43 protein-coding genes and 2 pseudogenes are annotated in these 47,321 nt (G+C 65.4%); 20 read left to right on the top strand and 25 right to left on the bottom strand.

Going from position 1 to position 47,321, the window contains the following annotated elements; translation table 11 throughout:
- Positions 1-156, top strand: a pseudogene (locus KYG_RS25155) (histone); the annotation flags it as partial.
- A 102-nt stretch (positions 157-258) separates the two neighbouring features.
- Here KYG_RS25155 and KYG_RS09950 read toward each other — a convergent pair.
- The 8 genes and pseudogenes from KYG_RS09950 to KYG_RS09920 form a co-directional block, all read right to left on the bottom strand.
- Complete coding sequence (locus tag KYG_RS09950) at positions 259-1,155, bottom strand: carbohydrate kinase family protein (protein WP_008904760.1); 897 nt, start codon at positions 1,153-1,155, stop codon at positions 259-261.
- Between the two features lie 28 nt (positions 1,156-1,183).
- Positions 1,184-2,164, bottom strand: a complete 981-nt coding sequence (locus tag KYG_RS25150) for a DUF3426 domain-containing protein (RefSeq protein ID WP_237707243.1) — start codon at positions 2,162-2,164, stop codon at positions 1,184-1,186.
- 492 nt (positions 2,165-2,656) lie between these two features.
- Positions 2,657-2,722, bottom strand: a pseudogene (locus KYG_RS25480) (MJ0042-type zinc finger domain-containing protein); the annotation flags it as partial.
- A gap of 56 nt (positions 2,723-2,778) precedes the next feature.
- A complete protein-coding gene (gene prmA, locus KYG_RS09940; RefSeq protein WP_008904758.1) occupies positions 2,779-3,681 on the bottom strand; it encodes a 50S ribosomal protein L11 methyltransferase in 903 nt (300 codons plus the stop codon).
- A 73-nt stretch (positions 3,682-3,754) separates the two neighbouring features.
- Complete coding sequence (gene accC, locus KYG_RS09935) at positions 3,755-5,104, bottom strand: acetyl-CoA carboxylase biotin carboxylase subunit (protein ID WP_008904757.1); 1,350 nt, start codon at positions 5,102-5,104, stop codon at positions 3,755-3,757.
- Positions 5,105-5,284: 180 nt separating this feature from the next.
- A complete protein-coding gene (accB, locus tag KYG_RS09930) occupies positions 5,285-5,731 on the bottom strand; it encodes an acetyl-CoA carboxylase biotin carboxyl carrier protein (RefSeq protein ID WP_008904755.1) in 447 nt (148 codons plus the stop codon).
- 145 nt (positions 5,732-5,876) lie between these two features.
- Entirely contained in the window at positions 5,877-6,458 is a 582-nt protein-coding gene (locus tag KYG_RS09925; RefSeq protein ID WP_034693983.1) for a TlpA disulfide reductase family protein, read from the bottom strand.
- Positions 6,455-7,054 carry a hypothetical protein gene (locus tag KYG_RS09920; protein WP_034693981.1) on the bottom strand — a complete coding sequence of 200 codons (600 nt, stop codon included), beginning with the start codon at positions 7,052-7,054 and terminating at the stop codon, positions 6,455-6,457. The genes KYG_RS09925 and KYG_RS09920 overlap by 4 nt, the downstream gene beginning before the upstream one ends.
- A 168-nt stretch (positions 7,055-7,222) precedes the next feature.
- Between KYG_RS09920 and mpl the strand changes: the two genes are divergently transcribed.
- A complete protein-coding gene (gene mpl / locus KYG_RS09915) occupies positions 7,223-8,647 on the top strand; it encodes a UDP-N-acetylmuramate:L-alanyl-gamma-D-glutamyl-meso-diaminopimelate ligase (RefSeq protein ID WP_008904752.1) in 1,425 nt (474 codons plus the stop codon).
- Between the two features lie 61 nt (positions 8,648-8,708).
- On the opposite strand, the gene KYG_RS09910 is transcribed toward mpl, so the two are convergent.
- The 7 genes from KYG_RS09910 to KYG_RS09880 all read right to left on the bottom strand — a co-directional run bounded on the left by KYG_RS09910 (position 8,709) and on the right by KYG_RS09880 (position 16,759).
- Positions 8,709-9,020 (bottom strand): hypothetical protein, encoded by a 312-nt coding sequence (locus KYG_RS09910; RefSeq protein ID WP_008904751.1) that lies wholly within the window; start codon positions 9,018-9,020, stop codon positions 8,709-8,711.
- A gap of 68 nt (positions 9,021-9,088) precedes the next feature.
- Positions 9,089-10,210 (bottom strand): 3-deoxy-7-phosphoheptulonate synthase, encoded by a 1,122-nt coding sequence (locus tag KYG_RS09905; protein WP_008904750.1) that lies wholly within the window; start codon positions 10,208-10,210, stop codon positions 9,089-9,091.
- A gap of 281 nt (positions 10,211-10,491) precedes the next feature.
- Entirely contained in the window at positions 10,492-11,031 is a 540-nt protein-coding gene (locus KYG_RS09900) for a hypothetical protein (protein WP_034693997.1), read from the bottom strand.
- Between the two features lie 105 nt (positions 11,032-11,136).
- Entirely contained in the window at positions 11,137-12,621 is a 1,485-nt protein-coding gene (gene tldD / locus KYG_RS09895; protein WP_008904748.1) for a metalloprotease TldD, read from the bottom strand.
- Positions 12,622-12,686: 65 nt separating this feature from the next.
- Entirely contained in the window at positions 12,687-13,025 is a 339-nt protein-coding gene (locus tag KYG_RS09890) for a YegP family protein (RefSeq protein ID WP_008904747.1), read from the bottom strand.
- 86 nt (positions 13,026-13,111) lie between these two features.
- Entirely contained in the window at positions 13,112-14,284 is a 1,173-nt protein-coding gene (gene rodA / locus KYG_RS09885; RefSeq protein WP_008904746.1) for a rod shape-determining protein RodA, read from the bottom strand.
- 36 nt (positions 14,285-14,320) lie between these two features.
- On the bottom strand, positions 14,321-16,759 hold the full coding sequence (locus tag KYG_RS09880) for a serine/threonine protein kinase (protein ID WP_034693993.1): 2,439 nt from the start codon (positions 16,757-16,759) through the stop codon (positions 14,321-14,323).
- A gap of 143 nt (positions 16,760-16,902) precedes the next feature.
- Between KYG_RS09880 and KYG_RS09875 the strand changes: the two genes are divergently transcribed.
- Complete coding sequence (locus tag KYG_RS09875; RefSeq protein WP_034693991.1) at positions 16,903-17,487, top strand: YqiA/YcfP family alpha/beta fold hydrolase; 585 nt, start codon at positions 16,903-16,905, stop codon at positions 17,485-17,487.
- 21 nt (positions 17,488-17,508) lie between these two features.
- On the opposite strand, the gene KYG_RS09870 is transcribed toward KYG_RS09875, so the two are convergent.
- Positions 17,509-19,074: a Wzy polymerase domain-containing protein gene (locus tag KYG_RS09870; protein WP_008904743.1), complete on the bottom strand. Its 1,566-nt coding sequence runs from the start codon at positions 19,072-19,074 to the stop codon at positions 17,509-17,511.
- An 83-nt stretch (positions 19,075-19,157) separates the two neighbouring features.
- On the opposite strand from KYG_RS09870, the gene KYG_RS09865 reads away from it, so the two are divergent.
- The 5 genes from KYG_RS09865 to mtgA all read left to right on the top strand — a co-directional run bounded on the left by KYG_RS09865 (position 19,158) and on the right by mtgA (position 23,949).
- On the top strand, positions 19,158-21,230 hold the full coding sequence (locus KYG_RS09865; RefSeq protein ID WP_008904742.1) for a ribonuclease catalytic domain-containing protein: 2,073 nt from the start codon (positions 19,158-19,160) through the stop codon (positions 21,228-21,230).
- 12 nt (positions 21,231-21,242) lie between these two features.
- On the top strand, positions 21,243-22,103 hold the full coding sequence (locus tag KYG_RS09860; protein ID WP_008904741.1) for an energy transducer TonB: 861 nt from the start codon (positions 21,243-21,245) through the stop codon (positions 22,101-22,103).
- Between the two features lie 114 nt (positions 22,104-22,217).
- Positions 22,218-23,066 carry a shikimate dehydrogenase gene (gene aroE, locus KYG_RS09855; RefSeq protein ID WP_008904740.1) on the top strand — a complete coding sequence of 283 codons (849 nt, stop codon included), beginning with the start codon at positions 22,218-22,220 and terminating at the stop codon, positions 23,064-23,066.
- Positions 23,067-23,083: 17 nt separating this feature from the next.
- On the top strand, positions 23,084-23,218 hold the full coding sequence (locus KYG_RS25355; protein ID WP_255344420.1) for a hypothetical protein: 135 nt from the start codon (positions 23,084-23,086) through the stop codon (positions 23,216-23,218).
- A complete protein-coding gene (gene mtgA / locus KYG_RS09850; protein WP_008904739.1) occupies positions 23,215-23,949 on the top strand; it encodes a monofunctional biosynthetic peptidoglycan transglycosylase in 735 nt (244 codons plus the stop codon). Before KYG_RS25355 ends, mtgA begins: the two co-directional genes overlap by 4 nt.
- A 56-nt stretch (positions 23,950-24,005) precedes the next feature.
- Here the strand turns inward: mtgA and KYG_RS23750 are convergent, their stop codons facing one another.
- Positions 24,006-24,611, bottom strand: a complete 606-nt coding sequence (locus KYG_RS23750; RefSeq protein WP_085942545.1) for a DUF6151 family protein — start codon at positions 24,609-24,611, stop codon at positions 24,006-24,008.
- Between the two features lie 119 nt (positions 24,612-24,730).
- Here KYG_RS23750 and KYG_RS09845 point away from each other — a divergent pair, with 119 nt between their 5' ends.
- Positions 24,731-25,642 carry an AraC family transcriptional regulator gene (locus tag KYG_RS09845; RefSeq protein ID WP_237707241.1) on the top strand — a complete coding sequence of 304 codons (912 nt, stop codon included), beginning with the start codon at positions 24,731-24,733 and terminating at the stop codon, positions 25,640-25,642.
- Positions 25,643-25,792: 150 nt separating this feature from the next.
- Here the strand turns inward: KYG_RS09845 and KYG_RS09840 are convergent, their stop codons facing one another.
- On the bottom strand, positions 25,793-26,815 hold the full coding sequence (locus KYG_RS09840; protein WP_008904737.1) for a methionine synthase: 1,023 nt from the start codon (positions 26,813-26,815) through the stop codon (positions 25,793-25,795).
- A gap of 144 nt (positions 26,816-26,959) precedes the next feature.
- Here KYG_RS09840 and KYG_RS09835 point away from each other — a divergent pair, with 144 nt between their 5' ends.
- The 4 genes from KYG_RS09835 to KYG_RS09820 all read left to right on the top strand — a co-directional run bounded on the left by KYG_RS09835 (position 26,960) and on the right by KYG_RS09820 (position 30,085).
- Entirely contained in the window at positions 26,960-27,721 is a 762-nt protein-coding gene (locus KYG_RS09835; protein WP_008904736.1) for a 1-acyl-sn-glycerol-3-phosphate acyltransferase, read from the top strand.
- 61 nt (positions 27,722-27,782) lie between these two features.
- Positions 27,783-28,775 carry a phosphatidate cytidylyltransferase gene (locus tag KYG_RS09830; protein WP_008904735.1) on the top strand — a complete coding sequence of 331 codons (993 nt, stop codon included), beginning with the start codon at positions 27,783-27,785 and terminating at the stop codon, positions 28,773-28,775.
- 81 nt (positions 28,776-28,856) lie between these two features.
- On the top strand, positions 28,857-29,420 hold the full coding sequence (gene ruvC, locus KYG_RS09825) for a crossover junction endodeoxyribonuclease RuvC (RefSeq protein ID WP_008904734.1): 564 nt from the start codon (positions 28,857-28,859) through the stop codon (positions 29,418-29,420).
- 26 nt (positions 29,421-29,446) lie between these two features.
- Complete coding sequence (locus tag KYG_RS09820) at positions 29,447-30,085, top strand: DJ-1/PfpI family protein (RefSeq protein WP_008904733.1); 639 nt, start codon at positions 29,447-29,449, stop codon at positions 30,083-30,085.
- Positions 30,086-30,747: 662 nt separating this feature from the next.
- Here KYG_RS09820 and KYG_RS09815 read toward each other — a convergent pair.
- The 3 genes from KYG_RS09815 to KYG_RS09805 all read right to left on the bottom strand — a co-directional run bounded on the left by KYG_RS09815 (position 30,748) and on the right by KYG_RS09805 (position 33,217).
- The gene (locus KYG_RS09815; RefSeq protein ID WP_008904732.1) at positions 30,748-31,539 is read right to left on the bottom strand and encodes a TIGR02594 family protein; all 792 of its coding nucleotides are present in this window, start codon (positions 31,537-31,539) and stop codon (positions 30,748-30,750) included.
- A 52-nt stretch (positions 31,540-31,591) separates the two neighbouring features.
- Complete coding sequence (locus KYG_RS09810; RefSeq protein WP_008904731.1) at positions 31,592-32,344, bottom strand: M48 family metallopeptidase; 753 nt, start codon at positions 32,342-32,344, stop codon at positions 31,592-31,594.
- Positions 32,345-32,731: 387 nt separating this feature from the next.
- Positions 32,732-33,217 carry a CZB domain-containing protein gene (locus KYG_RS09805; RefSeq protein WP_008904730.1) on the bottom strand — a complete coding sequence of 162 codons (486 nt, stop codon included), beginning with the start codon at positions 33,215-33,217 and terminating at the stop codon, positions 32,732-32,734.
- A 200-nt stretch (positions 33,218-33,417) separates the two neighbouring features.
- Between KYG_RS09805 and KYG_RS09800 the strand changes: the two genes are divergently transcribed.
- The gene (locus KYG_RS09800) at positions 33,418-34,452 is read left to right on the top strand and encodes an LLM class flavin-dependent oxidoreductase (protein WP_008904729.1); all 1,035 of its coding nucleotides are present in this window, start codon (positions 33,418-33,420) and stop codon (positions 34,450-34,452) included.
- A gap of 25 nt (positions 34,453-34,477) precedes the next feature.
- Here KYG_RS09800 and KYG_RS09795 read toward each other — a convergent pair whose 3' ends face one another.
- Positions 34,478-35,227: an SDR family NAD(P)-dependent oxidoreductase gene (locus KYG_RS09795; protein WP_008904728.1), complete on the bottom strand. Its 750-nt coding sequence runs from the start codon at positions 35,225-35,227 to the stop codon at positions 34,478-34,480.
- A gap of 194 nt (positions 35,228-35,421) precedes the next feature.
- Between KYG_RS09795 and gspF the strand changes: the two genes are divergently transcribed.
- The 3 genes from gspF to KYG_RS23745 all read left to right on the top strand — a co-directional run bounded on the left by gspF (position 35,422) and on the right by KYG_RS23745 (position 38,010).
- Positions 35,422-36,654, top strand: a complete 1,233-nt coding sequence (gspF, locus tag KYG_RS09790; RefSeq protein ID WP_008904727.1) for a type II secretion system inner membrane protein GspF — start codon at positions 35,422-35,424, stop codon at positions 36,652-36,654.
- Positions 36,655-36,661: 7 nt separating this feature from the next.
- A complete protein-coding gene (locus tag KYG_RS09785) occupies positions 36,662-37,591 on the top strand; it encodes a 5'-nucleotidase (protein WP_008904726.1) in 930 nt (309 codons plus the stop codon).
- 62 nt (positions 37,592-37,653) lie between these two features.
- Positions 37,654-38,010, top strand: a complete 357-nt coding sequence (locus tag KYG_RS23745; RefSeq protein ID WP_008904725.1) for an EF-hand domain-containing protein — start codon at positions 37,654-37,656, stop codon at positions 38,008-38,010.
- Between the two features lie 89 nt (positions 38,011-38,099).
- On the opposite strand, the gene KYG_RS09775 is transcribed toward KYG_RS23745, so the two are convergent.
- From KYG_RS09775 to KYG_RS09765, 3 genes are all read right to left on the bottom strand, one after another.
- Complete coding sequence (locus tag KYG_RS09775; protein ID WP_034693972.1) at positions 38,100-38,531, bottom strand: hypothetical protein; 432 nt, start codon at positions 38,529-38,531, stop codon at positions 38,100-38,102.
- 320 nt (positions 38,532-38,851) lie between these two features.
- Positions 38,852-39,349: a DUF1854 domain-containing protein gene (locus KYG_RS09770; RefSeq protein WP_034693988.1), complete on the bottom strand. Its 498-nt coding sequence runs from the start codon at positions 39,347-39,349 to the stop codon at positions 38,852-38,854.
- A 23-nt stretch (positions 39,350-39,372) separates the two neighbouring features.
- Positions 39,373-41,679, bottom strand: a complete 2,307-nt coding sequence (locus tag KYG_RS09765) for an ABC transporter ATP-binding protein (RefSeq protein WP_034693970.1) — start codon at positions 41,677-41,679, stop codon at positions 39,373-39,375.
- A gap of 217 nt (positions 41,680-41,896) precedes the next feature.
- Between KYG_RS09765 and cphA (KYG_RS09760) the strand changes: the two genes are divergently transcribed.
- The 3 genes from cphA (KYG_RS09760) to KYG_RS09750 all read left to right on the top strand — a co-directional run bounded on the left by cphA (KYG_RS09760) (position 41,897) and on the right by KYG_RS09750 (position 47,235).
- Positions 41,897-44,101 carry a cyanophycin synthetase gene (cphA, locus tag KYG_RS09760; protein WP_008904721.1) on the top strand — a complete coding sequence of 735 codons (2,205 nt, stop codon included), beginning with the start codon at positions 41,897-41,899 and terminating at the stop codon, positions 44,099-44,101.
- A gap of 75 nt (positions 44,102-44,176) precedes the next feature.
- On the top strand, positions 44,177-46,756 hold the full coding sequence (cphA, locus tag KYG_RS09755) for a cyanophycin synthetase (RefSeq protein ID WP_008904720.1): 2,580 nt from the start codon (positions 44,177-44,179) through the stop codon (positions 46,754-46,756).
- Complete coding sequence (locus tag KYG_RS09750; protein WP_008904719.1) at positions 46,753-47,235, top strand: CreA family protein; 483 nt, start codon at positions 46,753-46,755, stop codon at positions 47,233-47,235. The genes cphA (KYG_RS09755) and KYG_RS09750 overlap by 4 nt, the downstream gene beginning before the upstream one ends.
- The last annotated feature ends 86 nt before the right edge of the window (positions 47,236-47,321 follow it).

Genomic DNA, 47,321 nt, shown 5'->3' with positions numbered 1-47,321 from the left:
AAGGCTGTAGCAGCGAAGAAGCCCGCCGCCCCCGCAAAAAAGGCCGCTCCCGCGAAGAAGGCCCCCAAGGCGCCTGCCCCTGCTGCTGCACCCGCCGCTCAAACTACTTTGAACCCCCAGGCGGCGTGGCCTTTCCCTACGGGCAACAAGCCCTGATCCTTGCGTGTCACGCGCTCAACCCGGTGCACTTGTGTACCGGGTTTTTTTCCGCCATCAGCGCGCGCTCTGCACCGAGCAGGCGGGAAATATCGCGCGTAGTTACGCAGCCTTGAAATCGAGGGTGTAGTTCTGCGGCCCGCGCTGTGCGATCTTGAGCGCGCCCACCCGATTGCCGAGCTCGGCACAACGCACCAGCGGCCAACCTTGTTCCAGGCCAAACAGCAGTGCGCCGCGCCACGCGTCGCCACATCCCGTTGGGTCCACCACCTGGGCGGGCACGGCCGCATGCACATGGGTTTTCTCTCCACCTACCCAGATCTCGCAGCCTTCTGCGCCAAGCGTCACCACCAGTCCCTGCACCTTGTGCGAGATCTCGGCAAGAGTCCAGCCCGTGCGGTCGCAAAGCATTTTTCCTTCGTAATCGTTCACCGTCACCCAGGTGGCTTGTTCAACGAATCGCGCCAGCTCTTCTCCATTGAACATGGGCAGCCCCTGGCCCGGATCGAACACAAAAGGAATACCCGCTGCGACAAACTGCGCCGCGTGCTCCAGCATGGCGTCACGACCGTCTGGCGCAATGATCCCCACGTTCACACCCATGCCAGGCACGATCCGGTTCCGGTGCGCCTGCATCATTGCACCGGGGTGAAACGCCGTGATCTGGTTGTTGTCCCGGTCCGTCATGATCATGGCTTGCGCGGTGTAGGTGTCCTGCACCTGCCCCACGTGGCGGGCACTGATCCCCAGGGATTCCAGGCGTTGCAGATACTCAGCCCCGTCGCTGCCCAACATCGCCATCGGCAGCGGCTCGCCACCCAACAGTTTGAGGCTGTAGGCAATGTTGCCAGCACAGCCTCCAAAATCACGCCGCAATGAAGGCACGAGAAACGATACGTTCAGGATGTGCAACTGGTCGGGCAGTATCTGCTCGGCAAAGCGTCCTTCGAACGTCATGATGGTGTCGAATGCCAGGGAACCGCAGATGAGGACAGCCATATCAGAAGAGGTAGTGGGTTAATTAAGATCAGGGATAAAAAGCCAGCAGCCGATATCCGGCCACGCGCGCTCCACCGGTAGTCACGATCACCGACACGGACGCGCTCCATTCCCCCCGGGCGGGCAACGCGCCGGGAGCTCCCATGTCGTTCGGCAACAGCACCCTTCGAAGCACGGGCTGGTCCTGCGTGTCGGTTAACGTGAGCTCGACCGCAGGTGTCGCCAGTGGTATCGAGGCCTTGTTTTTGATGGTCACCGAAAGTTGATAGCTGTCACCCCGGGCCTTGTTGAACGCGGAACTGTCTATAACCACATCAGCGATCTGGCGCGGTGGCGCGATCTCGCACCCAAGAGGACCACAGAGTGCCGTCAACCACGGTCGCGAACGAGGATCCATCGCCGCCAGCCGATCGCGCTCCTGAACGGCCACTTGCAAGGCAAGCGCCACCATCAATGTCGAGAGCACAAGGAACAGGCCCGCCCGCACCATTGGCTTGCGCCAGAACGCCTTGCGCCGGGCAGCAATCACAAAGCTGACTTCCTGTTCCGACGCTGCCAGACCTTCTTCGTCGTCAATGTGCTGCCCGCCACCCGAGGCCGACAATGGTTTGCGCGGAGGCGGCTGCAACACTGCTGCAGGGGAGTCATCTTCCACCAGCGAGAGGGGCTCTGCCTCCGGCACAAAATTCAGTGGCGGCAAGGGTGCTGTCGCCCCCACAACCGCAGAAGCAGGTACGGCCGCAGTTGGAGCCATTTCGGCCAACTCCGAATCCCCCCCAATGGATGAGCGCTTCGCAGGCAACTCCAGGGCAGGAAACTCCATAGGAGCTGCGCCCACCGAAATATCTGGCACAGGAACGAGGTCCTCTTCATCCGGCAACGGTGCCGACGGCAGCTCGTAGCCTGCTGGCGCAGAGAGTCCACTCGCGGGATCGGCGAGAGCACCGGCAGCGCTGTCTAAAGAAGCACCCATGCGGTCGGCTTGCTTGAAAGAAGCGGCCTCCGTCACCGTGGATGAAGGTAGAGCACTGCTGCCCTGACCCGCTGCTGGGGGACGAGACTGCGCATCAGAACGCCAGGTAAAAGGCTTCAGAAGTCCTGAGGGAGGATCTTCTTCCGCCGTGGCGCGCCCGCTGGGCGTTGCCGCCAGAAACGGCGGCACTGCAGGCTGGGGGATGTCCAGAACGGGCGATTCCGCCTCTCCCTGTGCCTGGGTTGAAACCTGCGCGATCTCATCGGAACGAGACGGGGCAAATGGCGTGGGCTGGGTTGCAGTGGAAACCTCAGCATACCCTTTGCCCGAAGGGGAGGACGCTGGCGGAGCCGGTGGCTGCCCCCAGGACCGGACGCCCCCCTGAGAACGTGTCACGGGAGCTGGGGGCGGGCGGGTATCGGTCAGCGATACATCGGGCAGCAATGACGGCGGGGCTGCAGGCAACAGGTACGCTGACGCGTCGAACACCTCATTGCACTGCCCGCACCTCACCCAGCCTTGCGAGATGCGCAATTGGTCTGCCACCACCTTGAAAGAGGTCGCACAGGACGGGCAGCGAGTGATCTGGCTCATCAGCGATGGATTGTAGGGGTGCGCAAGAGCCCGCCGCGGCGGGGATGCAGCCGGTCTCAGCGGCGGGCTGTCATCAGTATCCAGCCATCCTCTGCGTCCGACACTTCCAGCGGAACCCAAGGGGCGTAAGCCGCTTTCAGTTCGTCAGCCTGGCGTTCGAGAATTCCCGCCAGTACCAGGTTTCCCCCAGGGGCCACGTGGCTGCACAGGAGGGGCGCCAGCACGCGAAGGGGCGTGGCAAGAATGTTGGCCAACACCGTCTGGTATTCACCCCGCGCCTTGTCCGGCAGCCCCGCATGGAGCAACACGTCATTGGCTTTCGCATTCAGCGCCGTGGATTCAACAGCCGCAGGATCGATATCCACCGCATCGATATCCATAGCGCCAAACTTGGCGGCACCGATAGCAAGGATGCCGGAGCCACAGCCATAGTCCAGAACCCGGCCCAACGGATCGCCCATGGATGGTTCGATGGCGCCATGGCGGGCAATCCAGCGCAGGCACATGCGCGTTGTGGGGTGCGTGCCAGTCCCAAAGGCCAGGCCCGGATCGAGCCGGATGCTGCGCTTTGCCTGGGCTGGCAATTCATGCCAGGTGGGGACAATCCAAAAGTCGGGCGTGATGTCCACGGGCGCAAACTGCGACTGCGTGAGCCGCACCCAGTCCTGCTCGGGCACATGGGCAACGCCGAGCACCTGGCAGCCCGCGAAAAAGTCCTGCACTACCAGCAACTGCTGTGCTTCGCGGGCCGCCACCTCGGAGGGGAACAAAGCCACCACGCTACTGCGTTGCCAGCCATCCTTGGGCGGGGGCATGCCAGGCTCGCCAAACAGGGCCTGTTCGGCGTCCGTCTGCGCATCGGCATCCTCTACCGAAACGGACAGAGCATCGAGCGCATCCAGCGCATCGCTGACCGCTTCGATCCGGTCCTCAGGGCACATCAGACTCAGCTCAAACATAGACGCCTCTCGAAAAATGAAATGCTGACCCCTGTTGCCAAGGGCCAGCATATGAAACAGCCAGATGCCGTCTTCAGCGCTTGTGCTGCGACAGCCACTCTTCCAGGTAGTGGATGTTGGTGCCGCCGGCCATGAACTTGGCATCCACCATGAGCTCGCGGTGCAGCGGCACGTTGGTGTTGATGCCTTCGATCACCGTTTCGGACAGCGCCGTGCGCATGCGGGCCAGGGCCTGCTCGCGCGTGTCGCCGTGCACGATGATCTTGCCAATCATCGAGTCGTAGTTGGGGGGTACGAAGTAGTTGGTGTAGGCATGCGAATCCACACGCACGCCAGGGCCACCCGGCGGGTGCCAGGTGGTGATGCGGCCGGGCGACGGGATGAACTTGTACGGATCTTCGGCGTTCACCCGGCATTCGATGGCATGGCCGCGGATCTCGATCTGGCGCTGGGTGAAGGGCAGCTTCTCGCCTGCTGCCACCATGATCTGCGTCTTCACGATGTCCACGCCGGTGATCCATTCGGTCACGGGGTGCTCCACCTGCACGCGGGTGTTCATCTCGATGAAATAGAACTCGCCGTTTTCGTACAGGAACTCGAACGTGCCCGCGCCGCGGTAGCCGATTTTCTTGCAAGCGGCCACGCAGCGCTCGCCGATCTTTTCGATCAGCTTGCGCGGGATACCAGGCGCTGGCGCCTCTTCGATCACCTTCTGGTGGCGGCGCTGCATGGAGCAGTCGCGCTCGCCCAGATAAACCGCGTTGCGGTGCTTGTCCGCAAGGACCTGGATCTCGATATGGCGCGGGTTCTGGAGGAACTTCTCCATGTACACCGCCGGGTTCCCAAACGCTGCCCCCGCCTCTGCCTTGGTCATCTGCACGGCGTTGACCAGTGCGGCCTCGGTATGCACCACGCGCATGCCGCGACCACCCCCACCGCCTGCAGCCTTGATGATGACCGGGTAGCCCACGGCCTTGGCAATGCGACGGATCTGAACGGGGTCATCGGGCAACTCGCCCTCCGAGCCCGGTACGCAGGGAACGCCTGCGCGGATCATCGCGTGCTTGGCCGATACCTTGTCACCCATGATCCGGATGGATTCGGGGGTGGGGCCAATGAACTGAAATCCGCTTTTTTCCACGCGCTCGGCAAAGTCCGCGTTTTCGGACAGGAACCCGTAGCCCGGATGGATGGCTTCCGCATCGGTCACCTCGGCGGCCGAAATGATGGCTGGCATGTTGAGGTAAGACAGCGGCGAGGGCGCGGGGCCGATGCACACCGCTTCTTCGGCCAGCTTGACGTACTTGGCGTCGCGGTCAGCCTCGGAATAGACCATCACAGCCTTCACGCCCAGCTCACGGCAGGCGCGCTGGATGCGCAGAGCGATCTCACCACGGTTTGCGACCAGGATTTTTTTAAACATATTGCTTATCCACAGTGCATCGCGCTGCGCGCGACGCTTGAAACTGGCGCGCCACCGGACCAGGAGGCCACGCAAGCGCCATGATCACCTTGCTGACCTTGCTCAGGGCTGGGCTCCCCACCCACCTCGCCAGGCAACAGAAGGGCGATACGGCAACGCCGCTCAGCAGGTTGCACCCATTCATTCAATGACGAACAACGGCTGCCCGTACTCCACGGCCTGGCCGTTTTCACCCAGGATGCGGGTGACCGTACCTGTCTTGTCGGCCTCGATCTCATTGAGGATCTTCATGGCCTCGATGATGCAGATCGTCTCGCCTTCCTTGACCTGGCTGCCCACCTCGACAAACGCCTTGGCGCCCGGGCTGGAAGACCGGTAGAACGTACCCACCATCGGCGACTTGACGATATGACCTGATGGCACCGCAGGCGCTGGCAGCTCGGCCACAGGGGCAGCAGCGGGTGCAGGGGCGGCAGGCGCCTGCGCAGGGGCGGGCACAAACTGCTGCACTACACCTCCCACGCTCTTGACGATACGGACCTTGCCCTCGGCCTCGGTGATTTCCAGCTCGGAGACGTTCGACTCGGAGACGAGGTCGATGAGTGTTTTGAGTTTTCGCAGATCCATGGAAGCTCCAACGGCTATAAACTGAATAGGGCGCGAATTTACTCCAATTTCGGCCTACTTCACGCTTCCACGGCTATTTTTCATCAACCCCATGAAGAAAAATCTTCCGATGGCCTGGAAATGAACCGTCTGAGCAGCCACAAGGTCAGCGAAGGGCTGCCCACTGTTTCAGATCCTGGGGGGTTAACTGCCCCATTTTACGGTGCAGCACGCGACCGCTGGCGCCCAGCACCACGGTGAACGGCAGGCCACCCGTGAGATTGCCCAGCGACCGGCCCAGATCCGTCCCGCCCAGTCCGGCCAGCCCCACCGGAAACTCCAGAGGGATGCGTTGCAGGAATTTGCGCACCGCCGAAGGCTGGTCGATGGCCAGCCCCAGCACCTGCCAGCCGGCAGGAGACTGCTGGCGGTAAAAATCATTGAGCATGGGGAGTTCATCCACGCACGGCGGGCACCAGGTGGCCCAGAAGTTGAGCAGCAGCGGCTTGCCCGCCATGGACTGGAGCGACACCACGCCGCCTTCAGGTCTCTCGAACTCCATGGACCAGAGCGCCTGCTCCACGCCCTCCTCCATGGCATGCGGTTGAAACTTCCACCACGCCAGACCCGCGCCACCCAGGGCAGCGGCACCCGCGACCCCGGCGTACAGCAGGCGCCTTCGACTGTGCGAAGGCGGCGCGCCAGGCGCCGCGGAGGCGGATTCAGGAAGATCAGCTGGAGTGGTCATGGAACGGGTGTTTCCTCAAGCAAACGCCGCAGGGCGGTCATGTCGCCACGGGGCGCGCGCCCCCGGGAGTCCGGGCGCAGCGCGCCGCGCAGGTCATCAAGGTCATAAATCATCAGATGCACGCCGATCATCTCATTGAGCTCGGGCGATTTGCTGCCCACGCTCAAGGCCTCCACGGATTCGCCGTGAAAGCCGGTGACGGTCCGCGGCTCGTAGTCCACATGGTGATCGATCAGCGCAATCTCTGCTGATTTGGGGTCATCGCAGAACAACTGCAGGTAAATATCGGACAGCCGCGTGGCCGTTCCATGCCACACGGCACCCGCCAGGTGGGGGCGAAACGCCGCCATGCGCTCCATCCACACCAGGGCCAGCTGCCGCAGCGCCCTGAGCTCGCGCGGCTGCGTCTCCGCGCAAAAGAGCTGGATGTACTCGCGCACAGCGTCCTCGACCAGATCGTTGTCCGGCAAAGGCGTGCGCGCAGGCAAGCCCATCTGGCGCAAAGCCCGGCGCTTGGCCGGGCCCCATTCCAGCCCCTCTTCCACCACCAGACGGGCCGTGGTGTGGGCGATTTCTTCGCTCAAAGGTGTGTGCATGGCAGTACGGTCAACGGCGGGAAGGAAGCTGCATTGTGGCCCGCCACGCCGGGGCGCATTTCGGGTTTCCCCGGAGATTTCCAAGGCCACTATATTTTTCATAGCTTCTAACGCTTATCCATCAAGCGCTGGAGGCTTGTTTTATATTGAACCTTAGAATCTGCGCCCATGCATATACACATACTGGGCATCTGCGGCACGTTCATGGGCGGCCTGGCCGCACTGGCACGCGAGGCAGGCCACAAGGTCACAGGTTGCGACGCTGGCGTTTACCCACCGATGAGCGACCAGCTCCGCGCCTTGGGCATCGACCTGATCGAAGGCTTTGGGGCCGACCAGCTGGACCTCAAGCCCGACATGTTTGTGGTCGGCAACGTGGTGAGCCGCGTGCGAATGCCCGACGGTTCGCCCAAGTTTGCGCTGATGGAGGCCATCCTGGACGCTGGCCTGCCCTACACCAGTGGCCCGCAGTGGCTGGCCGAACACGTGTTGCAGGGCCGCCATGTGCTGGCGGTTGCGGGCACCCATGGCAAGACCACCACCACCTCGATGCTGGCCTGGATCCTGGAATACGCCGGGCAGCAGCCGGGCTTTCTGATTGGGGGAGTGCCGCTCAACTTTGGCGTGTCGGCACGCCTGGGCGCGCCCCGGCGCCCCGCGCCCGGCAGTGCACCGCTGGGGGCTGCGCCCCTGTTCGTGATCGAGGCAGACGAATACGACACCGCTTTCTTCGACAAGCGCAGCAAGTTCGTGCACTACCGCCCCCGCACGGCGGTACTGAACAACCTGGAGTTTGACCACGCAGACATTTTTGACGACCTGGCCGCCATCGAGCGGCAGTTCCACCACCTGGTGCGCACCGTGCCACCGTCCGGGCGTGTGGTGGTCAACGGGCTGGAAGAAAGCCTTGCCCGCGTGCTGCACACGGGCTGCTGGAGCGAAGTGTCCAGCTTCGGTGAAGCCGTGAGCGATTTTTCGGCACAGGGAGACCCGCAGGCCTTTGATGTGCTGCACCAGGGGCGCAAGGTGGCGCGTGTGGAATGGACACTGACGGGCGTGCACAACCAGCTCAATGCCCTGGCAGCCATCGCTGCGGCCCACCATGTGGGCGTGAGCCCCGGGGATGCGGCCACCGCGCTGGCCAACTTTCAGAACGTGAAGCGGCGCATGGAACTGCGCGGCACCGTGAACGGCATCGCGGTGTACGACGATTTTGCCCACCACCCCACCGCGCTCCGAACCACAATGGATGGCCTGCGCCGCAGCCTGGGCCCGGACGTGCGCATCCTTGCCGTCTTCGAGCCCCGCAGCAACACCATGAAACTGGGGGCCATGAAGGCCCAGCTTCCGTGGGCGCTGGAGCCCGCCGACCTGGCGTTCTGCCACACCGCGGGGCTGGACTGGGACGCGGCACAGGCGCTCGCCCCCCTGGGTGTCGGCCCTGGCCTGCGTGCGCAAACCGCTGCCGACATCGACGCCCTGGTACTACAGGTGACCGCCGCAGCGCGCCCCGGCGATCACATCGTGTGCATGAGCAACGGCGGGTTTGGCGGCATCCATGCCAAACTGCTCAATTCGCTACAAAAAATATAGCTGACAGCGCTTGATCATCAAGCGCTAGAGCCTTTTTTTACCTGAAATTTCAGTCCGACATTCAGAACGAAACAGCCATCGCGGGCACATCCACGCGCACCACGGGCTTGGCCAGGGCTGCGCTGGCGGCACGGGCAAAGTCGCGGGACCACGCAGGATCGGACATCAGCGCATCACCTGCGGCACGGGCCACGGTCAGCACCTTGTCCGCCAACAGCACCTTGCCGCTGGCGCGCAGGGGCTCGCAGTCCAGCGCGGTGAACTGGTCGTCCAGCCAGCGCCTGCCCGCCTCGTGGCCCATGGGTTCGGCGCCTGCCAGATCAAAACGGAATTCCTGGTTTCCGGCCAGAACGACCGACACTTCGCTGAGCATGATGTTTACCTTTCTTCTGTTTTGATGGCTTGAGCCCGCAGTTTAGGGCCTGCGGCCCGTGCTGTGGATCAGCGTGCGCGACGCGCCTTCACGGCTTCCGACAGATCGGCCAGCGCTTTCACGGAGTCATCCCAGCCCAGGCAGGCGTCGGTGATGCTCTTGCCGTATTCCAGGGCATCGGGTTTGTCCTTGCCCGGCGAGAATTTCTGCGCACCGGCCGTGAGGTGGCTTTCGATCATCAGCCCGAAGACGCTGCGCGAGCCGCCGGCGAGTTGCGCTGCGATATCGCGGGCCACATCCAGCTGCTTTTCATGCTGCTTGCTGCTGTTGGCATGGCTGCAGTCGACCATGAGCGTTGCGGGCAGCTTGGCAGCCTCCAGATCCTTGCAGGCCGCAGCCACGCTGGCCGCATCGTAGTTGGGCGCCTTGCCGCCCCGCAGGATCACGTGGCAGTCCTTGTTGCCCTTGGTGTTCACAATGGCGACCTGGCCGTTCTTGTGCACCGACAGGAAATGGTGGCCGCGGCTGGCCGACTGGATGGCGTCGGTCGCAATGCGGATATTGCCGTCCGTGCCGTTCTTGAAACCGATGGGCGCCGACAGGCCCGAGGCCAGCTCGCGGTGCACCTGGCTCTCGGTGGTGCGGGCACCGATGGCGCCCCAGCTGATCAGGTCGCCAATGTATTGGGGCGAGATCACGTCCAGGAACTCGCTGCCGGCCGGCATGCCCAGGCGGTTGATGTCGATCAGCAGCTGGCGGGCAATGCGCAAGCCTTCGTCGATGCGGTAGGTTTCGTCCAGGTAGGGGTCGTTGATCAGGCCCTTCCAGCCCACGGTGGTGCGGGGCTTTTCGAAGTACACGCGCATCACGATCTCCAGCGTGTCCTTGTATTGCTCGCGCACGACCTTCAGGCGCCGGGCGTATTCGAGCGCGGCGGCGGGGTCGTGGATGGAACAGGGGCCAATCACCACCAGCAGGCGGTCATCCTTGCCGGCCATGATGTTGTGGATGTTTTTGCGGGTCTGGGTGATCAGCGTCTCCACCGGCGTACCGCCGATCGGGAAAAAGCGGATCAGGTGCTCGGGAGGAGGCAACACGGTGATGTCCTTGATACGTTCGTCGTCGGTCTGGCTGGTTTTCTCGACGCTGCGGTACCAGGCATCGCTGGCGGGGTTGGAAAGGGCCGTCATGGTTGCTTCCTCGTGGGGTAAGTTGAAGTGAGATGGGAAAACGGGAGGGCAGAAAACAAAAACCGCCGGGCTTTGCAGCGTCGGCGGTTGGTATGGGGAGGTTGTGTGTGCTTGCGCGTTTTCCTCTCATCCGCCGGGGACCGAGATAAAAAACCAAAAATAAAACGCGCTGCGAACTTGCATGGCACCCAATGTAGCACAGGAGTGCGGCAGTGCAGCAATTGCGCGATGTTGCAATTGCGCTACAAAACCCCCGTGAAACGCGCAGCACAGCGTGCACTTCAGCTCCTTCGCTGCCGGAACCAGGTCTGGATTTTTTGCAGGAAAGAGCGGCTCCGCGGGGGCGCAGAATCCTGCAGTTCGCTGTGCGCGTCGCCATGGTGTTCGTACATGTCGATCAGCAACAACGCCTCGCCCAGCGTGCGCCAGGCCAGCAGCTCGAAATGGTCGAAGCTTGTGCTCTCCCTGGAGCTTCGGCGCTCCAGCATCTGCTGCCAATGGGCAATGGCGTTGCGCAGCTCGCGCAGCGCGCGCTGGTAGGCGCCAAACTCGTAGAGCGCATGCCACGCCGAGCCCAGGCCTGTCAGAAACAACTGGTGTTCGCGCGCACATTGCGACAGGGCCGCCACGTGGCGCGCAATCGCCGCGGTGTCGGTGCTGGTGCGCCGGATGCGCACCGCTTCGTCAATCTGCGCCGACAGGGCACCCAGGCTGTCCCGCAACTGGCGCGAGTCCTCATCGGCAACGCCTTCGCGCAGAAAGCGGCTGATGTCGCCAAACGACTGCAGGGTCAGCAACTGGCTAGGGCGCGTGGCAGACATGGTGATCACATTGTGCGCTGCCTGTGGCGGCGCGCAGCACTTTCAGGGACCGCAAAAACCCGTAGGCCGAAACGCTGCCGCAGGCCCGCCTGCAGCGTCGCCTCTTCAGGCCGTGCCGCCCACGGTCAAACCCTCGATGCGCAGCGTGGGTTGGCCCACGCCCACGGGCACGCTCTGGCCTTCCTTTCCGCAGGTGCCGACGCCACTATCGAGCCGCATGTCGTTGCCGATCATCGTCACCTTCTTGAGCGACTCGGGGCCGCTGCCAATGATGGTGGCGCCCTTCACCGGGTACTGGATCTTGCCGTTTTCTACCCAATACGCCTCACTGGCCGAGAACACGAACTTGCCCGAGGTGATGTCCACCTGCCCGCCCCCGAAGTTGCTGGCGTACAGGCCCTTCTTGATGCTCGCGATGATCTCCTGCGGGTCCTTGTCGCCGCCCAGCATGTAGGTGTTGGTCATGCGTGGCATGGGAATGTGCGCATAGCTCTCGCGGCGGCCGTTTCCGGTGGGCGCCACACCCATCAGGCGTGCATTGAGCGAATCCTGGATGTAGCCCTTCAGGATGCCATCTTCGATCAGCACGTTGCGCTGGCTGGCGTGGCCCTCGTCGTCCACATTCAACGAACCCCGACGGTCGGCAATGGTGCCATCGTCCAGCACCGTCACGCCCTTGGCCGCCACGCGCTGGCCAATGCGGCCGCTGAAGGCGCTCGAGCCCTTGCGGTTGAAGTCACCTTCCAGCCCGTGGCCAATGGCTTCGTGCAGCAGGATGCCGGGCCAGCCCGATCCCAGCACCACCGTCATCTCGCCCGCAGGCGCGGGGCGCGATTCCAGGTTGACCAGGGCTGCGTTCACGGCCTCGTCCACGTACTTGCCCATCTGCTCGTCGTCAAAGTAAGCCAGGCCAAAACGCCCGCCGCCTCCGGCCGAGCCCATTTCGCGGCGGCCGTTCTGCTCGGCGATCACGGTGACTGACAGGCGCACCAGCGGGCGCACGTCGGCGGCCAGGGTGCCGTCGGCACGGGCCACCAGCACCACGTCGTATTCGCTGGCGAGGCCAGCCATCACCTGCGCCACCCGCGGGTCCTTGGCACGGGCGCGCTGCTCCAGCTTTTCCAGCAAGGCCACCTTGGCCGTGCTGTCCAGTGATGCGATCGGGTCAACACCCGGATACAGGCTGCGCCCCGCTGCTACTCTTTTAGGAGCTATTCGCGCTTTACCATCCTGCGCTGCAGCCGAAATAGACCGCACAGTGCGGGCCGCATCCAGCAGGGAGGCCTCCGAGATGTCGTCCGAATAGGCGAAAGCCGTCTTTTCGCCACTCACCGCGCGCACGCCCACGCCCTGGTCGATGCTGAACGAGCCCGTCTTGACGATGCCCTCTTCCAGGCTCCAGCCCTCGCTGCGCGTGTACTGGAAGTACAGGTCGGCATCATCCACCTTGTGGGTGCGGATCTCGGCCAGCGCGCGCGCGAGGTGGCGTTCATCCAGGCCGAAAGGGGTCAGCAGCAGTTCGCGGGCAACATCGATGCGCTGGCTGGTGGCCGCGCGCTGGGGCGCGGCAGTGGTGGAGCGAAAGGTCATCCGGGCATTTTAGGCGCGCAGCCCCGCCCTGACTGGCGAAGGGCCACACGCCGCCGCCCGGCGCCTCAGGATGCCGTCTGGTCGTCGAGCGTTGCCTGCGGCGCGTGGGCCTGGACCGACTCGATGCCGGCATCGCGCGCCTTGGCGCCGGAGTACATCTGGCTTTGCCCGATGATCTGGCCGTTACCTGCCTTGAGCGTGAAATAGGGCGAACCGTCCTTGGCACTGAGGCGGCCGAAGCGTCCATCGTCCGGGGCGTTCTTGCGCACGGATTCGATGCCATTCAGGGCACTCGCACGAGACTCGTACATCTCGCTGGTCAGAATGACCTGGCCGTTGCTGGCCAGCAGGTTGAATACGAATTTGTCGTTCTTCGTCTTTTTCAGCTCGAACTTCGCCGCCATGAGGTTTCCCTTCACATCGCCAAGGCACAGTTGGCCCCGTGGTTTGTACCCCGTTGGCGCACTGCGTGCAAGGCGGCGCGAAGACCCTACAGCGCAGGGCGCGCGTCCTTGGAGTCGCGCTTGTGCGCGCGCGCCACCGACATCAGAATGCCCAGCGCCAGTCCCAGGGTGACCATGGCCGTGCCGCCATAGCTGATGAAGGGCAGCGGCACCCCCACGACGGGCAGGATGCCGCTGACCATGCCCATGTTCACGAAAGCGTAGGTGAAGAAAATCATCGACACCGCCGCTGCCATGAGACGCCCGAACAGGCTCGTGGCACCTGCGGCAATGGCCAGGCCACGCCATACAAGAAGCAGAAAGCAGACCAGCAAAAACACGTTGCCCGCCAGCCCGAACTCTTCCGAAAACGCCGCAAAAATGAAGTCTGTTGTGCGCTCGGGGATGAACTCAAGATGGGTCTGCGTGCCCGCCATGAACCCCTTGCCCCAGATACCGCCGGAGCCGATGGCGATCATGCCCTGAATGATGTGAAACCCTTTGCCCAGCGGGTCCCGGGTGGGGTCCAGCAGGGTGCAGACACGTTGCTGCTGGTACTCATGCAGCACCACCCAGCGCACGCCTTCGGCGCACAGATGGTCTCCGAGCAGCACCAGCGCCAGGATGCCGCCGCCCCCCAGCAATACCGGCGGCAACACCAGCTTCCAGGACAGGCCCGCAAAAAAGATCACCGACAGGCCGGCCGCCAGCACCAGCAGCGACGTACCCAGGTCGGGCTGTTTCATGATCAGCCCGACCGGAATGGCCAACAGCAGGCCCGCAGCCACAAAATCGAGAGGGCGCAACGCACCCTCGCGCTTCTGGAACCACCAGGCCAGCATCAGCGGCATGGCAATTTTCAGAATTTCGCTCGGCTGGATCACGATGCCGACGTTGACCCAGCGGGTGGCCCCCTTTTTGGTGATGCCAAACAGCGCCACAGCCACCAGCAGCGCCACGCCGGCGAGGTACAGCGGCACGGCAAAGAGCATGATTTTCTGCGGAGGCACCTGGGCCACCATGAAAAGAATCGCCCCCGCAATGAGCATGTTGCGCCCATGGTCGGCAAAGCGCGTCCCATGGTCGTAGCCCGACGAGTACATCGCCACCAGCCCCGCGCACGCCAGCAGCGCCACCAGCAGGACGAGCGGCAGGTCGAACCCGCGAAACAGGGGCAGAAAACGCTGGGCGAACGAGGGCTTTTCGAAAACAACGGCCATCGCAGGATTATCGGGCCGCTTCGGGGCGGCCTGGCGTCATCCCGCCTGGCGGAAAGCCATCACGGCCTGGTTGCGCAGCGTGCGCAGCAGCCCCAGGGCCTTGTCGTCGACCACGATGCCCCCGGGGGTGGCCTGGTCGGCGTAGATCAAGGCAAAGGTCTGGCCCTTGATCTGCAGCGGTAGCAGCAGAAACGAGGGTGCGTTGAGTCCCTGGCGGTACCACTGGGGCAGCCGGGCCTGCATCTTGGGTTCGGTCGCATCGTTGATGAGGGTATCGGCCCCGCGCTGGCAGACGGCGGCAAACAGGTCCCCTTGCGCCGCCAGTGGAATCCGCATCGCACGCACCGCCGCATCGCTGCCCTCGCCCAGGCCGAAGCGCCCGGTCAGCAGATCCGTGCGCGCCTCGCGCAGGCAGAACACCATACGCCGGAAACCCAGCGCGCGGAACATCGTCTCCAGAATCATGCGCAGCACGTCATTGAGCTGGAAATTCTCGACCATGGCATTGGTGATGTCCTGGATGCCCGCCGCCAGCACCTCGTTGACCTGAGCCACCGACACCGCGCCACCGGCCTGCGATTCCAGCACCGCCGGCAGGGGCTGGGTCTCGCTGCCGCGCAATTCATGCGGCTCCAGGGCGTCCTCCTGCGCGCGCGCGGCGCCCGTGGGTGGGGGCAACTGCAGCAGCCGCGCCGCAGGTGTGCCGGGGGCAACCCGCAGGTCCAGCGCCTCGGCAAGTGCCACGAGCTTGTGGCGGGCCCGCAAGGTGGCCTCGGTAATCTTGCTGGCGGGCAGTGCCAGCGTGCGCGCATAGCGGGTGCCGATCTGCTCGAGGCGGGCCTCCAGCGAGGCGGCCTCACCCAGAAGCATGTTGCTGGCCACCTCGTTGGCCGCCATGGCCACCCACCGCAACCGCTCTGCCCCCTGCTCGGGCGGGCGCTGCATCGGCGAGCCCAGCGGTTTGCGCATGCAGCGCTGCAGGCTCTCGGGCAGCCCCCAGACCCGGGCCACGCCCACCCCCAGGTCCTCGAAACCCAGGCCCAGCACCTGGAGCGCGGCAGACTCTTCGCCGCCTTCCACACGGCCGGACTCGACCAGGGAGCGCACCTGATGCGCCTCTTCCGGGAAGTAAAAGGTGCACAGCATGCGGCCCAGGTTCTGGAACATGGCGCCAATGAAGGCCTCCTCGGCCGCCTGGCCGGGCTCGCACAGCTCCGCCGCCACCGATCCGGCCATCATGGCGCGCAGGAACTCCTCGCGCATCTGGCTGGCGTGCTGCTTGTCCTGCATGTGGTCCAGCAGCACCAGGCTGAGCGCCATGTTGCGCACGGCGTTGAACCCCACCAGGCTCACCGCGCGCGAAACAGTGCTGATGGTTCCGCGCCCCGCATGGGCATAGTGCACGCTGTTGACCAGGCGCAGCAGCTTGTTGGTGAGCGCCACGTCCTTCAAGATCTCGTGCGTGAGATCGCTGATGCTGTCGTCCTCCGAATTGGCCACGCGCTGGATGCGGGCCACAGAATCCGACAGCGCGGGGAAGTCGCTCTTGTGGCGCATGCGCCGCAGCAAAAAATCCAGCGTGGCATTGCTGGCCGCCGTGGGGGCGCTGGCGGGTGCCGCCCAGGCACGCAAGGCATCGCGAAACTCCGCAGCCGACGGGTAGCGCTGGCCCGGCTCACGGGCCATGGCACGCTGCAAAATCGCCCGCAACCCGTCGTCCACGCCGGGGCCCAGGTCCTCCGGCAGCGCCAGGGATTCGTTGGCGATGCGGTAGAGCGCCTGCCAGGTGTCCTTCTGGTGGATCAGCGGCCGGCCGGTCAGCAGCTCCACCAGCACCAGCGCGGCCGAATACACATCCATGGACGGCGCGGGGGCTGCCCCGGCAGCCGCCTCGGGGGCCAGATACGCCGGGGTGCCACTGGCCAGCTGCGAATCCGGCGCGGCCTGCACCGGCGCTGCCATGCCAAAGTCCATCACCCGCGCATGGCGCTGGCTGTCCACCATGATGTTGGAAGGCTTCAGGTCGCGGTGCACGATGCCTGCCTGGTGCGCGGCCTGCAGGCCATCCAGCACATCCACCATCAGCGCCACCGCATCGTGCGGCGTGCAGCGCCCCTGCTGCGCTAGGTGCTCGGCGAGTGTCTTGCCCGGCACGTACTCGAACACGATGTACGGCTGGCGGCCCTGCACATCGGCCTCGAACACCGGCACGATGAACGGGTGCGCCAGGCGACCCACATGCCGCGCCTCGCGCAGCCAGTGCTCCAGCACCGACGGGTCTTGGTCCTCCACGGGGCGCAGGAGCTTGATGGCCACCTCGCGCTGCAGGCGCGGGTCCAGCGCCAGCCACACCGTGGCCTGGGCGCCGCGGCCCAGCAGTTTCTTGAGCTCGAACCGCCCGAGCGACGTGGGCGGCTTCTCGGTGGATCCCTGGGCCCAGCGTCTGGCGGTGGAAAGCGGGGCAAAATCAGTCATGGTGGGGATCAGTGCAGCGGGGGCCACCGCTTGGCACCCATGCCACCCATCTTATGCCTGTGTCCGCCAAATTCACAGCGGTGGTTGCCCTGCCCGGCGTCCGCCTGCTGTGGCCCTGTGGCGACCCTGCGAACAACACACCCATGACCACCACCCACCTTCTGTACCTGCACGGTTTTCGCTCCTCCCCGCAGTCGGCCAAGGCCCGGCAGATGGCTGCGCATGTGGCGCAGCACCACCCGGGCGTCACCTTCTGGTGCCCGCAGCTGCCCCCCTCTCCCAGGGAGGCGATGACGCTGGTAGCCCAGGGCGTGGCCACCTGGCCCGGTGCGGCCATGGGCGTGATCGGCTCGTCGCTGGGCGGCTTCTATGCGAGCTGGGTGGCGCAGCACAAGGGCTGCCCCAGCGTCATGCTCAACCCCGCCGTGCACCCGGCCCGGGACCTGGCGCGGTACATCGGCGAGCAGACCGCCTGGCACGACCCGGCGGAACGGTTCTATTTCCGGCCGGAATACATTGACGAACTGCGCGCACTCGACACGGCATGCATGCCCCCCGCAGCCCCGGAACTGGCCATCATTGCCCAAGGTGACGAGGTGCTGGACTGGCGCGAAATGGTGGCCCGCTACCCGAAGGCGCAGCAGATCGTGCAGGAAGGGGGCGAGCATGCGCTTGCCAACTTCAGCGACTACCTTCCCCGGGTGACAGCGTTTCTGCGCCTGGCCTGACGGCGCCGGGTCGTCGGCCCGTCAGCGCGCCCCGGATGCGCGCTGGCCTTGCGGCCCTGTCCAGCGCGCGTAGTCGTTGGGGTAGGCGATGCGGTAGCGCTTCATGTGAAAGGCCGCTTCGTCGTCCTTGCCCAGCATCACGGCGCTCTCGATCAGCACCTCGATTACGCGGGGCTCGGGCGAGTAGTGCAGCAACTCCTGCGCCAGGGCGTTCATGCGCTCGGCGTTGTCCCGGGTCAAACCCGTCGTGGTGAGGCGCGCAAAGTCGAGCGTGCCTGAAAACAGCACCGACCTGGCCACTTTCTCCTGCGTGTTGTCGCGGTAGGCTGGTGAGCGCTGGGCGCCGGGCTTGTACAGCTGGCTCACCCGGTGGTAATCCCAGGCCGCCAGGCCGCAGGCCGCAAAAACCGCCAGGGCGGCCCCCAGCGCAACCAGCCACGCACGCGCCTGCGGCGCGGCAGCGCGCCGTGGCCACAGCAAAATGGCGAGCGCCAGCAGCGCCACCAGCTGAAACGGGCCATACCACAGCGGATACTCCAGCAGGCTGTGCAGCCCGATGAGGGCCAGCACGCCCCAGGCCAGCTGGCGGGCGGGCACGGTTTCGCGCCAGGGCCGGGCATACACGCAGAGCGCCAGCGCACCGGTGCACAGCGCTACCGCAGCAGGCAGGCCCAGCTCCACGGCCAGGTGCAGCGGCAGGTTGTGCGCGTTGTCCAGCAGCACACAAAAGCGCTCGCCGGGGAACAGCGTGATGTAGTGCGCATAGTCCAGCTCGCCCCAGCCCCATCCCAGCCAGGGTTTCTGGGCAATCAGGGTGAGCACGTTGGACCACAGCACGCGCCGGCTCGTGCAGCTGTGGGACGCGTCGGCAAACCGGTGAAACAGCGCATCGGCGCGCACCCCTTGCAGCTTCCACAGCGCTTCCGGCAACACCCAGGCCGCTGCCATGAACACCGCAAAGCCCGCCAGGCCCAGGCCCAGGGCGCTGCGCCGCCCCTCGCCGCGCCAGAGCGCCAGCAATACCAGGATGAGCAGCCACTGCACCACCGCGGTCCGCGAGGCCGTGGCAGCCCCGCCCACGGCCACCCAGGCCACCGCGATGGCGGCCGCCATGCCCCACAGGCCAGACGCGGACGAACTGCCCGCAGCCATCCCCCCAGGCGTGACCCCCGGGCGTGGCTGGCGGTGCAGGGTCCACCACAGCCAGGCCCAGGCGCCCAGGCTGAGCAGGGTGGCCTGCTGGTTGCGCTGGCGCAGGTTGCCCACCGCCTGGCCCGGCAGCGTGGCATGCAGCCAGGGCCCCCAGCCGACATCGCCCGCCACGTATTGCACCAGCCCGATGACGCTGCCCACCAGTGCCGCCAGCCCCAGCCCGCCGGCCAGCAGCAGGCCCCACCCAGCCGGGCCCACGCGCCGCGGTGCACCGGCACGCAACCACGCTGCAGCCACCAGCAACAGCACCGCGATGCACACCCAGGAGGCCACCAGCGGCCAGAAGCTGGTCAGGGGGGAGTCGGTGACGGCGAAAAGAAACGGCAATGCCACTGCGAGCAAGGCCAGCGGGACCGCAATGGCATCAAGAAACATGTCGAAAGAACCGGGCCGTCATGCAAAGCCCTGGATCATAGGGGCCGCCAAAGCCGCGCGGCACCCATGGGAGAATGCCGCCCATGCATGCACTGTTTGAAGAAGCCGGCAAATTCATGGCCGGCCGTATCCTGTCCGAAGCCGACACCTCTGCCCAGGTGGAGCTCGACTCGGGCAAGCGGGTCAAGGTCAAGGCCGCCAACATCCTCCTGAAATTTGACAAACCCGCGCCTTCCGAGCTGATCGCCCAGGCCCAGGCCGTGGCCGAAACCATCGAGCTCGACCTGGCCTGGGAATTCGCGCCCGAAGACGAGTTCGGCTTTGCCGACCTGGCGCGCGACTATTTCTCCGACAACGCCACGCTGGCGCAGCAGGCCGGCGCGCTGTTTCGCCTGTACGACGCGCCGCACTACTTCCGCCGCGCGGGCAAGGGCCGGTTCAAAAAGGCCCCGGCCGAGATCCTGCAGCAGGCGCTGGCCGCCATCGAGAAGAAAAAGGCCATCCTGGCGCAGATCGACGAGTGGGCCGCGCAGCTGGGCCGGGGCGAGTGCCCGCAGCCCATCCGCGACCAGCTCTACAAGATCCTGTTCAAGCCCGACAAGAACGCGCCCGAATACAAGGCCGTGGTCGAGGCCAGCCGTGCCACGCACACCGCGCCGCTCGACCTGCTGCAAAAAGCGGGCGCCATCGACTCGGCCTACCAGTTCCACTGGAAGCGTTTTCTTTTCGACAACTTCCCCAAGGGCACGGGGTTTCCCGCCATCGCGGCGCCCCAGCCGCCCGAGGACCTGCCGCTGGCCCCGGTGCAGGCGTATTCCATCGACGACTCGCAAACCACCGAGATCGACGATGCCCTGTCCGTGCAGGGCCTGGGCACCGGCACCGTGGTGGTGGGTATCCACATCGCGGCGCCGGGCCTGGCCATCGTGCCCGGCTCGCCGCTGGACCAGCTGGGCCGCAACCGCCTGTCCACCGTGTACATGCCCGGCTACAAGATCACCATGCTGCCCGACGAGGTGGTGCAGATCTACACGCTGGACGAAGGCCGCGCCAACCCCGCCGTGTCGCTGTATGTGACGGTGAACGAAGCCACGCTGGAGATCACCGGCACCGAGACACGGCTCGAACGCGTGCCCGTGGAAGTGAACTTCCGCCACGACCAGCTCGACCACATCGTCACCGAAGAATGGCTGGCCGACCCGGCAATTCAGCATGAAAACACGCCCCAGCGCTTGCTGGATAAGCGCGGGCAGCTATCATTTTTATACCGCCTGGCCCAAAACCTCAAGGCGCAGCGCGAAGTGGTTCGCGGCAAGCCCGAGAACTTCAACCGCCCGGACTACAACTTCCGCCTGGTGGGTAATAACCGCGGCGAGCCTGATGGCTCCGAGCAGGTGCAGATCAGCACCCGCCAGCGCGGCGCACCGCTCGACCTGATCGTGGCCGAGGCCGCCATCGTGGCCAACAGCACCTGGGGCCTGATGCTGGCCGAGCATGGCGTGCCCGGCATCTACCGCAGCCAGGCCAGCATGGCGCCGGGCGTGAAGGTGCGCATGGGCACCAAGGCGCTGCCGCATGCAGGCATCGGCGTCAAAGCCTATTCGTGGGCCACGTCGCCCCTGCGCCGCTATACCGATCTGGTCAACCAGTGGCAGATCATCGCCGTGGTGCGCCATGGCAAGACGGCCGCGCTGGCCGCGCCCTTCAAGCCCAAGGACGCCGACCTGTTCTCCATCATCAGCAGCTTTGACGCCGCCTACAGCGCGTACAACGGCTACCAGGCGGGCATGGAGCGCTTCTGGACGCTGAAGTACGTGGAGCAGAACGGCATCACCGAGCTGAACGCCACCGTGTTCAAGGAAGGCCCGGGCGGCAGCTTTCTGGTGCGGGCGGACGACATTCCACTGGTCTTCCCCGTGCTGGGCGCGCAGAACCTGCCGCGCGGCGCGCGCCTCAAGGTCAAGCTGGGTGAGGTGGACGAGATCACGCTGGACCTGCACGGCACCGTGATCGAACGCCTGGACGACCCCGCCGACCCAAGCGACGATGGCCCGGTGCCGGACGAAGACGATGCCGAGGACAACGACAACGTGGCCGGGCCGATCGCCATCGCGGTGGACGTGAACGAGCCCGAGCCCACCCCCACGCCCCCCTGATAATCCGCTGCTGTGAAACTCCCTGCCTTCCTCCGCACCTTCAGCACGCTGCAGCTGGCGCTGGGCATCTCGGTGGCCGTGCATGCCGCACTCATCACCGTGCGTTTTGTTGACCCGGTGAGCTTCAACCGCGTGTTCCAGGACACGCCGCTCGAAGTCATCCTGGTCAACGCCAAGTCCAACGAACGCCCGGACAAGGCCCAGGCGATTGCCCAGGCCAACCTGGCCGGTGGTGGCGATGCAGAAAAAGGCCGCGCGACCAGCCCCCTGCCCTATTCGGCCCTGACAGCCATCGGCGACGACTTTGAAGAAGCGCAGCGCAAGATGGACGCCATGCAGGAGCAGCAGGCCCAGCTGCTGGCCCAGCTGCGCAAACAGCTGGCCACCATGCCCGAGCCCGACCCGCGCCAGGCCGCGCAGAGCGCCGACCAGGCCAGCGAGCAGGAAAAGCGCCGCCAGCTCGTCAAGCTGCTGGCCGAGATCGAAAAGCGCATCAACGAAGAAAACTCGCGCCCCAAGAAGCGCTACATCAGCCCCGCCACGCGCGAAGAGGCCTATGCCGTCTATTACGACGCGCTGCGCCGCAAGGTGGAAGACAAGGGCACGGAGAACTTCCCCGAACAGGGCGGCCGCAAGCTGTATGGCGAGCTGACCATGATCGTCACCGTCAACCACGACGGCCGCGTGCTGGAAACCGAGGTGGTGCAAGGCTCGGGCAACCCCACGCTGGACCGCCGCGCCGAAGCCATCGCCCGCGCGGCAGGCCCGTTTGGCACGTTCAACGCCGACATGCGCCAGAAAGCCGACCAGATTGCCATGGTGGCGCGCTTCAAGTTCACGCGCGACCAGACACTTGAAACAAGTGTGAGGTAACCCCCTGGGTCGCCTGCGGCGCCTTCCCCCAAGGGGAACGCCCCCCAGCGGCCTGGCAAAGCCAGTGCCGCGGGGGCACTGGTCAGCCCCCTTTATGCAGCCCTTGTTGTTCCCATGACCTCTTCGCCTCTTCCCACCGACCTGTACTGCGTGATGGGTAACCCCGTGGCCCACAGCCGCTCGCCCGCCATCCACACCCGCTTTGCCGAGCTGACGGGCGAGCCGGTGCGCTACGAACGCCGCCTGGTGCCGCTGGACGGCTTTGCGCAGGCCGTGCGCGACTTTGCGGCCCAAGGCGGGCGCGGCTGCAACATCACCGTCCCCTTCAAAACCGAGGTGCCCGGCCTGGCCACCGACTGCAGCGAGCGCGTGCAGCTCGCGGGCGCCGCCAACACCCTCACCTTCCGCGCCGACGGCAGCATCCATGCCGACAACACCGACGGCCTGGGCCTGGTGGCCGACATCACGCGCAACGCAGGCGTGTCGCTGGCCGGGCGCGACGTGCTGCTGGTGGGCGCCGGTGGCGCCGCAGCGGGCGTGCTGGGCCCGCTGCTGCTGGCGGGGGCCCGCCACATCACCATCGCCAACCGCACGCTGGCCAAGGCTGAAGCCCTGGTGCAATCGCACAGCGCACTTGCATCGCTACAAAAATCAGAGCTACTCGCGCATACCCCACAATCGCTGGAGGCCAATTTTGATGTAATCATCAACGCCACGGCCAGCAGCCTGGCCGGTGCCTCGGTGCCCGTGCCCGCCAGCGTGCTGCGCCCCGGCTGCCTGGCCTACGACATGATGTACGGCCCCGCCGCCCAGGGTTTTCTGGACTGGGCCCGCCAGCACGGCGCCGTGCCGCGCGACGGCCTGGGCATGCTGGTGGAGCAGGCCGCCGAAGCCTTTTTGCTGTGGCGCGGCGTGCGGCCCCCTTCGGCCCAGGTGCTGGCCGAGATGCAGCGGGCCGCGTGAGCAAGGCACGGGATGCCATGATTGCCCTCGAACCGTTCACGCTGAGCTTGTCGAAGCGCCGCGCAAGGCTTCGACAAGCTCAGCCCGAACGGTTTTGCAACGGCATGCCCATTCATTCACAACACCCCACACAGGGAAAAACGCCGCAATGAAAGCCGTACTGCGCTGGCTGGGCCTGGTCGTGTTCGCCCTGGTGGCGCTGCAGCTGTTCTTTGTCGTCCGCATTGCGGCCATGGTGGCCATCAACCCGGAATCCACCAGCTTTCAGCGCTCCGAAGCCTGGGCGCAGATCGCCAGCACCGGCCAGGTGCGCTGGCGCCAGGAATGGATGCCCTATGCCAGCATCTCCGACCACCTCAAGCGCGCCGTCATTGCGTCGGAAGACGACAGCTTTGTGAACCACGAAGGCGTGGACTGGAACGCGATTGAAAAAGCCTGGGAACGCAACGCCAAGGCCGAAGCCCAGGCCAGCAAGGCCCAGGCCCGTGCCCCCGACCGCCCCGTGCGCGCCCCCAGGATCCGCGGCGGCTCCACCATCACGCAGCAGCTGGCCAAGAACCTGCTGCTCTCGGGCGAACGCACGCTGCTGCGCAAGGGGCAGGAGTTTGTGCTGACGCTGCTGCTGGAGCAGCTGCTCTCCAAGCAGCGCATCCTGGAGATCTATCTGAACAGCGTGGAATGGGGCGAAGGCATCTTCGGCGCCGAGGCCGCTGCGCAGCACTACTTCCGCAAAAGCGCCTCGCGCCTGAATGCCAGCGAGGCCGCGCGGCTCGCCGTGATGCTGCCTGCGCCCAAGCGGTTTGAGAAGACGCCAGGGTCGGCGTATCTGGCGGGGCGAACGCGGACGATTCTGGCGCGGATGGGGAGTGCGGAGTTGCCGTGACAAACGAACACATAAAGAATCGCTCTTTGGAGTGAGCGAGTTATGTCAGCAGCAGGTCACGCAGCACTGTAGGCACTAGCGCGGTCTGCCTCTGAAAGCACCACTACTGCTCCAACAGGCGCCCCTCCTCTTTGATCAAAGAATGGGGTTTGCCGATAAGCCCCGCTGATTGAACTGAGCATGACCCGTGGGATAAAACCAGCGAGCGAAACCACCGTGCTCAGACGCATGGACGGTGGCACTTGTTTGGCACTCCCCGTATTCACGCGCATTTGCACACGGGGGAACGAGCGCTCGAAGGCGACGGAATCCGTCTTCATGCAGGTGCCAATCATTCCCACATAAGGCACTTTCCAGTTTCTCGCGGTATTGCAGATCGGTGTGTTGCAGCATTTGGCGTACCAACGCAGCAACCCCTTTTCGGTCAAAGACAGGCAGGCAAGGTGCTCAAAGCCCGATGTGAATGAGACATGCTGGGCTTGTGCCGCCACAAATTCAGCTCCGCCCAGAGAATCGTGAGTCCAGGACGCTGCGCCGAGATGGTGCGCAAAAGCGCGGCAATCTTTGCAGTAGCACACGCCGCGAAGAGCCCGGTGCGGTTGGCTGAGATGTCCACTCAGGGTGCCGCACCGGCATTGAAAGCGATGGTTAATAGGGGTCATTTAGGCCGTGTGGCATTTCTGCGGTTGAAAGACAGGGGATCAATGGCGCCATGTTGCAGCGCCGCATCCTCACGGTATTGAACGAATGCGACATCGCGTCTGGCCTACACTCGCCGCCCATGGCAACCCTGGCCCCACCCTCCCCAAGGCATCCCCCGGGGCTGATCCCCTCAGGCCAGCTGTGGCTGCCGCGCGCCAGCCTCTCGGCCTGCGTGCGCGGTGCCATGGTGCGCAGCACAGTGGGCTACACGCTCACGGATGCGCAGCGCATCAACCGTTTTCCGGCCACGCCCCTGTGCAGCCTGAGCTGGTGGTTTGAGGGCCGCAGCGAAACCCTGGTGCCCGAGCGCCCCGACACCCTGCCCGACCTGCACAGCCCGCGCGAGGCCTACCCGGGCCGCTGGGTACTGACCGGCCCGCACACCCGGCCCAGCGCCAGCTATTGCGCCGAGCCCACCCACGCCATGATGGTGATGTTCATGCCTGACGCGCTGCACCAGCTCACCGGCCTTGCGCCCGAGGCGCTGACCGACCGTTTGGTGGACGCACAAACCGTACTGCCGGGCGACTGGATCGCGATGTGCGAGGCTGTGCAGCACCAGCCCGACAACGCCGCCCGCATGGAGTGTCTGGAGGCGTTTCTGGAGCCTCGCTGGCAAGCCTGCCGCCCTGCGCAAGCGCTACAGGTGCAGCGCTACGGTGACTGGGCCGTGCACCTGGCGCAGCGCGCCGCCCTGTCGGCCCCGGGCCGCAGCCTGCGCCAGCTGGAGCGACGGATCAAGCGCTGGGCCGGGCTGCCGCTGCGCGAACTGCGCGGCTTTGGCAAGGCAGAGCAGGCGTTCTTCGACACCATCGCGGCCGACGCCGCGCACGGCACGGTGAAGTGGGCGGATGTGGCGGCGGGCGCGGGCTTCTCGGACCAGTCGCACCTGTGCCGCGTCACCCGGCGTATCACCGGCTACGCCCCGCAGGCGTTGTACGAAGGCATCTACGGGGACGAAGCGTTCTGGGCGTATCGGATCTGGGTGTAGCCGCGCCGCCGCAGGGCACACCGCCCCGAATGGTCGCCCCCATGCTTGGCTGGCTGATGAGTTTGCCTCTGCTGGCGATCGTGCGATTGCGCATTGGCTCCCAGGCTCGCTGGTACGGCTGCGCACCCAGGCCGAGCAGCGCAGCTATTTTCAAGACGCGTAGCGCTGCCGAGCCAACGCAGCGCCTTGGGCCAAGGCTTCCAGTTTTGCCATTGCCACCTCGCGGCTCATCGGGGCCAGGCCGCAGTTGGTGCAGGCGATCAGGCGCTTCATGGGGACGTATTTCAGGGCAAGACCAATGGTGTCGGCCACTTGTTCGGGCGTTTCGATCACGTCGCTGGCCACGTCGATCACGCCAACCATCACGTCCTTGCCGTCCAGCAACTGCATCAGCTCGGGCGGCACATGCGATTGAAAACATTCCAGGCTCACCTGCTGGATGCTGCTTTTGGCCAGCGCGGGAAAAACCTGTTCATACTGGCGCCATTGGTCGCCCAGCGTTTGCTTCCAGTCCACATTGGCCTTGATGCCATAGCCGTAGCAAATATGGACCGCGGTGGTGCAGGTCAGGCCCCGTGCGGCGACCTCCAGGGCTGCCACGCCCCAATCGGCAGCGTCTTTCATATAGACGTTGAAAGCGGGCTCATCAAACTGGATGATGTCGACGCCATCCGCCTGCAGCGCCAGCGCTTCTTGGTTGAGCAGCTCGGCAAAGGCCATCGCCATCTTCACCTTGTCGCCGTAAAAGCGGTCGGCCACGGTGTCCACGATGGTCATGGGGCCAGGCAAAGTGAACTTGAGTTTCTTCTTGGTGTGTTTGCGCGCGAGCTGGGCTTCAAACGCGTGCACGCGGCCCTTGAGACGCAGGGGCGCCACCACCTGGGGCACTTGTGCGTCATAGCGGTTGTTGCGGATGCCCATCGTCACCTTGTTGACGAAGTCAATACCTTCCACCTGCTCCACAAAACCGTGCACGAAATGCTGGCGGGCTTGCTCTCCATCACTGATGACATCCAGGCCCGCGTCTTCTTGCGCCTTGATCCACAGTAACGTGGCATCGGCCTTGGCCTGCTGCAGCTCGGGGCCTTGCATCGTCCATTGCGGCCAAAGTTTTTCGGTTTCGGCCAGCCAGGCGGGTTTGGGCAAGCTGCCTGCGATTGCGGTTTCAAACATAAAGTCTCCCATGGTGTGCCGAAATTTTAGACAGGCCCAACGGACTGTGCTGCGCCGGGACATTGAGGAAGCTGGCTTCGCAAGCCGCAGCGCAGGGCATGAGGCTGCGCGGTAGCCAACGCTCTGGCCCGTATCATCGCCGCCATGCTTGCCAAGTTGATGAGTTTCTTTTTGTTGGGGATCGTGCGGTTCCTGACCGGCTCCCAGGCCCGCTGGTACGGCTGCCCGCCCAAGGCCGAGCAGCGCATCTATTTCGCCAACCACCAGAGCCATGCCGACATGGTGCTGATCTGGGCGGCGCTGCCGGAGGAGCTGCGCAGCATCACGCGGCCCATTGCGGCCAAGGACTACTGGACCAAGACGCCGTTTCGCCAGTGGATCACCACGGCCGTGTTCAACGCGGTGTATGTGGACCGCCAGGCCACGCCTGCACGGCCCCCTGCGCCCGTGGCGGCGGAGCCCGTGGGTGTGCTGGCTGACCTGGCCACGGCCTCGGCAGACGCCGATACCGCCATGGCGGGCGGGCCGGACCCTTCGCCCGAAGCACCGCCGCTGGCGCCCACGCCCGAGGCCCTGCCCGCGTCCGACCCGCTGGCCCCGCTGGTGCGGGCGCTGGAGAGCGGCGACTCCATCGTGATCTTTCCGGAAGGCACGCGCGGCCATGGCGATGAGCCGCAGCCGTTCAAATCGGGCCTGTACAAGCTGGCGCAGATGTTTCCGCAGGTGGTGCTGGTGCCGGCATGGATCAACAACGTGCAGCGCGTGATGCCCAAGGGCGAGGTGGTGCCGGTGCCCATCCTGTGCTCGGTGACGTTTGGAGCGCCCATCGCGCTGGAGCCGGGCGAGGAGCGCCGCCCTTTTCTCGACCGCGCGCGCCGGGCAGTGATCGCGCTGCGGGAGGTCTGACCATGACGGCACCCAGCACCTTGCTGCCCACTACTGCCGCCGCCCGGGGGGCGAGACGGACATGAACGACTTCCTTCGCAATCTCAGCGCCACGCAGCAGATCGGCGCCCTGTTCCTGGTGGTGTTTGGCATCCTGTCGGCCGTCACCATTTGGGCCTTTGTGCGCAACCTGCGCGAGCATGCCAGCGACGACCCCGAGTCCGAAGCCCGCGCGCTGGAGGCCCGGCGCTTCTGGGGCTTGCTCAAGACGTCCTGGGCCATGGCCACAGTGTTCTGGGTGGGCTGGGTGCTGGGCGACACGGTGGCCACGGTGCTGTTTGCCATCGTGGGCTTTTTTGCGCTGCGCGAGTTCATCACGCTCTCGCCCACGCGGCGCGGCGATCACCGCAGCCTGGTGCTGGCGTTTTTTGTGGTGCTGCCGCTGCAGTTCTGGATCGTGGGGACCCGGCACTTCGACCTGTTCACGGTGTTCATCCCGGTTTACGTGTTCCTCGCGCTGCCGGTGGTGAGCGCGCTGGCCAACGACCCCCAGCGCTTTCTGGAGCGCAACGCCAAGCTGCAGTGGGGCATCATGGTCTGCGTGTACGGCATGAGCCATGTGCCCGCGCTGCTGCTCCTGGACTTTCCGGGCTACCGCGACAAGGGTGCGTTCCTTGTTTTCTTCCTGGTGTTTGTGGTGCAGACCTGCATGCTGGTGCAGCACTTGCTGGGCCGACGCTTTTCGCACAAGCCGGTGGCGCCGCAGGTGAGCCAGAGCTTTCAGTGGACAAGCTGGCTGGCCGGTGTAGCGGCCGGGGGCCTGGCCGGTGGGCTGCTGTCGTTCATCACCCCGTTCAAGCCCGGCCAGGCGCTGGGCATGGCGCTGCTGGCCTGCGTGGCGGGCAGCCTGGGGCACCTGGTGATGAAGGCCCTCAAGCGCGACCGGGGGATCACCAGCTGGGGCATGCAGGGCATGTCCGTCACCGGCGCGGGGGGCCTGCTCGACCGGGTGGACGCGCTGTGTTTTGCGGCGCCCGTGTTCTTCCATTCGGTGCGCTGGTACTTCGGCCTGTGAGTGATCGGGTGAATATTTTCAAGACAAATTGGCCTCCAGCGCTTTACCATCAAGCGCCAGCAGCTACAAAAACATGAGCAAATGCGTATCTTAGGCATCGACCCCGGCCTGCAGACCACCGGCTTTGGCGTGGTGGACATGGACGGCCACAAGCTCAGCTACGTGGCCAGCGGCACCATCCGCACCACCACGCTGGCACTGGGCGACCTGCCCGGGCGCCTGAAAATTTTGTTCGACGGCATCACCGAGGTGGCGACCCGCTACGAGCCCGACGTGGCCTCGGTGGAAATCGTGTTCGTCAACGTCAACCCCCAGTCCACCCTGCTGCTGGGCCAGGCGCGCGGCGCCTGCATCACGGCCCTGGTGGCCAGCAACCTGCCCGTGGCCGAATACACCGCGCTGCAGATGAAAAAAGCGGTGGTCGGCCACGGCCGCGCCGCCAAGAGCCAGGTGCAGGAGATGGTGCGGCGGCTGTTGCAGCTACCCGGCCTGCCCGGCACCGACGCCGCCGACGGCTTGGGCCTGGCCATCACCCACGCCCACGCCGGTGCGGCCATGGGGCGGCTGGGCGAGGCTGCCACGCTGAACCGGCGGCAGCATGCGATGTACAAGGGGGGCGGAGTTATTGAAAAGTCGGCCTTTTGAGCCGCCACAACACGAGGAGCCCGGGCATGAATTTCGGCATCGTTCTGTTCCCAGACGTCGAGGAACTCGATTTCGTCGACCCCTGGGAAATGCTCACGATGTGGAGCCGCTACGCCGATGGGCCCCAGAACTGCCTGACAGCAGCGCAGACCACAGCGCCCGTCACCTGCGCCAAAGGGCTTTCGGTCAATCCCCACCACTCTTTCGACAACTGCCCACCGCTGGACTACCCGCTCATCCCCGGCGGCCAAGGCACACGCCGCGAGGTGGACAACCCTGCGATGCGCGATTTCGTGGCACGGCAGGCGCAAAACTGCCAGGCCGTGTTGTCCGTCTGCACGGGCGCTTTTGTGCTGCACGCGGCTGGGCTGCTTGGCGGCAAGCGCGCCACCACGCACTGGGGATCACTGGACCGCCTTCGGGCGCTGGGCGATGTGGAGGTCGTGGAGCAACGCTGGGTGCAGGACGGTGCGGTATGGACCTCTGCGGGCGTTTCCGCGGGCATCGACCTCATGCTCACGTTCATCGCCCATGTGGGCGGTGACGAGGCAGCCGGCAAGGTGCAGTTTGGGGCAGAGTACTACCCGGATGGCAAGGTTTACAGCGACTTCCGCGGGCATCCGCAGGCGCCTGGGTACATTCGGTGCGAGCAGCAAAGCCTCTGAAGTACCAGACTAGGCATAGCTGCCAGACGCTTGCTGGCCCACGGCTCAACTTGCTGCAGCAATTCGAAAAAACCACCCTCCTTGATCCCGATCTATCTTGGATGCAAGCAACTCCATGCTCTTCACTACATTGGGAAGTCAGTTGCACTGAGCAAAGCTTCGAGGTGCGCCTTGGGCCATCTCGCGCCCCACTTGCCGCGCCAACACCAACAGCTTTTGATCAGCCGGAAAACTTGCTCCTGTACCAGGCCAGTAAAACCCGCGTGGCCCAGAACACAGCGTCAGTATCTGAGGCTTGGAATCAATAACCGCAGCCTCTCCGCGCTCTCCCACCATCTCGTATCGAATTTGGCGGACCGACTTACCACGAAACGTTTCCAATACCCGCGCGTGATAAATCGTACGTTCCTCAACGTATTCGGCCGACTCCGCTGAGGAACGCCCCCCTGCCTGCAGCGGAACGATGTCTACACGTGTATGAACTACGAGCGCCGAATAGGGAGTCTGCCCGATGGCGTTAACCAAAGCCACTGTGACGTAAGAGTCAGTTTCTTCTTTTGTAGCCGCTGGCCCCTGCGAAGATGCTGCGATGCTCGTGCCAGAAATGCAAACGGACAACCCAAAGAAAATTGCGACACAGGCGTCCAACCTCTTGCTGTGCTTCACGACTCCCTCCCCGCATTTTCCGCTGTCCCTTTGTACACAGGTAGCGAAGTGCCCGCCACTGCACCAGGAGGAAAAACAAAAGCGTCCCAAACGGTTGCCGCGTATTTTTTTATATTGACCTCATCATTCTGGTTGCCGCCAAGAACGAAGTAGTCCTTTCCATCCCGGCTTTGTCCCACCGCAAAAGCGACATGCCCGCCTCCCGAGCGGCTTTTGACGCAAATGGCACCATAAACAGGGGCCTTGAGTTTGCTTCCATACTGCGCCCACTCCAAAGCCCGATAGGACTCTTTGGGCGTCGGCAAACCGTGTTGCAACATAACCCATGCGACAAACGACCCGCACCAAGCGTCCAGTTTTCCAGAGTCATCTTTGGCCCAATGTTTGGATGCCTTGTGGTATTCCATGATGCGCGGGTTGGCTTTCGCGCCCACCACCTCCTTCTGACCAATCTCACGCTCTGCCGTGGCAATCCAAGGCGCACCAAGATCAGCGCTAGTCGGAGCAGGATTTGTCAGCGCCAATTGCGTATGCACGGAGTTCTCCGCATCCGCCCGGCACATCAATTCCGTCATGGTCTTGCTGCGCGGCGCGATGATCCCGTCAGGACGGGCGATCCCGATGCTTCGCTGAAACGCCTGGATTTTGAAGATGGTCCGAACCCCTGGCGAGCCGTCGGCGACCAGCTGCTGGGCTCCCGGAATGTCGATCTGATTGAGAAGCCGCTGAACGATCATGGTGTCGTTCAGGGCGTTTCGGCCCCCTTGGCCAACGGTGTCGGTTATCACTTCCTGCTCCCTACTACGTTTTTGGTTTCCTGCTCTGGCCGCCGTGGTGTGATCACGCCAGCTGCGTCTTCATCCGCTCCGCCCGCTCCTTGGGCGACGGATGGGTGGACAAGAAGCTGGTCGATTCGCTGCCCGACATCGCTGCCAGCTTTTCAAGCGCCGTCACGCAGGCGCCCTGTTGGTAGCGCTTGGCCTTCATGAAGCCCATCGCGTAGTCGTCGGCCTCGCGTTCGTTGCTTTGCGAGTGCTGGGCGCGCACCACTTTTTCAAACAGCTCACCCAGTTGCGAGTCGGCAATGGCGCCGGCGCGGCTGTTGCTGGCCGACACGGCGTTGCGCAGGGCGCTGGTGCGCAGGGCGGCCTGGATGCGGGCCTTGCTGTGGCCCTTTTTGACGTGGCCGATCTCGTGGCCGATGACGTAGCGCACTTCGTCGTCGGTGAACTGGTCCATCAGTCCCGAATACACGCGGATGGTGCCGTTGGCCATGGCGAAGGCGTTGATGTCGGGCGTGAGGTAGACCTTGAAGTTCATCTTCAGGCCGTCGTAGCTGCCCAGGCCGGCGGTGAGCTTGGACAGGCGCGCTGCGTAGGGGCTGCCCGCCGGGGCGATGCGGTTTTGGCGGTCGCTTTCGGCGGCCATCTGGTCGAAGGCTGACTTCACCTCTTCGTCGGTCAGCGACTCGGACTTGGCCAAGTCCTTGCCGGCATCCAGCATCTTGCCCAGATCAAACTGGGCCCATACCGGGGATACGGCGCTCACGCCGGAAGCCAGGGTGACAAGCGTGAGCAATTTGCGGCGGTCCATGGGGTTCCCTCCCTCTTTCTTTCTGTCAGTGGTTGATTTCTGCGGTTTTTGTTTTTTTGAGCAACCATCTGCAAGCATTGGTGCCCAAGTGCGCCGAAATATAGCCACGCAGGCCACCGGTTTTGATGGCTCGGCGTGTCTGCAGATGTAAGAGCTGTGTACCGATGCTGGGCCGGTGCCGTTGCACCCTGTCCGCCCGCCGGGCAACGCGGCGGCTGAGGCTGCGATGAAGGCAACGATCAGGAATTCAGGATAAAAAGTGGCTTCAGCGCTTATCCAGTAAGCGCTAATAGCTATCGATACAGGAGCAAATGAAGTGCAACGATCCCCCTGCCAGGCGCCGTGAAATCGCCCTGGGCCTGCCGGGCCCACAGACCGGCCTCGTCGTCAGCGCCCCAGCCCGCGCTTGAGCTCCTTGAGCAGCAGCAGCACCTGGTTGGAGGCGTGGCGGCAGCTGCTGTTGAGCAGCTGCACGGCCTTTTGCTGCTCGCCCGCCTGGAACAGCGTGACCACTTCGGCCGCCTGCTGGTGAAAGTACTTGTGCCGCGCCACCAGCATGCCAAAGGCGGGGTAGTGGCCCAGTCGCACGCGGCCGGTGCCATACAGCCAGCGGCCGAGATCGCAGCGGTCGTCCTGGCAGACACGCTCGGGCCGCATGACTTCCTGGGAGCGGTGGTTGACCATGTCCTGCAGCTGCAGCCGCCAGCCTTCGTGGCTGGCAATGGCCGCATCAATATCGATCTCGGTCATGAGCGTGGCGGCGTATTCGGCGTCCAGCACCAGCTCGCTGCCGTTGTCCTCCATGGCCCAGGTGGTGTCCTGGCTGTCGGGGTCCTGCTCCTTGATCCTGAACAAACGACTGAAAAAACCCATGCGAGATCCCTTTTGCAGCGCACTGCTCACGGTGCCGCGCAGGCACCCACGGAAAAGTTCTGAAACATTTTGTGGGGCACTGCGGGTTTTGGCTATCAAAAAATCGCCATCGGTCGAAAACCGCGGTGGGCGACCCTGCTGGCGCTGCCAGCTCTTGGGCAACCGCTGCACAAACCCGTGGCTGGCCGGACAATGCGCGAATGACTTCTACCGCCCACCGCCCCGCCCTCTCCATGCTTGACCTGGTTGCCGTCCGGGAGGGCGGCACCGTGGCCGATGCGCTGCAGATTGCCCTGCGCACCGCGCAACACGCTGAAAAGTTGGGTTTTGCCCGCTACTGGCTGGCCGAGCACCACAACATGGCGGGCATTGCCAGCTCGGCCACTGCCGTGCTGGTGGGCCACATTGCGGGCGGCACCGGGCGCATCCGGGTCGGCTCGGGCGGGGTGATGCTGCCCAACCATGCGCCGCTGGTGGTGGCCGAAGCCTTTGGCACGCTGGCCGAGCTGTACCCCGGCCGCATCGACCTGGGCCTGGGCCGGGCGCCCGGCACCGACCAGGCCACCATGCGCGCGCTGCGGCGCAGCCGGGTGGAGACCGCCGATGACTTTCCGCAGGATGTGGCCGAGTTGCAGCGCCTGCTGGCACCGGCAGAGCCTGGCCAACGCCTGATCGCCATGCCCGGCGCGGGCACCAATGTGCCCATCTGGCTGCTGGGCTCCAGCCTGTTTTCGGCCCAGCTGGCGGCCGAGCGCGGTCTGCCGTATGCCTTTGCATCGCACTTTGCGCCCCGGCTGCTGCACCAGGCGCTGGACCTGTACCGCAACCTGTACCGCCCATCGGCCGCCTGGCCCAAGCCCTATGTCGCGATTGGTGTGCCGCTGATCGCCGCGCCCACCGACGAGGAAGCCGACTACCTGGCCAGCAGCACCTACCAGCGGGTGCTGGGCATCCTCACGGGTGACCGCCGCCGTCTGCTGCCGCCTGTCGAGAACTACACCGCGCGCTTGCAACCGCAAGAGCGCGCGGCCATTGGCGACTTTATGGCCGCTGCCGTGATCGGCGGGCCCGAGACGGTGCGCGCCGGCCTGGCGCAGCTCACCGAGGCCACCGGTGCCGACGAGCTGATGCTGGTCTGCGACGTCTACGACCCGGCCTTGCGCCTGCGCTCGCTGGACATTGCCGCCCAGGCACACGCTGCGCTGGCGACCAGCGCCGAGGCCGCCACCGCCTGAGCGGCGCCGGGCGGCCCGCCAGCGTTCAGCGCGCCAGGTAGCCGCCGTCCACCGGGTAATAGGCCCCGGTTACAAATGACGCCTTGTCGGATGCCAGCCAGCTCACCAGCTCGGCCACCTCGTCGGGCTGGCCCAGGCGGCCGATGGGGTGTGCGCCCACCAGCATCGCGTTGATGCCGGCGTCCTGCTCCAGCCCGCTGATCATGGGCGTGTGGATGAAAGCCGGCCCCACGGAATTGATGCGCACGCCCTGCACGCTGTATTCCAGTGCCGCCGCCTTGGTGAGCCCCACCACCCCGTGTTTGGCAGCGGTGTAGGCGGGCGACATGGCAAACCCCACCGAACCCAGAATGGACGCCATGTTGATGATGGAGCCGCCGCCGCTCTTGAGCATGGCGGCGATCTGGTACTTCATGCCGTAGAACACGCCCGACAGGTTGATGTTGATCACCTGCGCCCAGCCATCGAGCGGGTAGTCGGCCGTGGGCGCCTGCGGGCCGCCGATGCCGGCGTTGTTGCAGGCCACGTCCAGGCGGCCGTAATGTGCCACGGTGCGGTTGACCAGCGCCTCGCAGTCCTCGGGCTTGCCCACATCGGCCGCCACAAAGATCGCGTCACCCCCGGCGGCGCGCACCAGGGCCGCCGTCTCCTCGCCCTCCGCCACGTTCACATCCGACACCACCACCTTGGCGCCCTCGCGTGCCCACACCAGCGCAATGGCGCGTCCAATGCCCGACGACGCACCCGTTACCAATGCCACCTTGTTCTTCAGCATGAAAGACTCCTTGTTCCGACCGCCTGCAACCCGATGCCACAGATCAATCTTGATTCTGCGCATTCGGCGCCCGGGCATCTTGACCTGTGTCATGTCTGGGGCTTGGCAATGTCGCGGCCGGGGGCTGCGCGCAGCGGCTACCATCGCAGGCTGGCTGGCCGGTGTCGGCCATGGCCCCTTACTCCCTCGCCTGCATGCCCGCTTTTTCCTTTGAAGCCCTGGACGCCCAGGGCCAGACCCGCAAGGGCCTCATGGAGGCCGATACCGCCAAGGCGGCGCGCAGCCTGCTGCGGGCCCAGGCGCTGGTGCCGCTGGCCGTGGAGCTGGTGCAGACCGGCCAGTCCCTGGATGGCAGCCCGGCCGGCCTGGGCCAGCGCCTGTTCACGCGACCGGTGTTCAGCGCCACGGCCCTGGCGATCTGGACACGGCAGATCGCCGGGCTGGTGTCGTCTGGCCTTCCTTTGGAACGCGCTCTGACGGCCCTGTCCGAAGAGGCCGACGATGAGCGCCAGCGCCACCTGGTGGCCGCCCTGCGCGCCGAGGTCAATGCGGGCGCCACCTTTGCGCGCGCACTGTCACAGCACCCGCGCGAGTTTTCCGACATCTACTGCGCCGTGATCGGCGCGGGCGAGCACAGCGGCAACCTGGGCCTGGTGCTGGAGCGGCTGGCCGACGACCTGGAAGAGCGCCAGGCGCTCAAGGCCAAGCTCGTGGGTGCCGCGCTGTACCCCGCCATCGTCAGCCTGATCGCCGTGGTCATCGTGCTGTTTCTGGTGGGCTACGTGGTGCCGCAGGTGGCCAACGTGTTTGCAGGCACCAAGCGGGCGCTGCCGTTTCTCACCGTGGCCATGCTGGCCATCAGCGCTTTTGTGCGCAGCTACGGCTGGGTGATGTTGATTGCTACTGCCTTGATAGCTGCCAGCGCACGATGGGCCTTGTCTTTTGAGCATTTACGTGAAAGGTTTGATGCGGCGTGGCTGCGCCTGCCCGTGGTCGGCAAGCTGGCCCGGGGCTACAACGCGGCGCGGTTTGCGGGCACCCTGGCCATGCTGGCAGGCGCGGGCGTTCCCATCCTGAAGGCCTTGCAGGCCGCCGCCGAAACCCTGAGCAACCGCGCACTGCGCGCCGATGCACTCGAAGCCCTGGTGCTGGTGCGCGAGGGCGCCCCGCTGGCCTCGGCGCTGGCGCAGAAAAAGCGGTTTCCCGGCCTGCTGTCGATGTTTGCGCGGCTGGGCGAGCAAACCGGGCAATTGCCGGTGATGCTGCAGCGGGCGGCGCGCCAGCTTTCTGCCGAGGTGCAGCGCCGCGCCATGCAGCTGGCCACCATCCTGGAGCCCCTGCTCATCGTCGCAATGGGTTTGATCGTGATGCTCATCGTGCTGGCGGTGCTGCTGCCCATCATCCAGCTCAACCAGTTTGTGAAGTGACGCCGCCATGCCTGTAACCCTGGACGACAAGCTGGTGGTGGCGATCTCCTCGCGCGCCCTGTTCAATTTCGAGGAAGAGAACCGCGTCTTCGAGCACGACAACGACCGCGCCTATGTAGAGCTGCAGCGCCAGCGGCTGGATGTGCCTGCCGCGCCCGGCGTGGCGTTCTCGCTGGTGCGCAAACTGCTCGCGTTCAACACCTCGGAGCACCAGCGGGTGGAGGTGGTGCTGCTCTCGCGCAACGACCCCGTCAGCGGCATGCGGGTGTTCCGTTCTTGTAACGCGCACGGCCTGCCCAACATCCAGCGCGGCGTTTTCACGCAGGGGCGCGATCCGTTTCGCTACCTGCGGCCCCTGGGCGCGCACCTGTTCCTGTCGGCCAACGAGGCCGACGTGCGCGAGGCGCTGCACCTGGGATACCCGGCTGCACGGGTGATTACCGAATCGGTGCGTGCGGGCGACGCCAACCCCCATGAAGTGCGCATAGCGTTTGACGGAGACGCCGTGCTGTTCTCCGACGAGGCAGAGCGGGTGTACCAGGCCGAGGGCCTGGCCGCCTTCCAGCAACACGAGACCGACAAGGCCGCATTGCCGCTGCCCGACGGCCCCTTCAAACCCCTGCTGGCCGCACTGCACCGGCTGCAATCGGCCGGGGAAGCCGGCAGCACCACGGGGATGCGCATCCGCACCGCCCTGGTCACGGCACGCAGCGCCCCCGCGCACGAGCGCGCCATCCGTACGCTGATGGACTGGAACATTGCGGTGGATGAGGCCATGTTCCTGGGCGGGTTGCCCAAGGGCGAGTTCCTGCGCGAATTCGAACCCGACTTCTTCTTTGACGACCAGACAGGCCATGTCACCTCTGCCGCACGCCATGTGCCTGCCGGGCATGTGAACAGCGGCATCTCCAACGCCATCGCCCCGGCCGGGAACTGACTGCCCGGGCGAGGAGTCCCTCACGGGTCTGGGAGCACCCATCCCCATCCAAGGAACCCGCTTTGCGCCACACCTTTTCCCTGCTTTGCGCCGCCACACTCTGGGCCTGCACCACGTCGCTGGCCCTGTCGGCCGAACCTGCGGCGGCGCCCACCAAAGGCGAAGCCAAGGCCCTGCGCGAGTTCAAGATGCTGGATTTCAATGGCGACGGAAAACTCAGCCGCAGGGAGGTGCAACTGTTCCCGCGGCTGGCCGAGGCCTTTGACGGCGCGGACACAGACGCAGACGGCGGTGTCAGCTATGAGGAAGTGCGGGCGTTTGCCGCCAGATACCGGGCGGAACGGGCGCAAAAGCGGGCAGCGCAAGCCCAGGCGCCAGCAACGCCCCCGGCAGCTGGGGCCCCGGCATCCCGGCCTTGAAGCGGGAAGAGCTCAAAATGGAAGCCATTTTGGCCTCCAGCGCTTTACCAGAAAGCGCCAATAGCTATAAATTTAGTAGCAAAAAACCGTTACAGCCCGCCGGTGCGCTTGATCTTCGGGTCTGAGTAGGTCAAGGGCTCGTTCTTGACCTGTTGCGCCATGCGCTCCTGCAGGGTCGTCTTGTTGATCTCCTGCGCCACATCGATCGCACTGGCGCTGGCACGCCACATCGACTGAATGTACTCGATCAGCTGCTTGTAGATCGGCTCCTTCGGCGGCTCGGGCGGCTCTTCGACTGTGTCTTTTTTCTTCACCTCGGTCCAGTCCCGGTTTTCGACGTCGGGGGCGGAGGGCTTGTCGGGCTGGCGCACGATGGCGCCCTCGCCCAGTCGGTCCATGGACTCGACCGGGTTGGAAGCATTGATGGGCCGCACCGGCGGCGCGCCAGAGGCGCCAGTGGAATACAAATCAGCGCCCTGAGGACGCCAGGTCGGCGATCGATCGACAGGTGGCATTTGCATGGCAGTGGCCCCAATGGTTGATGGATAGATGCATTCGAAGCGAAGATGCTTTTTCGGCGTCTTCGTAATCTATTACGGCAAAAAGAAGGGGAAATTTAGGTCTTTTTCGCCGATTGGCTCAAATTCAGGGTTTTCCCTGATTTTTTCCCCTTTTTGGGTGCATGCGAGGGCCGGATAGGCGCGCAGCCGACCGAGTTCGCCCATCCCGACACCGGATTTGGAGCCACTGGCTCGTGAGGGGAGCGGGCATGGCAAGGCATGGCACCGCTGTGGTTCCTTGTCGGTGGAGGACCACCTGGTTGACCCCGTGCAGGGTCAGATCACAGAAAGCGTTCGAGCAACCGGCGCGAATGCCGGTCCAGGGCCGTGGTGTCCTTGACGCGGAACTGAACACCGTCGCCCCCGGCAATCAGCAGATGGGTGCGCACACCCAGGCGGCGGATGTCTTCCTCGGCTTTGAGGACGAGGCTGGCGGGGCCTCGGTCCGTCTCTACCTTCCAGGTGCTGGGGGTAGAGAAGCTCGACACCGCAATGATTCTTTCGATAGTGGGCACAAACTCTCGCACTTCCAACTCTTCTTCGATGAGCTGGCGGGCGGGGGCTGGCAGCTGGTCCAGCCGGTCGATCCACAGCAGTTCGTGGCCGTCAGAGCCGATCAGCGACAACCCTTCTGCGGGCGCTGCGATGGGAAAAGCCCGCACGGGCGTGACGCCTTCGTGGGCCGTGCCGTGGGCCAGGGTCAGAACCAGCCGACCGTGTGGATTGCGCGCCAAGGTGAACGCGGACGACAGCGATTGCGGGAAGGAAGCGGTGTTCATGGCGGTTTCCTGCAGTGCAGTCATCACGGGTTGCCCGCAGGGTGGGCGGGGTGCAGCAGGCTGCTGTCGATGATGACGCCCGCCGCCTGCGCATCTTCTTCGGCGCGGCGCGCCTGGGCTTCGTACAGCCGCCAGTAGGCGCCCTGCTTGTCCATCAGTTCGTCGTGCGGGCCCACTTCCACCACCTCGCCCCGGTCCATCACCACCAGGCGGTCGGCCTTGCGCAGGGTGGACAGGCGGTGGGCAATGGCAATCGTCGTGCGGCCTTGCACCAGGTTGTCCAGGGCTTTCTGGATTTCCTTCTCGGTCTCGGTGTCCACGGCCGAGGTGGCCTCGTCCAGGATCAGGATGCGCGGATCGATCAGCAGTGCGCGCGCAATGGAGATGCGCTGGCGCTCGCCGCCCGAGAGGCCTTGGCCGCGCTCGCCCACCAGCGAGTCGTAGCCATGCGGCAGGCGCAGGATGAATTCGTGCGCGTGCGCGGCGCGCGCGGCGGCCACGATCTCCTCGCGCGTCGCCTCGGGCTTGCCGTAGGCGATGTTCTCGGCAATGGTGCCGAAGAAGAGGAAGGGCTCTTGCAGCACCAGGCCGATATGGCGTCGGTAGTCGGCCACCGCAAAGCGGCGGATGTCGATGCCATCGACCTGGATGGATCCATCGCTCACGTCATAAAACCGGCTGATCAGGTTGACCAGCGTGCTCTTGCCCGAGCCGCTGTGGCCCACCAGACCAATCATCTCGCCGGGGCGAATCTCCAGATCCAGCCCCTTGATGACTGCGCGGCTGCCGTAGCGAAAACCCACGCCCTGCATGGTGATCGCGCCCTGCACCTTGTCCACCTTCACGGGTTGGGCCGGGTCGGGCACGTTGCTCACGTGGTCCAGGATGTCGAAGATGCGCTTGGCACCGGCTGCAGCTTTCTGCGTGACCGAGACGATGCGGCTCATCGAGTCCAGCCGGCCGTAGAACCGGCCGATGTAGGCGATGAAGGCCGTGAGCACACCCACGGTGATCTGGTTGCGCGAGACCAGCCAGATGCCAAAGCCCCACACCACCAGCAGCCCGATCTCGGTGAGCAGCGACACGGTGGGCGTGAACAGGCTCCAGGTCTTGTTGAGCTTGTCGTTGACTTCCAGGTTGTGCTGGTTGGCGTCGCGAAAACGCTGGGCCTCGCGCTTTTCCTGGGCAAAGGCCTTGACCACGCGGATACCGGGGATGGTGTCGGCCAGCACATTGGTCACCTCGCTCCACACCCGGTCGATCTTCTCGAACCCGGTGCGCAGACGGTCGCGCACGGTGTGGATCATCCAGCCGATGAAGGGCAGCGGCACCAGCGTAACGAGCGCGAGCCATGGATTGATGGAAAACAGGATGGCCGCCGTCATCATGATCATGAGCACGTCGGTCACAAAATCCAGGGCGTGGAGCGACAGGAAGACGTTGATACGGTCCGTCTCGGAGCCGATGCGCGCCATCAGGTCCCCCGTGCGCTTGCCGCCGAAGTAGTCGAGCGACAGACGCAGCAGGTGCTCGTAGGTGGTGGTGCGCAGGTCAGCGCCGATGCGCTCGGACACCAGCGCCAGGATATACGTGCGCGCCCATGAGAGCCCCCAGGCGGCCAGGGCAGATGCGAGCAGACCGCTCAGGTACAGCAGCACCAGGCCGGGCTCGATCTGCTGGCCGTTCTGGAACGGGATCAGGATGTCATCCATCAGCGGGATGGTGAGGTACGGCGGCACCAGCGTGGCGGCCGTGGAGGCCAGCGTCAGCGCAAAACCGGCGGCCAGCTGCTTGCGGTAGGGCCGGGCAAACCGCCACAGGCGCAGCAGCACCCAAGTGGAGGTCTGCGGGGGCTGGGCGCGCGCGCAGGCGGGGCATTCGTCGGTGTCGGGCGGCAGCGGGGTGTGGCAGACGGGGCAGGCCGGTTCATCGGCCGCGTCTTGATCATCGGCATCACCGCGTGCGCTTTGTTGCTCAAACCGCTGCACCAGGCGCAGCGCCTGCGCGTGGTGTGCCAGGGTAAAGCGCCACAAGGCCAGTCGTGCCGCAGGGCTGTGCAGCTCCAGCGACCCCACGCCCCCATGGTCCTGCAGCCGCAGCGCCAGGCCGTCACCTAGAGGCCAGCCCTGCCATGCCGTGGTTCCAGCGTCGCGGGCCAGCAAGCGATCGGACGTCACCACCACCCAGCCGGCGGCAAACCGCAGCCCGGTGCTCAGGTCAACCTGCAGCACAGCCAGCACGTTCTCTTGGGGTGCGAGCATGGCCCGCAGATCAGCCCCCACGGGGCCAGAAAAGACACCCGAGGCGTCCACAGAATGGTGATGTTGCATTTTTGGTTGGTTTTTCCGCCCCCGGCAGCCTGCGGTGACCGCCGGTGCGAAAGCAGGAATTCTCCCTGAAACGGGGCGCCCCGTTGCAAAGGCGCCCATCTGTAACGCCCTCACCCGCCATTTCGCTGACACTGCAGGGGCGCCGCGACAGGCGCAAAATCAGTGTCCACAAAAACAACCCCTCCCCGCACTGCCGGATACCTACCCGCTGCAACCCATGGCGAAACTCAACGACATCCAACTGCTTCGCATCAACTACCTGCGCGGTCCCAATATCTGGACCTACCGGCCCGTCCTGGAGGTCTGGCTGGACCTGGGCGAGCTGGAGGAATATCCGTCCCATACGCTTCCCGGTTTTAACGAACGCCTCACCGCGTGGCTGCCCGCGCTGGTGGAGCACCACTGCGGCGTGGGCGAGCGCGGCGGGTTCCTGCAGCGCCTGCAGGAGGGCACCTGGTGCGGCCACGTGCTGGAGCACATCGTGATCGAGCTGCTCAACCTGGCGGGCATGCCTACGGGTTTTGGCCAGACGCGCTCTACATCCCAGCGCGGCGTGTACCGCATGGTGTTCCGAGCCCGCGACGAAAGCGTGGCGAGGGTGGCGCTGGCGCAGGGCCATGCGCTGATCATGGCGGCCATCAACGACGAGCCTTTCGATGTGCAGGCCGCCGTGGCCCGCGTGCGCACCGAGGTGGACGACCAGTACCTCGGCCCCAGCACGGCCTGCATCGTCACCGCCGCCACCGACCGGGGCATCCCGCACATCCGCCTGAACGACGGCAACCTGGTGCAGCTGGGCTACGGAGCCCGCCAGCGCCGCATCTGGACGGCCGAGACCGAGTACACCAGCGCCATCGCCGAAGGCATTGCCAGCGACAAGGACCTGACCAAGAGCCTGCTCAAGTCCTGCGGCGTGCCCATTCCCGAAGGCCAGGTGGTCCACAGCCCGGAGGAAGCCTGGGAAGCCGCGCAGGACATCGGTCTGCCCGTGGTCGTCAAGCCCTCTGACGGCAACCACGGCCGGGGCGTGACGCTGGACCTGCGCAAGCGCGACGACATCGAAGCGGCCTACCACGTGGCCTATCCGGAAGGCAGCGACGTGATGGTCGAGCGCTTCATCCCGGGCGACGAGCACCGCCTGCTGGTGGTGGACGGCAAGGTCGTGGCCGCCGCGCGCGGCGAACTCGTCACCATCACCGGCAACGGCCGCGCCACCGTCCGGGAGCTCATCGACACCCAGCTCAACTCCGACCCGCGCCGGGGCTACGAAGAAGAGTACCCGCTGGAAATCATCGACCTGGCGACCGACACCAAGGTGCAGCTCGAACTCAAGCGCCAGGAGCTGGACGCCGACTCGGTACCCGCTGCGGGCCGCCAGGTGGTGGTGCAGCGCAACGGCAACGTGGCCGTGGATTGCACCGACGACGTGCATCCCGAGGTGGCGTACATCGCCCAGCTCGCCGCCAGGGTGGTGGGGCTGGACATTGCGGGCATCGACATGGTGGCGCGCGATATCTCCAAGCCGCTGCACACGCAGGGCGGCGCCATTGTCGAGGTCAACGCAGGCCCCGGCCTGCTCATGCACCTGAAACCCGCCGTGGGCGCGCCCCGCCCCGTGGGCCAGGCGATTGCAGAGCACCTGTTCCCCTCGGAAGACGGTGACGGACAGGCCGGCCGCATCCCGCTGGTGGGCGTGGCTGGAACGCGCGGCACCTCGACCGTGGCGCGCGTGGTGGCCTGGCTGCTGCACCTGAGCGGGCACCACACCGGCCTGGCCTGCAGCGAAGGGCTGTTCCTGGACCGCCGCTGCGTAGAGGCCAGCGACTGCGCCCACTGGGAAGCCGCACACCGCCTGCTGATGAACAAGATGGTGCAGGCCGCCGTGATCGAGAGCAGTGCGCGCACCATCCTGCGTGATGGCCTGGCCTACGACCGCTGCCAGGTGGGCGTGGTGACCGACATGGACGGTGTGGAATCACTGGCCGAGTTCGATGTGCACGAACAGGACCAGATGACCAAGGTGATGCGCACCCAGGTGGACGTGGTGCTGGCCGAGGGCGCCGCTGTGCTCCATGCCGCCATCCCGCAGGTGGCCGACCTGGCCCCGCTGTCCGATGGCGACGTGGTGCTGTATGCGCAGGACGGCACGCTGCCTGTCATTGCAGACCACCGCGCCAAGGACAACGGCCGCGCCGTCTTCGTGAAGAACGGCCGCGTGGTGCTGGCCACAGGCAGCGCCGAGCATGTGCTGGGATCGCTGGCGGACCTGACCTTTGGCCGTAACGCCGTGGTGCCCGACACCGATGCCCTGCTGGCGGCCATTGGCGCCTGCTGGGCGCTGGACATTGCGCCGGACCTGATCGGCGCGGGCATCAAGACCTTTGAGCCCGACCTGCCCGCACCGGCAGGCCTGCCCCTGTGATCTTCCGCGCACCACCCCATACGCCTTCGACTGGAACGCGGCCCGCGAGCCCCGACGATTACTGAAAGAAATCCCATGGATGTAACCCGCACCCGGGCCCTGCGCGGCCCCAACCTCTGGAGCCGCCACATGGCCATCGAAGCCGTGGTGGCCTGCCAGGAATCCGAGCGCGCCATGGCGCAGATCGACGGCTTCGAAGCCCGCCTGCGCGCGCTGTTCCCTGCCATTGGCACCCTGCACCCCGAAAGCGGCGCTGCCGATATCTCGCTGGCGCATGTGCTCCAGTCCGCAGCCCTGGCCCTGCAGGCGCAGGCCGGGTGCCCCGTGACCTTTGCACGCACCACCGCCACCCCCGACGCGGGCGTGTACCAGGTGGTGGTGGAGTACAGCGAAGAAGCCGTGGGACGCAAGGCGTTTGACTATGCGCAGCAGCTCATCGAGGCCGCGCTGGGCCACGGCAGCTTTGACGCCGATGCCGTGATCGCCGAACTGCGCGAGCTGGACGAAGACGAGCGCCTGGGGCCCAGCACGGGTGCCATTGTCGAGGCCGCTGTGGCACGCGGCATTCCCTACCGCCGTCTCACGCGCGGGAGTCTGGTGCAGTTTGGCTGGGGATCCCGCCAGCGCCGCATCCAGGCGGCCGAGGTCGATTCGACCAGCGCCGTGGCCGAATCCATCGGCCAGGACAAGGACCTGACCAAGCGCCTGCTGCATGCGGCGGGCGTGCCCGTGCCGCTGGGCAAACCGGTGGACACCGTGGACGAAGCCTGGGAAGTGGCCTTGAAGGTTGGCCTGCCCGTGGTGGTCAAGCCGCAGGATGGCAACCAGGGCAAGGGCGTAACGGTCAACATCACCGACCGCGCACAGCTGGAAGAAGCCTTCCGCACCGCGGCCGAATACGGCACCGTGATGGTCGAACGCTTTCTGCCGGGCCACGACTTCCGCCTGCTGGTGGTGGGCGACCAGCTGGTGGCCGCCGCGCGCCGCGAACCGCCCCAGGTACTGGGCGACGGCCAGCACACGGTGCGCGAGCTGGTCGATCTGGTCAACCTCGACCCGCGCCGTGGCGAAGGCCATGCCACGTCGCTCACCAAGATCCGCCTCGACGACATCGCCGTGGCACGGCTGGCCCTGCAGGGCCTCACGCCCGATGCTGTGCCCGCCAAGGGCCAGCGCGTCATTCTGCGCAACAACGCCAACCTCTCCACCGGCGGCACCGCCACCGACGTGACCGACGACGTGCACCCCGAGGTGGCGGCACGCGCCGTGGCCGCGGCCCAGATGGTGGGCCTGCACATCTGCGGCGTGGACATGGTGGCCGAGACCGTGCTGCGCCCGCTCGAAGAACAGGGCGGCGGCTTTGTGGAAGTGAACGCCGCCCCTGGCCTGCGCATGCACCTGGCACCCAGCTACGGCAAGCCCCGCAACGTGGGCCAGGCCATGGTGGACAAGCTGTTTGCCCATGGCGATGATGGCCGCATCCCCACCGTGGCCGTGACCGGCACCAACGGCAAGACCACCACCGCGCGCCTCATCGCCCATCTGTTCACTGCGCACGGCCTGCGCGTGGGCATGACCAACACCGACGGCGTGTACGTCAACGGGCGCCAGATCGACAGCGGCGACTGCAGCGGTCCCAAGAGCGCCCGCAACGTGCTGCTGCACCCCGAGGTCGACGCCGCCGTGTTCGAGACCGCGCGCGGCGGCATCCTGCGGGAGGGCCTGGGCTTTGACCGCTGCTCGGTGGCCGTGGTCACCAACATCGGTGCGGGCGACCACCTGGGCCTGAACTACATCACCACCGTGGAAGACCTGGCTGTCTTGAAGCGCGTGATCGTGCAGAACGTGGCGCCCACCGGCTACGGCGTGCTCAATGCCGCCGACCCCATCGTGGCCGCCATGGCGCCCGCCTGCCCCGGCAAGATCATCTACTTTGCTGCCGACCGCCACCACCCCGTGATGGCCACGCACCGCGCGCAGGGTCACCGCACCGTGTATGTGGATGGCGATGCCATCGTGGCCTCTGAAGGATCCTGGCGCGAGACCATCCACCTGCGCGACGTGCCCATCACACGCAACGGCAAGATTGGCTTCCAGGTCGAGAACGTCATGGCCGCCGTGGCCGCCGCCTGGGGCGTGGACATGCCCTGGCAGACCATCCGCCGCGGCCTGTCGGGGTTTGTGAACGACAGCGACAACGCTCCCGGCCGCTTCAACATCATGGACTACCGCGGCGCCACCGTGATCGCCGACTACGGCCACAACCCCGACGCCATGCGCGCCCTGGTGCAGGCCGTGGACGCCCTTCCAGCCAAGCGCCGCAGCGTGGTCATCAGCGGTGCGGGCGACCGGCGCGACGAAGACATCCGCGAGCAGACCGTCATCCTGGGCGCCGCGTTTGACGACGTGATCCTTTACCAGGACGCGGCCCAGCGCGGCCGCGCCGATGGCGAAGTGATGGGCCTGCTGCGCGAAGGCCTGGCCGATGCGCCGCGCACCACGCATGTGGAAGAGATCCGTGGCGAATTCATCGCCATCGACACCGCGCTCTCGCGCCTTGCGCCTGGCGACCTGTGCCTGGTGCTGGTGGACCAGGTGGAAGAAGCCCTGGCACACCTGGCCCAGCGCTGCACCAAAGCCGGAGCCACCGCATGAAGGCGGCGCTGCGTTTCGCCGCCACGGCGCTACTGGTACTGACCGGCACCGCGCAGGCTGCGGGCGAGAAGATCGGCACCGTGGACACCGCGTTCCAGTGGATCGGCCGCGACCACGACATCATCGTGGAAGCGTACGACGACCCCGCCGTGCAGGGCGTGACCTGCTACGTGTCCCGCGCGCGCGTGGGGGGCATCAAGGGCACGCTGGGCCTGGCCGAAGACCGCGCCGAAGCCTCCATCGCCTGCCGCCAGGTGGGGGCCATCAGCATCCCCGCTCCCCTCAAGCAACAGGAAGAAGTGTTCAGCGAACGCATGTCCATCCTGTTCAAGCGCCTGCGCATCGTGCGCATGGTGGACGCGCCGCGCAACACGCTGGTGTACCTCACCTACTCCGAAAAGCTCATCGATGGCTCCCCCCAGAACAGCGTGACCGCCGTGCCGGTGGACCGCGCCACACCCATCCCGTTGCGCAAGTGATGCGGTGACGCAGTACCCGCCGGGTACGGACACAGCAACAAAGGGGCATCAGCCCCTTTTTTGCGTCTTATGGGCCTCCAGCACCT

The sequence above is a fragment of the Acidovorax sp. NO-1 genome, from assembly GCF_000238595.1.
GTDB lineage: Bacteria > Pseudomonadota > Gammaproteobacteria > Burkholderiales > Burkholderiaceae_C > Acidovorax.
Note: the sequence above shows the minus strand (reverse complement) of the source record. Positions and strands in the feature narration are given on the sequence as shown.

Excerpts from the sequence above, each read along its gene's own strand:
- rodA (WP_008904746.1), bottom strand. The coding sequence starts at position 14,284 with ATGGCCGTTGTTTTCGAAAAGCCCTCGTTCGCCCAGCGTTTTCTGCCC.
- KYG_RS09750 (WP_008904719.1), top strand. The coding sequence starts at position 46,753 with ATGAAGGCGGCGCTGCGTTTCGCCGCCACGGCGCTACTGGTACTGACC.
- KYG_RS09875 (WP_034693991.1), top strand. The coding sequence starts at position 16,903 with ATGACCACCACCCACCTTCTGTACCTGCACGGTTTTCGCTCCTCCCCG.
- KYG_RS09840 (WP_008904737.1), bottom strand. The coding sequence starts at position 26,815 with ATGTTTGAAACCGCAATCGCAGGCAGCTTGCCCAAACCCGCCTGGCTG.
- KYG_RS09950 (WP_008904760.1), bottom strand. The coding sequence starts at position 1,155 with ATGGCTGTCCTCATCTGCGGTTCCCTGGCATTCGACACCATCATGACG.
- KYG_RS09765 (WP_034693970.1), bottom strand. The coding sequence starts at position 41,679 with ATGCAACATCACCATTCTGTGGACGCCTCGGGTGTCTTTTCTGGCCCC.
- mtgA (WP_008904739.1), top strand. The coding sequence starts at position 23,215 with ATGAAAGCCGTACTGCGCTGGCTGGGCCTGGTCGTGTTCGCCCTGGTG.
- KYG_RS09905 (WP_008904750.1), bottom strand. The coding sequence starts at position 10,210 with ATGACGGCCCTTTCCAACCCCGCCAGCGATGCCTGGTACCGCAGCGTC.
- KYG_RS09925 (WP_034693983.1), bottom strand. The coding sequence starts at position 6,458 with ATGACCACTCCAGCTGATCTTCCTGAATCCGCCTCCGCGGCGCCTGGC.
- cphA (WP_008904720.1), top strand. The coding sequence starts at position 44,177 with ATGGATGTAACCCGCACCCGGGCCCTGCGCGGCCCCAACCTCTGGAGC.
- accC (WP_008904757.1), bottom strand. The coding sequence starts at position 5,104 with ATGTTTAAAAAAATCCTGGTCGCAAACCGTGGTGAGATCGCTCTGCGC.
- KYG_RS09920 (WP_034693981.1), bottom strand. The coding sequence starts at position 7,054 with ATGCACACACCTTTGAGCGAAGAAATCGCCCACACCACGGCCCGTCTG.
- KYG_RS09865 (WP_008904742.1), top strand. The coding sequence starts at position 19,158 with ATGCATGCACTGTTTGAAGAAGCCGGCAAATTCATGGCCGGCCGTATC.
- cphA (WP_008904721.1), top strand. The coding sequence starts at position 41,897 with ATGGCGAAACTCAACGACATCCAACTGCTTCGCATCAACTACCTGCGC.
- KYG_RS09805 (WP_008904730.1), bottom strand. The coding sequence starts at position 33,217 with ATGGGTTTTTTCAGTCGTTTGTTCAGGATCAAGGAGCAGGACCCCGAC.
- KYG_RS09785 (WP_008904726.1), top strand. The coding sequence starts at position 36,662 with ATGCCTGTAACCCTGGACGACAAGCTGGTGGTGGCGATCTCCTCGCGC.
- KYG_RS09900 (WP_034693997.1), bottom strand. The coding sequence starts at position 11,031 with ATGTCTGCCACGCGCCCTAGCCAGTTGCTGACCCTGCAGTCGTTTGGC.
- KYG_RS09775 (WP_034693972.1), bottom strand. The coding sequence starts at position 38,531 with ATGCAAATGCCACCTGTCGATCGATCGCCGACCTGGCGTCCTCAGGGC.
- mpl (WP_008904752.1), top strand. The coding sequence starts at position 7,223 with ATGCATATACACATACTGGGCATCTGCGGCACGTTCATGGGCGGCCTG.
- prmA (WP_008904758.1), bottom strand. The coding sequence starts at position 3,681 with ATGTTTGAGCTGAGTCTGATGTGCCCTGAGGACCGGATCGAAGCGGTC.
- tldD (WP_008904748.1), bottom strand. The coding sequence starts at position 12,621 with ATGACCTTTCGCTCCACCACTGCCGCGCCCCAGCGCGCGGCCACCAGC.
- ruvC (WP_008904734.1), top strand. The coding sequence starts at position 28,857 with ATGCGTATCTTAGGCATCGACCCCGGCCTGCAGACCACCGGCTTTGGC.
- KYG_RS23750 (WP_085942545.1), bottom strand. The coding sequence starts at position 24,611 with ATGACCCCTATTAACCATCGCTTTCAATGCCGGTGCGGCACCCTGAGT.
- KYG_RS25355 (WP_255344420.1), top strand. The coding sequence starts at position 23,084 with ATGATTGCCCTCGAACCGTTCACGCTGAGCTTGTCGAAGCGCCGCGCA.
- KYG_RS09870 (WP_008904743.1), bottom strand. The coding sequence starts at position 19,074 with ATGTTTCTTGATGCCATTGCGGTCCCGCTGGCCTTGCTCGCAGTGGCA.
- KYG_RS09770 (WP_034693988.1), bottom strand. The coding sequence starts at position 39,349 with ATGAACACCGCTTCCTTCCCGCAATCGCTGTCGTCCGCGTTCACCTTG.
- KYG_RS09890 (WP_008904747.1), bottom strand. The coding sequence starts at position 13,025 with ATGGCGGCGAAGTTCGAGCTGAAAAAGACGAAGAACGACAAATTCGTA.
- KYG_RS09820 (WP_008904733.1), top strand. The coding sequence starts at position 29,447 with ATGAATTTCGGCATCGTTCTGTTCCCAGACGTCGAGGAACTCGATTTC.
- gspF (WP_008904727.1), top strand. The coding sequence starts at position 35,422 with ATGCCCGCTTTTTCCTTTGAAGCCCTGGACGCCCAGGGCCAGACCCGC.
- accB (WP_008904755.1), bottom strand. The coding sequence starts at position 5,731 with ATGGATCTGCGAAAACTCAAAACACTCATCGACCTCGTCTCCGAGTCG.
- KYG_RS09795 (WP_008904728.1), bottom strand. The coding sequence starts at position 35,227 with ATGCTGAAGAACAAGGTGGCATTGGTAACGGGTGCGTCGTCGGGCATT.
- KYG_RS09830 (WP_008904735.1), top strand. The coding sequence starts at position 27,783 with ATGAACGACTTCCTTCGCAATCTCAGCGCCACGCAGCAGATCGGCGCC.
- aroE (WP_008904740.1), top strand. The coding sequence starts at position 22,218 with ATGACCTCTTCGCCTCTTCCCACCGACCTGTACTGCGTGATGGGTAAC.
- KYG_RS09845 (WP_237707241.1), top strand. The coding sequence starts at position 24,731 with ATGGCAACCCTGGCCCCACCCTCCCCAAGGCATCCCCCGGGGCTGATC.
- KYG_RS09880 (WP_034693993.1), bottom strand. The coding sequence starts at position 16,759 with ATGACTGATTTTGCCCCGCTTTCCACCGCCAGACGCTGGGCCCAGGGA.
- KYG_RS09835 (WP_008904736.1), top strand. The coding sequence starts at position 26,960 with ATGCTTGCCAAGTTGATGAGTTTCTTTTTGTTGGGGATCGTGCGGTTC.
- KYG_RS09910 (WP_008904751.1), bottom strand. The coding sequence starts at position 9,020 with ATGCTCAGCGAAGTGTCGGTCGTTCTGGCCGGAAACCAGGAATTCCGT.
- KYG_RS09800 (WP_008904729.1), top strand. The coding sequence starts at position 33,418 with ATGACTTCTACCGCCCACCGCCCCGCCCTCTCCATGCTTGACCTGGTT.
- KYG_RS09810 (WP_008904731.1), bottom strand. The coding sequence starts at position 32,344 with ATGGACCGCCGCAAATTGCTCACGCTTGTCACCCTGGCTTCCGGCGTG.